The organism is Desulfobacter sp., from assembly GCA_028768525.1.
In the GTDB taxonomy this organism is placed as follows: domain Bacteria; phylum Desulfobacterota; class Desulfobacteria; order Desulfobacterales; family Desulfobacteraceae; genus Desulfobacter.
Genome location: CP054837.1, coordinates 2957057 through 3014727, shown reverse-complemented (window position 1 = coordinate 3014727; position 57671 = coordinate 2957057). Strand labels below are relative to the sequence as shown.

At 54.7% G+C, this 57671-nt stretch carries 50 protein-coding genes and 2 riboswitches (1 of these 52 cut by a window edge); of the genes, 20 read left to right on the top strand and 30 right to left on the bottom strand.

Annotated features, from left to right (window positions below):
* Positions 1-265: 265 nt before the first annotated feature.
* The gene (locus HUN04_13640) at positions 266-1078 is read left to right on the top strand and encodes an AIM24 family protein (protein ID WDP90679.1); all 813 of its coding nucleotides are present in this window, start codon (positions 266-268) and stop codon (positions 1076-1078) included.
* Between the two features lie 86 nt (positions 1079-1164).
* Here HUN04_13640 and HUN04_13635 read toward each other — a convergent pair whose 3' ends face one another.
* Genes HUN04_13635 through HUN04_13625 form a run of 3 tightly spaced genes read right to left on the bottom strand, consistent with a single transcriptional unit; the run spans position 1165 to position 4855 of the window.
* Entirely contained in the window at positions 1165-2892 is a 1728-nt protein-coding gene (locus HUN04_13635) for an aldehyde ferredoxin oxidoreductase (GenBank protein WDP90678.1), read from the bottom strand.
* A 53-nt stretch (positions 2893-2945) separates the two neighbouring features.
* Positions 2946-4115, bottom strand: a complete 1170-nt coding sequence (locus tag HUN04_13630; protein ID WDP90677.1) for an RtcB family protein — start codon at positions 4113-4115, stop codon at positions 2946-2948.
* A gap of 53 nt (positions 4116-4168) precedes the next feature.
* Positions 4169-4855: a Crp/Fnr family transcriptional regulator gene (locus HUN04_13625; GenBank protein ID WDP93288.1), complete on the bottom strand. Its 687-nt coding sequence runs from the start codon at positions 4853-4855 to the stop codon at positions 4169-4171.
* Between the two features lie 189 nt (positions 4856-5044).
* On the opposite strand from HUN04_13625, the gene hcp reads away from it, so the two are divergent.
* From hcp to HUN04_13605, 4 genes are all read left to right on the top strand, one after another.
* A complete protein-coding gene (hcp, locus tag HUN04_13620) occupies positions 5045-6688 on the top strand; it encodes a hydroxylamine reductase (GenBank protein WDP90676.1) in 1644 nt (547 codons plus the stop codon).
* A gap of 74 nt (positions 6689-6762) precedes the next feature.
* Positions 6763-7500 (top strand): HD domain-containing protein, encoded by a 738-nt coding sequence (locus tag HUN04_13615; GenBank protein ID WDP90675.1) that lies wholly within the window; start codon positions 6763-6765, stop codon positions 7498-7500.
* A 57-nt stretch (positions 7501-7557) separates the two neighbouring features.
* Positions 7558-8283, top strand: a complete 726-nt coding sequence (locus tag HUN04_13610; protein WDP90674.1) for a 4Fe-4S binding protein — start codon at positions 7558-7560, stop codon at positions 8281-8283.
* Positions 8280-9062 (top strand): 4Fe-4S binding protein, encoded by a 783-nt coding sequence (locus HUN04_13605; GenBank protein WDP90673.1) that lies wholly within the window; start codon positions 8280-8282, stop codon positions 9060-9062. Before HUN04_13610 ends, HUN04_13605 begins: the two co-directional genes overlap by 4 nt.
* Here HUN04_13605 and HUN04_13600 read toward each other — a convergent pair.
* Entirely contained in the window at positions 9059-9370 is a 312-nt protein-coding gene (locus HUN04_13600) for a carboxymuconolactone decarboxylase family protein (protein ID WDP90672.1), read from the bottom strand. The genes HUN04_13605 and HUN04_13600 overlap by 4 nt on opposite strands.
* 185 nt (positions 9371-9555) lie before the next feature.
* Here HUN04_13600 and HUN04_13595 point away from each other — a divergent pair, with 185 nt between their 5' ends.
* The 8 genes from HUN04_13595 to HUN04_13560 all read left to right on the top strand — a co-directional run bounded on the left by HUN04_13595 (position 9556) and on the right by HUN04_13560 (position 20441).
* A complete protein-coding gene (locus tag HUN04_13595) occupies positions 9556-9876 on the top strand; it encodes an HTH domain-containing protein (GenBank protein WDP90671.1) in 321 nt (106 codons plus the stop codon).
* A gap of 124 nt (positions 9877-10000) precedes the next feature.
* Positions 10001-11980 (top strand): putative DNA binding domain-containing protein, encoded by a 1980-nt coding sequence (locus HUN04_13590; protein WDP90670.1) that lies wholly within the window; start codon positions 10001-10003, stop codon positions 11978-11980.
* Between the two features lie 49 nt (positions 11981-12029).
* Positions 12030-13472, top strand: a complete 1443-nt coding sequence (locus HUN04_13585; protein ID WDP90669.1) for a DUF3375 domain-containing protein — start codon at positions 12030-12032, stop codon at positions 13470-13472.
* Positions 13473-13476: 4 nt separating this feature from the next.
* Positions 13477-14097, top strand: a complete 621-nt coding sequence (locus HUN04_13580) for a DUF4194 domain-containing protein (protein ID WDP90668.1) — start codon at positions 13477-13479, stop codon at positions 14095-14097.
* A 4-nt stretch (positions 14098-14101) separates the two neighbouring features.
* Positions 14102-17482, top strand: a complete 3381-nt coding sequence (locus tag HUN04_13575; GenBank protein ID WDP93287.1) for an ATP-dependent exonuclease SbcCD, C subunit-like protein — start codon at positions 14102-14104, stop codon at positions 17480-17482.
* Positions 17482-18681: a hypothetical protein gene (locus HUN04_13570; protein WDP93286.1), complete on the top strand. Its 1200-nt coding sequence runs from the start codon at positions 17482-17484 to the stop codon at positions 18679-18681. Before HUN04_13575 ends, HUN04_13570 begins: the two co-directional genes overlap by 1 nt.
* Positions 18678-19796, top strand: coding sequence for an NADH:flavin oxidoreductase (locus HUN04_13565; GenBank protein ID WDP90667.1), 1119 nt, complete (start codon positions 18678-18680; stop codon positions 19794-19796). Before HUN04_13570 ends, HUN04_13565 begins: the two co-directional genes overlap by 4 nt.
* A 12-nt stretch (positions 19797-19808) precedes the next feature.
* Positions 19809-20441, top strand: a complete 633-nt coding sequence (locus HUN04_13560) for a TetR/AcrR family transcriptional regulator (GenBank protein ID WDP90666.1) — start codon at positions 19809-19811, stop codon at positions 20439-20441.
* Between the two features lie 18 nt (positions 20442-20459).
* Here HUN04_13560 and HUN04_13555 read toward each other — a convergent pair whose 3' ends face one another.
* From HUN04_13555 to HUN04_13525, 7 genes are all read right to left on the bottom strand, one after another.
* Positions 20460-21239 (bottom strand): hypothetical protein, encoded by a 780-nt coding sequence (locus tag HUN04_13555; GenBank protein WDP90665.1) that lies wholly within the window; start codon positions 21237-21239, stop codon positions 20460-20462.
* A gap of 4 nt (positions 21240-21243) precedes the next feature.
* Positions 21244-22263, bottom strand: a complete 1020-nt coding sequence (locus HUN04_13550) for a transketolase family protein (GenBank protein ID WDP90664.1) — start codon at positions 22261-22263, stop codon at positions 21244-21246.
* A 13-nt stretch (positions 22264-22276) separates the two neighbouring features.
* On the bottom strand, positions 22277-23131 hold the full coding sequence (locus HUN04_13545) for a transketolase (GenBank protein WDP90663.1): 855 nt from the start codon (positions 23129-23131) through the stop codon (positions 22277-22279).
* Between the two features lie 9 nt (positions 23132-23140).
* On the bottom strand, positions 23141-24511 hold the full coding sequence (locus tag HUN04_13540) for a DUF362 domain-containing protein (protein WDP90662.1): 1371 nt from the start codon (positions 24509-24511) through the stop codon (positions 23141-23143).
* On the bottom strand, positions 24508-25335 hold the full coding sequence (locus HUN04_13535) for an SDR family oxidoreductase (protein ID WDP90661.1): 828 nt from the start codon (positions 25333-25335) through the stop codon (positions 24508-24510). The genes HUN04_13540 and HUN04_13535 overlap by 4 nt, the downstream gene beginning before the upstream one ends.
* A 110-nt stretch (positions 25336-25445) precedes the next feature.
* A complete protein-coding gene (locus tag HUN04_13530) occupies positions 25446-27878 on the bottom strand; it encodes a 1-acyl-sn-glycerol-3-phosphate acyltransferase (protein WDP90660.1) in 2433 nt (810 codons plus the stop codon).
* Between the two features lie 64 nt (positions 27879-27942).
* Entirely contained in the window at positions 27943-28533 is a 591-nt protein-coding gene (locus HUN04_13525) for a DUF2284 domain-containing protein (GenBank protein WDP90659.1), read from the bottom strand.
* A gap of 161 nt (positions 28534-28694) precedes the next feature.
* On the opposite strand from HUN04_13525, the gene HUN04_13520 reads away from it, so the two are divergent.
* The 5 genes from HUN04_13520 to HUN04_13500 all read left to right on the top strand — a co-directional run bounded on the left by HUN04_13520 (position 28695) and on the right by HUN04_13500 (position 34296).
* Positions 28695-29468, top strand: coding sequence for a tRNA pseudouridine(38-40) synthase TruA (locus HUN04_13520; GenBank protein ID WDP90658.1), 774 nt, complete (start codon positions 28695-28697; stop codon positions 29466-29468).
* The gene (locus HUN04_13515; protein WDP90657.1) at positions 29458-30528 is read left to right on the top strand and encodes a patatin-like phospholipase family protein; all 1071 of its coding nucleotides are present in this window, start codon (positions 29458-29460) and stop codon (positions 30526-30528) included. The genes HUN04_13520 and HUN04_13515 overlap by 11 nt, the downstream gene beginning before the upstream one ends.
* A 152-nt stretch (positions 30529-30680) precedes the next feature.
* Positions 30681-31643, top strand: coding sequence for a TAXI family TRAP transporter solute-binding subunit (locus HUN04_13510; protein ID WDP90656.1), 963 nt, complete (start codon positions 30681-30683; stop codon positions 31641-31643).
* An 86-nt stretch (positions 31644-31729) separates the two neighbouring features.
* A complete protein-coding gene (locus HUN04_13505; protein WDP90655.1) occupies positions 31730-33625 on the top strand; it encodes a TRAP transporter fused permease subunit in 1896 nt (631 codons plus the stop codon).
* A gap of 203 nt (positions 33626-33828) precedes the next feature.
* Positions 33829-34296, top strand: a complete 468-nt coding sequence (locus HUN04_13500) for a MarR family transcriptional regulator (GenBank protein WDP90654.1) — start codon at positions 33829-33831, stop codon at positions 34294-34296.
* Between the two features lie 16 nt (positions 34297-34312).
* Here the strand turns inward: HUN04_13500 and HUN04_13495 are convergent, their stop codons facing one another.
* Together HUN04_13495 and HUN04_13490 are read right to left on the bottom strand one after the other, a co-directional pair.
* Entirely contained in the window at positions 34313-34951 is a 639-nt protein-coding gene (locus tag HUN04_13495; protein WDP90653.1) for a response regulator transcription factor, read from the bottom strand.
* On the bottom strand, positions 34948-37071 hold the full coding sequence (locus HUN04_13490) for a PAS domain-containing protein (GenBank protein WDP90652.1): 2124 nt from the start codon (positions 37069-37071) through the stop codon (positions 34948-34950). The genes HUN04_13495 and HUN04_13490 overlap by 4 nt, the downstream gene beginning before the upstream one ends.
* Before the next feature lie 141 nt (positions 37072-37212).
* Here HUN04_13490 and thpR point away from each other — a divergent pair, with 141 nt between their 5' ends.
* A complete protein-coding gene (gene thpR / locus HUN04_13485) occupies positions 37213-37788 on the top strand; it encodes an RNA 2',3'-cyclic phosphodiesterase (protein WDP90651.1) in 576 nt (191 codons plus the stop codon).
* A 2-nt stretch (positions 37789-37790) separates the two neighbouring features.
* On the opposite strand, the gene HUN04_13480 is transcribed toward thpR, so the two are convergent.
* From HUN04_13480 to HUN04_13425, 12 genes are all read right to left on the bottom strand, one after another.
* Complete coding sequence (locus HUN04_13480) at positions 37791-40055, bottom strand: DUF342 domain-containing protein (GenBank protein WDP90650.1); 2265 nt, start codon at positions 40053-40055, stop codon at positions 37791-37793.
* A 132-nt stretch (positions 40056-40187) separates the two neighbouring features.
* Positions 40188-41654, bottom strand: a complete 1467-nt coding sequence (locus tag HUN04_13475; GenBank protein ID WDP90649.1) for a cobyric acid synthase — start codon at positions 41652-41654, stop codon at positions 40188-40190.
* Positions 41651-42163 carry a cob(I)yrinic acid a,c-diamide adenosyltransferase gene (locus tag HUN04_13470; protein WDP90648.1) on the bottom strand — a complete coding sequence of 171 codons (513 nt, stop codon included), beginning with the start codon at positions 42161-42163 and terminating at the stop codon, positions 41651-41653. Before HUN04_13470 ends, HUN04_13475 begins: the two co-directional genes overlap by 4 nt.
* 21 nt (positions 42164-42184) lie before the next feature.
* The gene (gene cobJ / locus HUN04_13465) at positions 42185-42961 is read right to left on the bottom strand and encodes a precorrin-3B C(17)-methyltransferase (protein WDP90647.1); all 777 of its coding nucleotides are present in this window, start codon (positions 42959-42961) and stop codon (positions 42185-42187) included.
* Positions 42958-43992, bottom strand: a complete 1035-nt coding sequence (locus tag HUN04_13460; protein ID WDP90646.1) for a cobalt-precorrin 5A hydrolase — start codon at positions 43990-43992, stop codon at positions 42958-42960. The genes cobJ and HUN04_13460 overlap by 4 nt, the downstream gene beginning before the upstream one ends.
* 3 nt (positions 43993-43995) lie before the next feature.
* The gene (cobM, locus tag HUN04_13455) at positions 43996-44781 is read right to left on the bottom strand and encodes a precorrin-4 C(11)-methyltransferase (GenBank protein WDP90645.1); all 786 of its coding nucleotides are present in this window, start codon (positions 44779-44781) and stop codon (positions 43996-43998) included.
* 15 nt (positions 44782-44796) lie between these two features.
* Complete coding sequence (gene cbiE / locus HUN04_13450; GenBank protein ID WDP90644.1) at positions 44797-46047, bottom strand: precorrin-6y C5,15-methyltransferase (decarboxylating) subunit CbiE; 1251 nt, start codon at positions 46045-46047, stop codon at positions 44797-44799.
* 1 nt (position 46048) lies between these two features.
* The gene (locus HUN04_13445) at positions 46049-47113 is read right to left on the bottom strand and encodes a nucleoside recognition protein (GenBank protein ID WDP90643.1); all 1065 of its coding nucleotides are present in this window, start codon (positions 47111-47113) and stop codon (positions 46049-46051) included.
* On the bottom strand, positions 47110-47814 hold the full coding sequence (gene cobI / locus HUN04_13440) for a precorrin-2 C(20)-methyltransferase (protein ID WDP90642.1): 705 nt from the start codon (positions 47812-47814) through the stop codon (positions 47110-47112). Before cobI ends, HUN04_13445 begins: the two co-directional genes overlap by 4 nt.
* Positions 47811-48794 (bottom strand): ABC transporter substrate-binding protein, encoded by a 984-nt coding sequence (locus tag HUN04_13435; GenBank protein ID WDP90641.1) that lies wholly within the window; start codon positions 48792-48794, stop codon positions 47811-47813. The genes cobI and HUN04_13435 overlap by 4 nt, the downstream gene beginning before the upstream one ends.
* The gene (locus tag HUN04_13430; GenBank protein ID WDP90640.1) at positions 48751-49527 is read right to left on the bottom strand and encodes an ABC transporter ATP-binding protein; all 777 of its coding nucleotides are present in this window, start codon (positions 49525-49527) and stop codon (positions 48751-48753) included. The genes HUN04_13435 and HUN04_13430 overlap by 44 nt, the downstream gene beginning before the upstream one ends.
* Positions 49528-50571 (bottom strand): iron ABC transporter permease, encoded by a 1044-nt coding sequence (locus HUN04_13425; protein WDP90639.1) that lies wholly within the window; start codon positions 50569-50571, stop codon positions 49528-49530.
* 173 nt (positions 50572-50744) lie between these two features.
* Positions 50745-50931, bottom strand: a riboswitch (cobalamin riboswitch).
* 88 nt (positions 50932-51019) lie between these two features.
* A riboswitch (cobalamin riboswitch) is annotated at positions 51020-51207 on the top strand.
* Positions 51208-51476: 269 nt separating this feature from the next.
* Here HUN04_13425 and HUN04_13420 point away from each other — a divergent pair.
* Entirely contained in the window at positions 51477-52727 is a 1251-nt protein-coding gene (locus tag HUN04_13420; GenBank protein ID WDP90638.1) for a DEAD/DEAH box helicase, read from the top strand.
* 24 nt (positions 52728-52751) lie between these two features.
* On the opposite strand, the gene HUN04_13415 is transcribed toward HUN04_13420, so the two are convergent.
* From HUN04_13415 to HUN04_13395, 5 genes are all read right to left on the bottom strand, one after another.
* Entirely contained in the window at positions 52752-53306 is a 555-nt protein-coding gene (locus HUN04_13415) for a hypothetical protein (GenBank protein WDP90637.1), read from the bottom strand.
* Between the two features lie 130 nt (positions 53307-53436).
* Positions 53437-55074 carry a sodium:solute symporter gene (locus HUN04_13410; GenBank protein ID WDP90636.1) on the bottom strand — a complete coding sequence of 546 codons (1638 nt, stop codon included), beginning with the start codon at positions 55072-55074 and terminating at the stop codon, positions 53437-53439.
* 9 nt (positions 55075-55083) lie between these two features.
* Complete coding sequence (locus HUN04_13405) at positions 55084-55377, bottom strand: hypothetical protein (GenBank protein ID WDP90635.1); 294 nt, start codon at positions 55375-55377, stop codon at positions 55084-55086.
* A gap of 278 nt (positions 55378-55655) precedes the next feature.
* Complete coding sequence (locus HUN04_13400) at positions 55656-56327, bottom strand: response regulator transcription factor (protein ID WDP90634.1); 672 nt, start codon at positions 56325-56327, stop codon at positions 55656-55658.
* Between the two features lie 426 nt (positions 56328-56753).
* Positions 56754-57671, bottom strand: the 3' portion of a protein-coding gene (locus HUN04_13395; protein ID WDP90633.1) for a hypothetical protein. Its footprint extends 66 nt past the window's final position; 918 of the gene's 984 nt are visible here — the last part of the coding sequence; the start codon falls outside the window, past its right edge; it ends in the stop codon at positions 56754-56756.

Genomic DNA, 57671 nt, shown 5'->3' with positions numbered 1-57671 from the left:
GGTGGCTAGGCGGCGGTGCGGGTGGGATGCTTGAACGGCGTGAGGCCAGCTGACTGCCAGGACGGCAAAGGCGGCTGGCCGTTCGCTGCATTTCCGGTCAGGACGACCGGAAATGCTTTAGAGAAAGCACCCACCCGTGCCGCCGCCGGGTTCTTTCCCTCAAAAAATGATTCAGCCGTTTCCTCCCGGTCGTTGAGGTGCCTTGACATGAACTGGGCTATGGCTTTAATTATGGAGATAAACAATCAAGCAAAGGAGAATCGTCATGCGTTTTTTGTGTAAATCCTGCGGCCTTGAAAAGGATATCCCGGACCAATATGCCGGGAAGACGGTGAAATGCCCCAGTTGCAAGGCGGCTGTTAAGATTCCCGAAGCGGAACCGGGCAAAGGCAGCAAATACTCCATCGCCGAATTTGTGGCCAGGACATCCCAGAAGGATAAGGACCAGGGGCTCTTTGAGCTTGAGAGTAACAGCATGCTGGAGATTAATCTGGACGGCAGTGTGTGGACAAAGCTGGGGGCCATGATTGCCTATACCGGCGATATCAAATTTACCCGGGAGGGCATACTGGAGCACGGCCTGGGAAAAATGTTCAAAAAGGCGGTAAGCGGCGAAGGGGCGAGTCTGACCAAGGCCGAGGGCAAGGGAGCCCTTTATCTGGCCGATGCAGGGAAAAAAGTTTCAGTCCTGAACCTTGAAAACGAAACCATCTGTGTCAACGGAAATGATCTTCTGGCATTTGAACCTTCCATCGACTGGGATATTACCATGATGAAAAAGGTGGCCGGCATGCTGGCAGGCGGACTGTTCAATGTAAAATTAAGCGGCCGGGGCATGATTGCCATCACCACCCATCATGACCCTTTGACCCTGAAAGTGGTTCCGGGAAAACCGGTGGTCACCGATCCCAATGCCACCGTGGCCTGGTCCGGCAATCTGCAGCCGGAACTCAAAACCGATATCTCCTTAAAAACATTTTTGGGACGGGGCAGCGGCGAATCCATTCAGATGTCGTTCAGCGGCAGCGGTTTTGTGGTGGTGCAGCCCTTTGAGGAGGTATATCTGCAGTCCAGTTAACATAAGGACCCTTCGGTGGGGGGATAAAGATAAAAAAGGGGCGGAAGATATCTTCCGCCCCTCGCTAATTTATGGCCTGAACCGGATTAGAAGTCCAGTGTTTTCTGGAGATCTTCCTCGGTGAAATCCCAGGTGGTGTTGTGGGGCGGAAGTTCATCATTCAGGAACATTTCAGGCAGCTGGTCGTCCACGGGGGTGAAACCGGCTCTTTTGTTGAACTCTTTTTCGTTCCTGAGGATATCCTTGCCCAGCTCGATGATATCGTCCGGGGTCAGCTCAAGGCCGTACTGGGCGTTGAGCATGGCGGCGATGGTGGGCAGGGCGTCTTCGTTGTCCAGAACGGCAAAGGCCACAAAGAGGCAGAGACCTGCGGCATCAATGGCGGCCGTGGCCACCTGCAGCCCCTGGGAAAGTTCCATGTTGCCCTCTTTTTTCAGGGGATCAACGGAACCGCCCACGGCCAGGATGTTGGCGGTAACGCCGTAGCCGGCGGTGTGATCGGCGCCCATGGGGGTGGTGGCATAGGTCACACCAACACCCTTGCAGGCACGGGGATCGTAGGCGGGCAGGGCCTGTTTTTTGACCACGGGCACCCGGTCCACACCCAGGGCATCGCCGGTGAAGGCGGCGCCGTTGCCGATGATCTTGCCTTCGGTTCCAAACTCGCCGACTTTTGAGAGCAGGTCGATGGCAGCCTTGCCGTCGCCCCAGGGAATCATTCCACCTTCCATGGCAATACCCAGGGTGACGCCCATTTCAATGGTATCCAGGCCGAAGTCGTCACAGAGGCGGTCCATCATGGCGATGTCGTCCAGGTCCTTCACCAGGCAGTGGGCGCCGAAGGCCCAGATGGTTTCATACTCGAACCCGGAGGTCAGGTATTTGTTGTCCTTGCCGTGGTAAACATTGGAGCATTTGATCACGCAGCCGGGGTGGCAGCCTTCGGTGGTGATACCGCCGCGTTTTTCAATGGTTTCGGCCATGGCTTCCCCGGAAATTGCCTGGGCATGCTCAAACCGGCCGTTTCTGAAGTTTTTGGTGGGCAGGGTGCCGGCTTCGTTGATGACGTTGACCAGAACGGCAGTACCCAGGGCGGGCAGGCCTTCCCCTGTTACCGGATGGTTGTGGAGCATTTCCACCCAGCGTTTGTTGGCTTTTTTAAATGCGTCCGGGTCTTTGATTTCCACCCGTCCGGCGCCCTTGTCATCCACCACGATGGCCTTGATTTTCTTGGAGCCCATGACGGCGCCCAGACCCCCGCGGCCGTGGGCACGGCCCGGGCGGCCGTTCATGTCGGCCTGGTTGATGGAGGCGCCTTTGAGGCACTGTTCTCCGGCCTGACCGATGGAGAGGACGCCGGTCTTGCCGTATTTATCCCAGAGGGCTTCCATGACATCATAGTTGCCCTTTTTCACCAGGTCTCCGGCGGGGAGGATTTCCACCCCGTCCTTATTGATGACGATCATGGAGTATTCATCATCCTGGGGTTTGTCTTCAAGGACGATGGCGGTGATGCCCAGCTTGGCCAGTTTCTGGGAAACCAGGCCGCCGGCGTTACTCTCTTTGATTCCGCCGGTGAGCGGCGATTTGGCACCGGCGGAAAGGCGTCCAGAGTCGGCGGCCGGAGAGCCGGCCATGATACCCGGTGCAAAGATCAGTTTATTGTTTTTACCCAGTGGGTGGCAGGTAGCAGGCACTTCATCCAGGATCATCTTGGATGTCAGGGCGCGCCCGCCCAAGGCCGCATAGGCCTCGGGTGTTTCTTCAAAGACAAAGGTCTTTTCCCTGGTATTAATTCTCAAAAGTTTCCCCATTTTATCCTCCTTGGCAAAAGTTGATGAACAGTTGGTTAAACTGTCGGGGTAAATTAACGATATTTTCTTGGCTTGGCAGGAGCCATTTTGACCAGGCGGGGCTCGAATGTTGCCAATGTCTCAACAAGACCCTTTTGCCGGGACATCACCTGGTCAATATTTTTATATGCCATTGGTATCTCGTCAAGTCCAGCAGAAATTAAGGTGACACGGGCTTTTGTCAAGATTTTCTGCAGGTCCTTGCGGGTGAACCGTTTGAATGCGGCGGTGCGGCTCATGGCCCGGCCGGCCCCGTGGGCCGCCGAATTAATGGCATCTTCATTGCCCTTTCCTTTAATGATATAAGCAGGATCGGCCATGGAACCGGGGATGATGCCCATCACCCCTCTGGCCGCCGGCACCGCACCCTTGCGGTGGACAATGACCTTTTGCATCCCGATTTTTTCCTTGAAGGCAAAATTGTGATGGTTCTCCACAGTGGCCACGGGGGACTCGCCAAAGGCGGCAAAAATGGCCCCGTGGATGATTTCGTGGTTGGCCGCCGAATATTTGCCCATGAGGGTCATGGCCCTGAAATATTCTTCACCCTCCTGGCTGCCCATGGTAAGCCAGGCCAAATGTTTCAGGGCTTTCGGCAGTTTGGGGCAGCGGCTCCGGGCCAGGGTGGAATAGTGCCTGGCAATGGCGGCGCCGGTTCCCCGGCTGCCGGAATGGGTGATCAGGGCGATGTAATCCCCGGCGTCCAGACCCAGGGCAGGGGAGGAGAGGGCCAGCCGGCCGAATTCAGCAAAATGGTTGCCGGCCCCGCTGGTGCCCAGCTGTTTCCAGGCCTTGTTCTTCAGCCCGGCCACCGTGGAGCAGAACTGCCAGTCTTCATCCATCACCGGATGGTTTTTGGGCCGTTTGAAGAATTGTCCGTATCCGAACCGGGTTTCGTTTTCCAGGGCCTTTTTCAGCGCTCCCCTGAGCCCCTCAAATTCATTAAAAGAAATGGGCAGCACGGACATCTTGACCCGGCAGGCAATGTCCACCCCCACGGCATAGGGGATGACGGCATTGTCCGTTGCCAGGACCCCGCCGATGGGCAGGCCGTACCCCTTGTGGGCATCGGGCATGAGCGCCCCTTTCACGGTCACCGGCAGGGACATGGCATTGTCCATCTGCTCCAGGGCGGCCGGATCGAGGTCGTCGCCGAAAACGGCATATTTTTTAGGATGGCCCATGGCCTCCCCTTTCCGGAATGGATGATAAATAAGGTATAAGCGTGCAGCAGAAATTAAAGGCGGCCCATGTCCGAGAGTTCCGCAAGTCCGTCTGGATCTTCAATCAGAATATCCTTTGTCTGGACTTTTATCAACCCGGCCTCCCCCATTTTCTTAAAGATTCTGGAGACGGTTTCCGGGGTGGTGCCGATGAGGTTGGCCAGCTGGGCCTTGGAGATGGGGAGGGTGACTTGACCGGGCAGATCTCCCGATTCAGGGGCCTCTTCTTTTGCCAGGGTGAGGATATATGCGGCCAGCCGGGCCGGCACTTCCTTGAGGCTGAGGTTTTCGATCTGGACGGTGAATGCCCGCAGCCGCCTGGAGAGGTCGGCCAGCATGGTCATGGCCAGGGCAGGGGACTCGGTGATCAGTTCCACAAAGGCATCCCTGGGCAGAAAGACGATCTTTGAGGGGGAAAGCGCCATGGACGAGGCGGGAAAGCTTTTGCCTTCGAAGACCGGGACCTCGCCGAAGGTGTGGCCGGGGCCGTATATGTGAAGGATCTGCTCCTTTCCCTCAAAGGAGAGTTTAAAGACCTTTATTTTTCCGGTTCCCACGATATAGAATCCATCCCCCCTCTCCCCTTCCTGGAAAATGATCTCCCCCCGGCCGAAGGTCAGTTCCCTTGCCCGGTCCGAGATGGTTCTCAACTGGTCTTCGGACAAGCCGGAGAAAAGCGGTATGGATTTTAATATTTTAATGGTAGAATATCCTCTGCCTGTTCAGTGAGTTCGCTTCTATTCCGCCCAAAAGAATAAAAAAGTGTTCATCTTGATCCAGATCAAGGTTTTGTGTCCATTTCTATAGTAGGTTCAAATCAGGATGTAAAGATGAAGCCTGATTTTTAGGATAAATTGTCCGTCAACATTAATATAAGGAGAGAAATCACAATGTTTTGTTTTCAATGTCAGGAAACGGCAAAAAACCAGGGATGCACGGTTAAGGGCGTATGCGGGAAAGAAAACTCCACCGCCAACCTGCAGGACCTTTTGATTTTCAACCTTAAGGGCATTGCAGTGATTGCTGAGCAGTCAAAGGCTGCGGGGATATCCGTCCCCGCCTCTGTCCCTCTGTTTATCAGCCATGCATTGTTCACCACCATCACCAATGCCAATTTCAACGATGATAATCTGGTGGAATGGATCAACCGGGCCCAGGCAATAAAAAAAGAGCTGGCCGCTGCTGCCGGCGATAAACTGGGCGATGATCTCCATGACAGCGCCACCTGGTTCTCCGACGATGCCGCAACCTTCCAGGCCAAGGCTGAAACCGTGGGGGTTCTGGCCACGGAAAATGAAGATGTCCGCTCCCTTCGCGAACTGCTGGTCCTCGGTCTCAAGGGCGTGGCCGCCTATGCCGACCATGCCGCCGTCCTGGGGGTGGAAAAACAGGAGATCTGGGATTTCATGATCCAGGGCCTGGCCTCCACCACCAAGGACCTCAGCGTGGACGAGATGGTGGGCCTGGTTCTTAAATGCGGGGAAATCGCCGTGACCACCATGGCCGCCCTGAACGAAGCCAACACCACGGCCTACGGCCACCCCGAACTCTCCGAGGTCAACATCGGCGTGGGCACAAATCCTGGAATACTCATCTCCGGCCATGATCTTAAAGATATGGAAGAGCTTTTAAAACAGACCCAGGGCACCGGGGTGGACGTCTACACCCACGGAGAGATGCTGCCGGCCAACTACTACCCGGCCTTTAAAAAATACAGCCACCTCAAAGGCAATTACGGCGGATCCTGGTGGCACCAGAACGAAGAGTTCGAGTCCTTTAACGGCCCCGTTCTTTTGACCACCAACTGCCTGGTCCCCCTGAAAAAGAAAAACACTTACCTGGACAGGCTGTACACCACGGGCGTCCCCTCTTACCCCGGCGCCGTCCACATTGGGGACCGGTCCGACGGCGGGGCCAAGGATTTCTCCGCCCTTGTGGAACGGGCCAAATCCTGTGCCGCCCCAACGGAAATCGAAACCGGCAAGATTGTGGGCGGCTTTGCCCACAACCAGGTCCTGGCCCTGGCCGACAAGGTGGTGGAGGCCGTAAAGGCCGGCGCCATCAAACGTTTCGTGGTCATGGCCGGCTGTGACGGCCGCCAGAAGGGCCGGGCCTACTTCACCGAAGTCGCCGAAAAACTGCCCCAGGACGCCGTTATCCTTACTGCGGGCTGTGCCAAGTACAGATACAACAAACTGAATCTGGGGGATATCGGCGGTATTCCCAGGGTACTGGACGCCGGCCAGTGCAACGACTGCTACTCCCTGGCCGTCATCGCCCTGAAACTCAAAGAGGTATTCGGCCTGGAGGACATCAACGAGCTGCCGCTGTCCTTTGACATCGGCTGGTATGAGCAGAAGGCCGTGGCCGTTCTCCTGGCCCTGCTTCACCTGGGCGTCAAGGGCATCCGCCTGGGGCCCACCCTGCCGGCCTTTGTTTCCCCCACCGTGCTGAAGGTGCTGGTGGAAAATTTTGACATCAAACCCATTACCGAACCCGATGCCGACGTGGCCGCCATCATGGCAGGCAGATAATTAACCGGGGCCGGGCAGATTCCCCCTGCCCGGCCCGACAACCTGGAATAATAAGCAGATAGGAGGGCGATACCATGAAATGCCCGGGACAGGATACCCAATACTGGAATGCCGATGCCATATTTGAGACCCAATGCCCTGAATGCGGCCACCCCATGGAATTTTTTAAGGACGATGCCACCCGGCGCTGTCCGGGCTGCAGGAAAAAAATCGTTAATCCAAAGATGGATTTCGGCTGCGCCGCCTATTGCCAATTTGCCGAACAATGCCTGGGCACCCTTCCCGAAGAATTTGTAGCCCAGCGGGAAGACCTGCTCAAGGACCGGGTGGCCGTGGAAATGAAACGGTACTTCGGCAGGGATTTCAAACGGATCGGCCATGCCTCAAAGGTGGCCCGATACGCCGAACAACTGGGTAAACAGGAAAAGGCCAACTTGGCCGTTGTGCTCTGCGCCGCCTACCTCCACGACATCGGCATCAAGAATGCCGAGGAAAAATACAACTCTTCCGCCGCCAAATACCAGGAGATTGAAGGCCCGCCCGTGGCAAAGGCCCTGCTGGAAAAGCTGGGGGCCAAGCCGCCACTCATTGAGGAGGTCTGCGATATTGTCGGCCACCACCACAGCCCCCGGGAAAATGACACCCTTAATTTCAAGGTGCTCTACGACGCCGACATGCTGGTCAACATGGGCGAGTGCGAAAAAAAGAACGGAGTGGACCCGGAATCATTTTCAAAAAAGATCGACCGCCTTTACCTGACCCCGTCAGGACGGGCCCTGGCAAAAGAGGTCTTGATCAGGGCCGAAGAATAAAGTAAACAACAGGACCTTGCCGGGTTGCGCCGGCCGGGTGTCTGAAGGAGATATACCATGAAAGTAATGCGTAAAATCATTGAAATAGACGAAGAAAAATGCGACGGCTGCGGCAATTGTGTTCCCTCCTGTGCCGAAGGCGCCATCCGGATTATTGATGGCAAGGCCAAGGTGGTGGCGGACAAGTACTGCGACGGCCTGGGCGCCTGTCTGGGGGACTGCCCCCAGGGGGCATTGGCCCTGGTAGAGCGGGAGGCGGACGAATTTGACGAGGAAGCCGTGGAAGAGATGCTTAAGGCCCAGGGGGCTGAAGAAAAATCCGCTCCTGTCGGCGGCTGCCCCTCCGCCGCAATAAAAACCTTTCCCATGGCCGGCCCCGGTTTGGCCGGGGGAAAGGAAATCGCCTCCGGCGGACCTTCCGCCCTTGGGCACTGGCCCGTACAGATCCGTTTGGTGCCTGCCGGTGCGCCTTTCCTGCGGGGGGCGGACCTGCTCATCGCCGCCGACTGCGTGCCTGTGGCCTATCCTTCCTTCCACGCCGACTTCCTCAAGGGTAAGGCGGTGATGATCGGCTGCCCCAAGTTTGACGATGCCCAGGCATACGTGGACAAACTGGCGGATGTCTTTGCCGAGTCCGGCATAAAATCCGTCACGACAGTAGTGATGGAGGTACCCTGCTGTTCGGGCATGGCCGGGATCATTAAAAAGGCCCTGGAAAAATCCGGAATGGATATTCCTTTTAAAGAAGTGACAGTGTCGGCCAGGGGGGAAATCCTCTCTTGATCTGGGAAAAAGAGGCCGATGCCGCCATCAAAAAGGTTCCCTTCTTTATCCGGAAAAAAGTCCGCAAACGGGTGGAAACCTTTGTCGCGGACAAGGGCGGGGGCAAGGTCACCCTGGGGGATGTCCAGGCCCTGAAGAAAAAGTTTCTCTCCAAGGAGGGGATGGAAAGCGAAATCAAGGGCCATGATGTCTCCGCCTGCTTCGGCGGGGCGGGCTGCCCCAACTCCGTGGCCCCGTCCACGGCCCAACTGGTCAAAGATATCCACGCCCTGATGGAGAATGCCCAGATCCTGGATTTCCTGAAATCAGAGGTCAAGGGCGGCCTCAAGTTTCACCACGAATTCAGGGTTTCCATCTCCGACTGCCCCAATGCCTGCTCCCGTCCCCAGATTACGGACATCGGCATCATCGGCGCAGCCCTCCCCGGCATCACAGGGGCCCCCTGTTCCCAATGCGAAGTTTGCGTGGAGACTTGCCCTGAGCAGGCCATTGTCCTGGAGGATACGGGGCCAAAAATAAATATGGACGCCTGCCTGGCCTGCGGCAAATGCATGGGCGCCTGCCCCACCGGCACCCTGGATACCGGCAGCACCGGCTACCGGGTGCTTCTGGGCGGCCGCCTGGGCCGCCATCCCCGACTGGGGCTGGAGGTGGCGGGTATTCTTACCCATGAAGCGGTGCTGGACCTGGTCCGGCGCTGTATTGAATTTTACAAAGCCAATTCCAGGGGCGGAAAACGCTTTTCACATCTTCTGGCGTCCCTTTCCCAGATCCTTTAGCTTTTCTGAAGCACCTCGTCGGCCCAGTACATGGCCGCGATCATATTGGGAAAGCCCGTGGTGGAGAGGGCCAGGAGCACGGCGTGCTTGATCTCTTCCTTGGTGGCGCCCGAATCCAGGGCCTTTCTGGTATGGGACATCACCCCGCCCCTGGAGTTGGCACCTACGGCTATGCCCAGCTTTACCAGGTTCTGACTTTTTTCGTCCAATGGGCCGGATTCCCTTATCAGGGTGCCCATTTCCTTGTACGCCTTAAAAATTTCTGGATAGTCTGAAGAAAAAGTTTTGTATTTTTCCGGAAGATACATGGGACCTCCTTTGTCAATTAAAGGTGTTGGTTCTGTCGTTACCCATCTTTTAGGTTCGATTTATTACCCTACTATCAAACTCCATGCGGAAAAAAAGGCGATATTTTTCCGTATGGATTTGAGTGCGGAAAAAAAGCTGATATATTGCCCTATGAAATTATCAAGGGAATGAAATCGAGTATATAATGAATTTAAAGGAATTTAAAGCAGGGCAGTATAAACAGCAATATCAGTATAAAAGTTTTTCTCCGAAAAGAATTAACAGAACCTGGATTTGGGATGATCCCGCCATCAATGTACTTTTGGAGGATGCCAATAGGATTTTAGAGCTTTTTTATCAAAAACCCTTATTAAATGTGAAAGAAATCGAAAAATTCCTGTCAATGACGCTCAGAACAATACGCAATGTGTTAAAAACCCTGGAAGCAGAGCCGTTCATCGTTGAATACACCGGTAACAAACGGAATAGAAAATATGTATTTGACAGATATTTTAAGTTGTTTTGACGGGTGCCCTGTTTAACATCACATTTTCATTCTTTGGTTGCAATGTCAGACATTAGTTGAAATAAAGCACTAGGAAATCGGTTAATGCTTATTGATTTTTTATGCTTGAGTAATCGGAGGCCCCATGCTTGAAATCAAAACCTTAGATGACATCTCAGCCCTGAGCGAAACCTATGAGATCGAGTGCAAGCTGGCCGCAGGCAAAGACGGTAAAGGGGAGCTGCCCAAGGATTTTTGGCCTACCTACAGCGCCTTTGCCAATTCCTACGGCGGGGATGTGATTCTCGGGTTAAAGGAAACCAAAACTGGGTTCAAGGTCAAAGGGATCACTAGGCCGCAGAAGGTAACCGATGATTTGTGGAGCCTGTTGAATGATCCTAAAAAAGTCAGTGTCTGTCTGCTGGGGCAAAAAGATGTACGGCTGCTGGAAATAGACGGCAAGACCTTGATTCAGATCTCTGTGCCCCGGGCCGCCAGAAAACAAAAGCCGGTATTCATCAATAACAACCCCTTGACCGGCACCTACAAAAGGGGGGAGACTGGAGATCTGATCTGCAGGGAAGAGACCGTCAGGCGGATGATGGCTGAACAGGTCGAGGACGGCAGGGATGCTGAGTTGTTAAAAGGGTTCGGCATTGAAGATATTGATCTGGACAGTTTCAATGCCTACCGGCAGTTGTATATGAACCTGCAGCCGGATCATCCCTGGAACCAGTTGGAGCCGGTGGCTTTTTTGAAGAACATCGGCGGGTGGAGAAAGGACAGGGAATCCGGGATCGGTGCGCTGACACGGGCCGGACTTCTCATGTTCGGTCAACTGCCTGCTATCCAAGAGGCATTCCCCAATTACATGCTGGATTATCAGGAGCGGCCAGATGCCAAAGCCGATACCCGGTGGATTGACCGGCTGACCCTGGACGGCTCCTGGTCCGGGAATCTTTTTGATTTTTACAGAAAAGTCATTACCAAACTGACCGCCGACCTGAAAGTCCCTTTTAAACTTGAAAAAGATCTTCGCAGGGATGATACCCTGGTTCATCAGTCTCTGCGTGAAGCTCTTGTCAACAGCCTTGTCCATGCGGACTATACGGAAAGGGCCTCTGTACTGATTGTCAAACGGCCGGATATGTTCGGATTCAGGAATCCGGGGCTGATGCGAATCCCCAAAGAGATCGCCGTCCAGGGCGGTGACAGTGATTGCCGAAACCGCCGGATTCACCAGATGTTTCGTTATATCGGGCTTGGGGAGCAGGCCGGCAGCGGTATTCCTAAAATTTACCAGGGATGGGACAGCCAGCATTGGCGCAGCCCGGTGCTGTATGAAAAAGAGCAGCCCTTTGAACAAACCCTTCTTGAACTCCGGATGCTGGATCTATTTCCGGAAAAAGTTGTTAATGAATTGAGGCAGTCCATCGGAGATGAATTTGATCATCTCCCGGAGCTGGAAAAACTTATACTGGCATCGGCAGCCACGGAGGAGGTGATCAGCCACCGTCGGATGACTGAAATTTCAACGGACCATGCCCATGATCTGACCCTGGCATTTCAAAGGCTGATGAAAGAAGGCCTCCTTGAATCCACGGGCCGGGGGCGGGGTACGGTATATTATCTTCGGGGCCGGGAATTTCCCAGTGCCGACCAGATATTTTCGGACAGTTCCGTTATGACCCTAGCAGATAAGGACGCTAGGGTCATAAGCTTGGGTCATAACGGCGGGAGCTTGGGTCATAACGAGCGTGATCAAACCGGCTGCCTGATTATCAAGGAACTTGGAAAACCCTTGATAGACGACCTTGAGAGGGTTTCGGACGACATTGCAGACAGGCTTATGACCCTAGCGCAAAAAGCCCGGAATAAAAAACGGGTGAATAAAAAAGATATGGCCGACATCGTTTTAACCGTCTGTGAGTCATATTATTTGACCCAGCAGGTGTTGTGCAGGCTGGTGAACCGCGAATCAAAAGCGTTCAGGAAAAATACCATCAAACCCCTGCTTGATAAAGGGAAGTTGGCCCTGGCCTTCCCTCAGACTCCTACACATTCAAAGCAGGCATACACGACAATAGATCCTGTTCCGGGGTATTCAGAAGGTGAGCATGATTAATGGTGCAAGAGAATCTTGCACAATCCGGAGAAATGATCAATTAATCACCATGGCATTTGACTACCACACATTAAAATCCCTAAGAAAGAACCACCCGGCCTGGCGGCTGCTGGTGGCCGACCATGCTCCCCTGATTGCCTCCTTTCTCCATCGGGCCTTTATTGTGCCCAACCATCGTTCCTTAAGCCGTGCGGAATTGGCCTCGGCCCTGGAGGATTTTCTTTTTGTCCTCAGGGAGAACGAAGGGGAGGATGCTTTTCCCCGGACGGCGGAAGCCTATCTAGATGATTGGGCCTCGGACGATAAGGGCTGGCTTCGCAAATTCTATCCCAAAGCATCCGACGAGGTCCATTACGATCTCATGCCCTGGGTGGAAAAGGCTCTGTTCTGGCTGGAGGGCCTGGTAAGCCGGGCCTTTATCGGCACAGAATCCAGGCTGATGACCATATTCGAGCTGTTGCGGCAGATGGTCCGGGGCTCGGAAGAGGATGCCGAGAATCGGATCGCCGCCCTTGAGCAGGAGAAGGCCCGGATAGAGGCCGAGCTTGAGCGGGCCAGGGCAGGGCAGATGGATGTTCTGGGGGATACGGCCCTGAAGGATCGGTTCTTCCAGGTCCAGAAAACCGCCAGGGAGCTGCTCAGCGATTTTCGGGAAGTAGAGTATAATTTCCGCCGGCTGGACCGTAAGACCCGGGAGCAGATCGCCCTGTGGGAGGGCAGCAAGGGGGATCTGTTGGAGGATTTTTTCGGGGAACGGGATGTTATCGCCGAGTCCGACCAGGGCAAAAGCTTCAATTCATTCTGGGATCTGCTCATGTCACCGGCCCGGCAGGAAGAGTTGTCCGGCCTGCTCCACCGGGTGTTCGAGCTGGATGCGGTGCAGGAACTGGCCCCGGACCTGCGCCTAAAAAGGGTCCACTACGACTGGCTGGAGGCCGGGGAGCATACCCAGCGCACCGTGGCCAAGCTTTCGGGCCAGCTGCGGCGGTACCTGGACGACCAGGCCTTTCTTGAGAATAAACGTATCATGCAGGTGATACAGAGCATTGAAACCCAAGGGGTGAGGGTAAAGGATGAGCCCCCGGGCAATGATTTCATATCCATTGACCTTCCCGCCCCGTCGGTTTCCCTGCCCATGGAACGGCCCATGTACACCTTTCCGATCAAGCCGGTGATCAATGAAACCGTATCCCTGGGCGACGGGTCGGATATTCCCTCGGAGATGCTTACCGCCGGGGTCTTTGTGGATAAGCTCAAACTTAAAGGGGTGATCCGGTCACACCTTCAGTCCCGGGACCAGGTCAGCCTGGGTGATATCCTTGAAGACCATCCCCTGGAAAAGGGGCTGGCGGAGCTGGTGGCATATCTGAGTATTGCCGGAGAGGATGAAAAAGCGGTGTTTGATGAAAACGAGACCCAGCATGCCCTCTGGACCGACAGCCGGGGCAGGTCACTGCGGGCGGAATTTAATAAAGTGATTTTCAACAGGTAGAGCTATGGAAGAGAGTACTGATTATCCGGTGAACATATCAAAGCCCCTTATCGGCCTGATGAAGGGGGTGGTTTTCCGGGAAAAGGATGAAGCCCTCTGGCGGGACCTGGAAGAGGGGCAGATGGCCGTGAGGGATTATGTACAGGTCCTGGGCCTGGAGCTGATGCTGGACGATTCCGAAGGCTATGCCTGGCTGAGGACCCGGGAGCCGGCCGAGGGGGAGGAGCCTCTGCCCAGGCTTGTGGGGAAACGGAAACTCTCCTACCCCGTGAGTTTGATCATCGCCTTGCTGCGTAAAAAATTGGCTGAAAATGATGCCTCGGGGGAGGAGACTCGGCTCATCCTTTCCGTGGAGGAGATCGCCGACATGGTCAAGGTCTTTTTCCCGGAAGGAAGCAACGAGGCCAGAATGCTGGATCGAATCAACGCCCACCTGAACAAGATTGGGGAGTTGGGGTTTATCCGCCGCCTCAAGGGCCAGAAGGATAAGATTGAGGTGGTTCGCATCCTCAAGGCCTTTGTGGATGCCCAATGGCTCCATGAGTTTGACAGGCGGCTGGAAGAATACCGCGGCTCCGGTATGGACAGGGAGGAGACAAAGGGGGGCGGCAACCATGAAGGCTGACAAAATGGAGCAGGGGCTCCTTGATTTCTCCCCGGACGACACCCTGGCCGGTTTCCGCCTTGAGTCCCTTGAGGTGTTGAATTGGGGCACCTTCCACCAAAAGGTATGGCGCCTGGATCTTGCGGGCCGTAACGGCCTGCTCACCGGAGACATCGGTTCGGGCAAGTCCACCCTGGTGGACGCCGTGACCACCTTGCTGGTTCCGGCAAACAGGATAGCCTATAATAAGGCGGCCGGCGCCGACACCCGTGAGCGCAGCCTCAGGTCCTATGTCCGGGGGTATTACAAGTCCGAGCGCAGCGACATGGGCCATGCCGCCAGATCCGTTGCCCTGAGGGACCAGAACAGCTATTCGGTGATCCTGGGCCGGTTCAAAAACAGGGGTTATCTCCAGGAGGTTACCCTGGCCCAGGTGTTCTGGACAAAGGAGGCCAAGGGACAGCCCGAGCGGTTTTACATTGTGGCGGACCGCAGCCTCTCCGTGATGGAGGATTTCAGCAATTTCGGGCCGGATATCGGAACCCTGAAAAAACGATTGAAAAAAATATCCGGTGTGGATGTTTTTGACTCCTTTCCCAAATACGGGGCCGCCTTCAGGCGTCGGTTCGGCATCGAAAACGACCAGGCCCTCGCCCTCTTCCACCAGACCGTTTCCATGAAATCCGTGGGCAATCTCACCGCCTTTGTCCGGGAGCACATGCTGGAACCCTTTGACCTCACCTCCCGCATTGATGATCTGCTCCACCATTTTGACGACCTGAACCGGGCCCATGAAGCCGTATTAAAGGCAAGAAAACAGATTGAGCGGCTGACCCCCCTGGTGGGGGACTGTGAAAGGCACAGGGCCCAGCGGGGGGAATTGAAAATGTTCAGGGCCTGCCGGGAGGCCCTGGTCCCTTATTTTGCCTGGCATAAAAAGGTGTTGTATGAAAAGCGGATCTTAAGGCTTACCCAGGAGCAGGACCGCCTGGAGCGGCGGGCCGCAGCCATGGAAATAGATCAGCGGGAGCGGCGCGCCCGCCGTGAGGAACTTAAGCAGGACATCGCCGATAACGGTGGTGATCAGCTGGAACGGCTCCGAACCGAGATCGGCAGGCGGACGGGAGAAAAGGATAAACGGCGGGAACAGGCCCGGCGCTATGCCGACCTGGCCCGGGCCCTGGACCTGTCTCCGGTGGAGACCGCAGAAGAGTTTGAAGCCAATATCCGCCGCACCCGGGATCTGAGCCAGACCCTGGCCGTGGAGGAGGCGGATATCCAGAATCTGCGCACCGATGCCGAGGTGGAGTTCAGGGATCTCAATACCGTCCACGGGGAATTGGAACAGGAACTGGCCTCCCTCTCCGGCCGGAAAACCAATATCCACATCCGTCAGATCCGGATCCGGGAGCGGCTCTGCGCCCACCTGGGCCTGGATGAAAAAGAGCTGCCCTTTGCCGGGGAGCTGATCCAGGTCCGGGAGGATGAAAAGGAGTGGGAAGGGGCCGCGGAAAGGCTGCTTCATAATTTCGGCCTCTCCCTGCTGGTGCCGGAAAGGCTTTATCCGGATGTGGCCGCCTGGGTGGATGCCACCCATCTTAAGGGCCGGCTGGTTTATTACCTGGTCCGCACGGATAAAAAACCTGGGATATATGACCTCCATCCCCTCTCCCTGGTGAAAAAATTGAACCTGAAATCGGAATCCCCCTTCTATTCCTGGCTGGAAAAAGAGTTGGCCCGGCGGTTTAATTATGCCTGTTGCGAGGATATGGATCTTTTCCGAAAAGAGCGGACGGCCGTGACCCGGGCTGGCCAGGTAAAATCCCGGGGCAACCGCCATGAAAAGGATGACCGCAGGGATATCTGGGACAGGTCCCACTATATCCTGGGGTGGAGCAATGAGGCAAAAGTCAAAACCCTGACCGCCCGCCGCAGGGATCTTGAGAAAATGATCCAGGAGGCCGCAGACACCATTGCCCATCTCAAGACCCGCCACGGGGCCTTGGGGGAAAGGATTAAAAATCTTGCCAGGCTGGAAGAGTATAGGGCCTTTACCGATCTGGACTGGCAGTCGGTTTCCAGGGAGATCGCCCGGCTGGAAGATGAGAAAAAACGGCTGGAAGAGACCTCGGATATCCTTAAGACCCTGGGCCGCCGCCTGGAGCGCCTTGAAGAGGAAATCGCCGGAGCCGAGCAGGACTTAAAAGATATTTATAATGACCGGGCTAAAAATGAAGCCCGCCGTGAACAGGCGGATTTGGGGCTGAAAAATTGTGAAAGGGAGATGGAACCGGCCAGGGCAATGGGGAAAGAGTTGTGGGATGAAATGTTCGACACCCTTGAAACCTTGCGCAGCCGGCGCCTTGACAAGCATACCCTGACCGTTGAATCCTGCGACGGGCGGCAGCAGGACCTGCGCCTGGTCATCCAGGGGGAGATCAAGATTCTGGACAAGCGGATCCGGCGGCTGGAGGAAAAGATCGTCAGGACCATGACCGACTACCGCAGGGATTTTCCCCTGGAAACCCGGGAGGTGGATGATGCCGTGGCCTCGGGGCCGGAATATGCCGTCATGCTGGAACAGCTTGAGAGCGACAACCTGCCCCGGTTTGAGTCCCGGTTCAAGGCATTGCTCAATGAAAACACCATCCGGGAGGTGGCCAATTTTCAGTCCCAGCTGCTGAGGGAGAGGGAGACCATCCGGGAGCGTATCGACAGGATCAACCGTTCCCTTTCCGATATCGAATATAACCCCGGACGGTATATCCTGCTGGAGGCAGAGCCGAACAGCGATACGGAGATCCGTGATTTCCGGGACCAGCTCAAGGCCTGCACCGAAGGGGCCCTGACCGGTTCGGAAGATAACCATTATTCCGAAAAAAAGTTCCTTTTGGTCCGGAATCTGATCCGGCGGTTCCGGGGGCGGGAGGGCTTTTCGGACATTGACAGGCGGTGGACCCGCAAAGTCACCGATGTCCGAAACTGGTTCGTTTTTGCGGCATCGGAGCGGTGGCGCCAGGATCACAGCGAATATGAGCACTACACCGATTCCGGGGGAAAATCCGGTGGGCAGAAGGAGAAACTGGCCTATACGGTGCTGGCGGCCAGCCTGGCCTACCAGTTCGGCCTGGAATGGGGGGCGGTGCGTTCCCGGACCTTCAGGTTTGTGGCCATAGACGAGGCCTTCGGCAGGGGCTCCGACGAATCCACCCGGTACAGTCTGGAATTGTTCAAAAAGCTCAACCTACAGCTGCTCATTGTTACCCCATTGCAGAAGATCCATATTATAGAGCCTTATGTCTCCTCGGTGGGGTTGGTGTACAGCCGGGACGGACAGGAGGCCAGATTGAGGAACATGAGTGTGGAGGAGTACCGGAGCTCGGCCGGCAATGAGGGCGGGGAATGATGACCGCCTGGACTCGCCATGGGGATATAAAGTCCCGTCTTAAAAAAAAATGGGACCAGGGGCACTTTCTTGGCCTCTCTGTGCAGCCTGAAGGGTTTTCCCCCCTTCGCATCCCTATAAAAGGACCGACGGCCAAGGAATTGACCCATGAATTCGAGGCGGCCCGCAATTGGGTGGCCGGCATCAGGTCCCACCCCGGGGCGGAAACCGCTACAGGTTTTGATGTTGAATGGAAACAAGTCAACCATAGAACCCTGGGAAAAAATAAAATTCCCAGGGCCCTGGTGTTTAATACCGTTGAGGCCCTGGCCGCCTACCTTGACAAAAAGGGGCAGCTGGCCCGGTACCAAAAACTGTTTCAATATATAAGCGCTCGGTTTCCGGAGTTGTCCGGCCTGTTGATAAAAAGGCCCATGGATATTCTGGCCCATGATCGGGATTGGGACAGGCTTTTGGCCGTGGCCCAATGGGTGAGGAACAACCCCCGCCCCGGTATCTATCTCCGCCAGCTCGAGATTCCGGGGGTGGACACCAAATTCATGGAAGCCCGGAAAGCGTGGCTGGCCCGGATGCTGGATGAATTGCTGCCCCCGGAGGCCATTGAGATGGATGCCACGGGAAAGGCCGGATTTGAACGCCGTTTCGGTTTCAGGCCCAAGCCGGCCCGGATACGATTCCGCATCCTTGATCTGACTCTTTCGAATCTGGGGCTGTCGGACCTGGAAATACCTGCGGCGGATTTTTACGGTCTCTCCATTGAACCGGATATCGTCTTTATTGTGGAAAACGAGATCACCGGCCTTTCCTTTCCCACTTTTCCGGGGGCTGTGGTGATCATCGGACTGGGATACGGTTTGTCTGTTTTATCCAAAACCCCTTGGATGCAGGGGGTACCCATATGGTATTGGGGAGACCTGGATACCCACGGCTTTGCCATGCTGGACCAGGGCCGTCATCATTTTCCCGGAACCCGTTCCTTTCTCATGGACGAGGCCACACTCCTTTCCCATAAACTTCTCTGGGGGAAGGAATCCTCGCCCACAAACCGGGAGCTGCCCCTGCTGGCCCCGGATGAAGCAGGGGTATATGACGGCCTGCGCCGGAACCGCCACGCCCCCCGGCTGAGGCTGGAGCAGGAACGTATCTCATATTCATTTATCCGCCGGGCAATGGCACATATTCAAAAGGGAGAAAAATGATGAACCGACTGGATGACCAGTTCAAAATAAAGGAAATGGCCGTCAGGAACAGGCTGGTACTGGCCCCCCTGACCACGGGCTACGGAACGGAACAGGGAGAGGTGACCCCCGGGATTTTAGCGTTTTATAAGGCCCGGTCCCTTCAGATGGGCATTGTGATTGTGGAGGCCACTGCGGTCAGCCCGGAAGGGCGGATCGTGCCGGGCAGCCTGGGGCTATGGGAGGACAGCCAGGTGCCCGGGATGGGGGATTTGGCCCGGACCATCCAGGGTGAAGGCGCAAAGGCAGTGATCCAGCTCAACCATGCCGGGGCCAAGGCCTGGCCCCTTGAACTGCCGGGCAATGGGGTCTCCCCGTCGGGGATTGCCTGCCGGCCGGGAATTGCCCCCTTCGAGGCGGGGCCCCAGGATATGGACCGCCTGGTGACCGCCTTTGTCCATGCGGCTGTCCGGGCGCAAACGGCCGGATTTGACGGGGTGGAGATCCATGGGGCCCACCTTTATCTGCTCAGCCAGTTTCTCTCCCCCCTGACCAATCTGAGAAAAGATAAATACGGGGGCGGAGTGGAGGGGCGGGCCGCCCTGCCCCTGCGGGTGGTAACGGCGGTCCGGGACGCAGTGGGTGCGGACTTCCCCATTTTTTTCCGTCTTAATGCGGTGGAGCGTGTGGAGGGGGGGCAGCCTACCTATGATGCGCTGGCCGCGGGACGGCTGCTGGCCGGGGCCGGTGTGGATGTGCTGGACCTTTCCCTTGCCGTGGGCGGCACCTGGAAGGAGGAAGATGGCCGTCGGGTATTGATGACCACATCCGCCTATGACAAGGACCAGGCCACGGGAGACGTAACGGCATTGGCCGGTGGGATCCGGTCTGCATGCGGCCTGCCCGTCATTGCCGTGGGGCGGCTGAATTCCCGGATAGATGGGGAGGCTGCACTGGCGGACGGGGCGGACATGGTGGCCATCGGCCGGCAGATGATCTGTGATCCGGAAGCCGGGGCAAAGATACTGGCCGGTGAAACGGCCGACATCCTTGAATGTGAAGCCTGTATGGCCTGTTTCGCCTCCCTGGGCAAAGGGAAACTCAAGTGCAAGGTCAACAGAAATCTGCCGGATTAGGGGGAGTCTTCCATGCCCAGAGCATCTTTGGACCAGGCACAGATTGCCGAGACCCGGGAGCGGATCCTGGAAACCGCCGCCGACATCATCAATGAGCAGGGATTCCAGAATCTGTCCATGCGCAAGATCGGGGCCCGGGTGGGGATGACGGCGGCCAATCTGTACAATTATTACGCCAGCAAGGATGAGATCAATATCGCCATCCGCCTGAGGGCAGGGGCGATTCTCTACCGGGAACTGCTGGCGGGGTATGAGGGGGGACAGGATATGCCCGAGAAGATATGGCGGATGATGAAGGCCTATATCCGCTACGGACTGACCCGGCCGGATTATTATGCCATCATGTTCGACATGCCCGTTCCCAAGTATGCCGATTATGCGGGCACCCCTCTGGAGGAAATGGCCCGAAAAGAGAAGGAATCCAGCGAACGGAGCGTGGCCCTGCTATACCGGTGCGCCCGGGAACTGCGGGAAGATGGGTTCGGAGTTCCCGATGATCCAAACCTCTTCATGACCATTGTATGGGGGCAGCTCCACGGCCTGGTCTCCCTTTACAATAATAACTCCCTCTCGGAGATCGTGGATGATCCCGGGGCGACCATTGAAAAGGCAGCCAAGCAGGCCTACTCTCTCTTTTTCAAATAAACAGACGGTGCCCCGGTTCTAGGTAACCAGGGCCTGGATGCGCTGCATGAAATCGTTGAGCTTGGCCGCGTATTCCGGGGACCCCTCCACCTCAACGTATCCCCGGGCAACGGACTCCACAAATTCCACTTCATTGAGGAAGACGGGCAGGGCGTTTTCCGCCCCTTTGAATTTCATGTGGACAAAGGGGAGTTTGCGTTGGTAATAACCCCGGCCGGCCTTTGATTTTCCTGCCTTTATGCGCAGGTAGGCGGCAATGCCCTCGGGTTCGCATGAGAGCTGGTAGATCCGGTCCGGCTGCATCCCGGTCCATTTTTTCATCTCGGGCTCTCCGGCCTTGTTGTACTGGGACAGCGCCGTGGTGATCATGTAAATCACCATCTTGACCTTGAGGCGGATCTTGTCCGGTGCCGTGGGCCGTTTGTCCGGCATGAGGATGGTGAGGCCTAAAAGCAGGCGGATGAACTTGAGAAGCAGCAGGGGGCGAAGCAGTCCCTTGATGCGGGGCAGGGCAATGCCGCCGGTGAGAAAGCGGTTCATGGCGGCAGGAGAGGAGAAGCTCATCCGGATGTCCGGATTGTCCAGGATCCCCTCTATCCATTCCAGTTCGCCGTCTGTTGCCCGCAATCCTGCCCCAACCGGTCCCTCTTCAGTCCGGGCCTGGATCTGGAAACTTGCGTTTATGCCTTTAAAGGAGGAGCGTATTGCCGGAACATCCTCGAATACCACCTTGGCCACAGGGAGTACGGCCCGGAGCAGCAGCCGTGATGCCATCATCTCTTTATTTGTCGGGGCCATTGGATTATACCTCGTCTTCCCAGTCTTCGTCTTCTTCAAAGTCCCGTCCCATGATCTCCCTGACCTTGTCCACCATGGCGTTGGCGTCCAGGCCGTAATGGGCGTAGAGATCTTCGGGATAGCCCACAACGGCAAAGCAGTCGGGGATGCCCACCTTTTCAAAGGCGCAGCCCTTGCCCGAGGCCGCAATGACGTCGGCCACGGCCGAGCCCAGGCCGCCCAGGACGTTATGGTCCTCAAAGGTGATGATGCGCCGGGTCTCCATCACCGCTTTGAGGACGGCGGCTTCGTCCAGGGGCTTGATGGTGTGCATGTTCAGCACCCGGACACTGAGGCCGTCGGTCTCCTTGAGTATCCTTGCGGCCTCGGCGGCCTGGAGCACGGTGACCCCTGCGGCAATGATGGTGAGATCCGTGCCCCCGGCGATTTCCACGGCTTTTCCGATTTTAAATCCGTAATTTTCATCGCGGTAATAGGGGGGCTCAAACCCCCGGCCGATACGGATGTACACCGGGCCGGGGTGGTCGATGCAGGCCTTGACCGCATTGGCGGTCTCCACCCCGTCGGCGGGAACGATGACGGTCATGTTGGGAAAGGCCCGGGTGATGGCGATGTCTTCGGTGCAGTGGTGGGTGGAACCCGCCGGCCCGAAGCTGGTCCCCCCGTGGGTGGCGATGATTTTGACGTTGAGGTTCTGGTAGCAGATATCGGTGCGGACCTGTTCCCCGGCCCGCATGGTGACGAAGGCGGCCATGGTGGAGACAAAGGGGAGCATGCCCGAAGCGGCCAGGCCCGCTGCCATGCCGAAGAGGTTCTGCTCGGCAATGCCGGCGTTGAAGAACCGGTGGGGAAATTTTTTGCCGAAATTCCCGATCTTGGTGGAGTTGGCCAGGTCGGCGGAGAGCCCCACGATTTCAGGGTGGCGGTCTCCCAGGTCGCAGAGGACCTGCCCGTAGATTTCGGCCTGGCTCAGGGTGTCTGAATCATAAACGGTCCAGGTGGTGCCGGTGACTTCTCTGGTCATCTTTTTCTCCTTATCAGCTGTTGGCGTCCACGCTCTCTTTGGCCTGGCGGGCCAGTTCCGAGTTCATGCTGCCGTAATGCCATTTCACCTCGTTTTCCATGAAATCCACCCCGCGGCCCTTGACGGTGTTGCAGAGGATGAGCACCGGAGCCCTGCCCGCCTCTCCTGAGTCCTGATTACGGTCCAGGGCAAAGTCCAGGGCCTCGGCCAATTGGATGAAATCATGGCCGTCCACTTCTTTGACCGTGAAACCGAAGGCCGTCCACTTGTCCGCAAAGGGCTCCACCCCCATGATCTCTTCGGTGGGGCCGTCGATCATGAGGCGGTTCCGGTCCACAAAGGTAACCAGGTTGGTGATTTTGTAATGGGCCGCCGCCATGGCCGCCTCCCACACCGACCCTTCGTTGCACTCCCCGTCCCCCAGGATGCAGTAGGTCATCCAGCTTTTATTCTGAAGCCGGGCACCCAGGGCAAGGCCCACGGCCATGGAAAGCCCGTGGCCCAGGGAGCCGGTGGAGACATCCACCCCGTCCACCTTAAGGCTGTCCAGGTGCATGCCGAACCTGGATTTGAACTGGTTGAAAGTGGCCAGGTCCGCTTTGGGAAAATATCCCTTGTCCGCCAGCACCGGGGCGGTGCCCACCCCGGCATGGCCCTTGGAGACCACCACCCGGTCCCGGTCCGCCCAGTCCGGCTGTTCCGGCCTGATATCGAGGTATTTATAGTAAAGAAGGGTCATGATCTCCACCATGCTCAGGGCCCCGCCGATGTGGGCACCGCCTGCGGCCATGGTGGTGTCGATGATATCCTTTCGCAGCTGCCTGGCCTTCTCTTTAAGATTCTGGACTTCCTGATCTGTAACGGGCATGGGATCTCCTTATTTTATATGGTCTGCTTGATCAATTCGGGCATCCTTTCTAAACGGCAGGGTGAGTTTCATCCAGGCGGAAACCAGGGAGTGGTAGAGGAGCAGGCCCAGGTTCCGCAGGTCAAATACCGGGCTTTTGATATTGAGCCGGATGAGCAGCAGGAACATGAGGTCCTTTACCTTTACGGGGCAGCCCTTGATACGGATGATTTTTTTTGCCTCCAGCCGCCCGTCCACCCCGGCGCAGCTGCCGATGAGAAAGACCGGCTCCTCCGGGTGGATGACGTCGCCCCTGTAATGGCCCATGACCAGGGCGGCTTTTCTGGCGCCCTTCAGGGTGCCCGGGGACCGTTTTTCCGCCGTGCCCAGGGCCCCCTTTATGGAACAGGTGCACCCCCCGTAGCAGAGGTTGCCCGAGGTTTTGTTCTCGCCTTCGTAAAAGGTCAGGGGGGTGTCCAGGCGGCTCAGGTCCTGGAAGGGGGAGTCCACATCCTTGATCCGCTCCCTCAGGGTTTCAATGGAAATATCTCCCGAAACCTCTATTTCTTCAAAGTCGAGGCTGCCGTACCCCCTGTCCCGGGCTTCAACCAGGTGGCGGACCTGTTCCGGGGCATACCCCAGGATTTTTGCCGCCACCATGTCGCAGGCCAGGGGATCGTCGGAGATGAGCACGGCCCCAAGATGGACGGGGTAGGGGCTTGATTCAAAGCCCCTGCCGATGGTGACGGCGTCGGAAACGATGAGGTCGGGGGCGCCTACCTCCAGCATGTCCACGATCTTTTGGTGGAGCCGGTCGTCGTGGAAGAGAAAGCGTTCCCTGTGGGTGAGGATGCCGATGTTCAGCTTGAGGGCATTGGTGATTTCCGTGACAATGTGGAATTTGAGTTTGGGCATCCAGATTTTGAAATCCGCCTCATAGAGGGATTTGGCCACTTCCATGGTCTTGTGGCATCTCCCCTTTTCCAGCGCGACTTTTTTTGTCTCCTCTTCGTTGAAGTCCACCAGGGGCACCTTTAACCGGCGGGCAAGCTGCTGGATGCCGGACTCGGCAAAAAAGAGGCGGGAGGGCATGCCGATGCCTCCGGACTCCCCGATGGTGATCCGGTTTTGCTCCGGCCCAGGCCCCGGATGACCGGCCTGGTGACGGTCTGATGCCTCCCTCAAGGTCCGGACCATGGCTTCGATCATGGGCGGGGCGGTGTAACTGTGGTGGATATACCCCTTGTTGGCCGTGACAATATTGGGTTTGATCAGGATGCGGCCCCTGGGGCGCAGGCCCAGTTCTTCCATGCCTTCCCTGATGATGGCTTGCAGTTTTTGACTGTCGTATTCATCGCATTGCCGGATGATCACCCGGCGGCTATTGGATGGCGCCGTCATTGTATTTCTCCCGAGGCCCGGCGGATCAGGATGTCCGAGACCATCCGGCTGATTGCCCCGTTGGTGATCCTGTGGAGAAAATAGAGGAACCGGGTCAGCCGTCCGGGGATGGCAAAATAGGTTTTCCGTTCAATGGCTTTGACAATTTCTCCTGCCGTGAATTCCGGGGTGAGCAGGCCGGCCATTTTTTTCATGGCCCGGCCCTGGACCGGGAGTGTCTTTGCCTCGGCATCGTTCATGGGGGTGTTCACATCCGGGGGGAAGACAATGGTGACGGCCATGCCATTGGGCTTGAGCTCGTAGCGGAGGCTTTCGGCAAATCCCATGAGGGCTGCCTTGGAGGCGGCATAGGCCGTATACCCGTACATGCCGAAAAGGGCGGCGGCGGAAGAGAGAATCACCACATGGCCCTTGACGGTTTTCATGGGGCCGGCCAGGGCGTGGGCAAGATTCCGGACCCCGTTGACATTCACGTCCATGACCCGGTTGAACATGGTATGGTCGATATTTTCAAAATGGTCGGCCGCCGTGTTGATGCCGGCACTGAGGATGAGAATATCCGGCGGCCCTGTTTTTTCCACGGCCGCGGCCATCTCTTCATAGACCCGGTTCTGGTCCGTTACATCCAGGCTCAGGGTGTGAAACTGCTGATCCGGGGTCCGGCGGCTGGTTTCAAGGGCCTGTTTTGCCCGTTCAAGGGGAGGGGTTTGCCTTGCCATGAGCAGGATATCTGCGCCCAGGCCGGCCAGGTGTTTGGCCGTGGCAAGGCCGATACCGCTTGACCCTCCGGTGATGTAGACTGTTTTTCCTGAAAAGGTGTTCATTGTCGGTATCCGTATTGAAAGATATAATTAACACTTGTTCAATAAACACGGATATTAACACCTGTCAAGTGGTTTTTCTGAATAAAACGGCCGGGTTGCCCGGCCGCGGATCAGGCTTTCTTTTCCGGCTGGATCAGTTCAGAGGCCTCCCGGAGCAACGCGAGGTCAACCTCCCTCTGGACACCGCAGGCCAGGGCCGATTCCAGGTCGGAGATCAGCTGGACCCTGCCCCCGGCCTGCCGCCATTTTTCGGATAATTTGTTCAGGACCCTTGCGGGGCTTTTTCCTTTTTTGACGGCTGTGCCCAGCTTTTCGCCCAGCTCTTTGAGGGGGCCGTCTGCAGCCAGGGCCGTAAAGGTAGCGGTCCAGGGGATGGAACCTGCGGTGAAGGTCTCCGGGGATGCCCCCATGGCCAGTGTGAGTGCCCTTGCCTCTTTGGCCGCCTGGGCGAAGAGTCTGCCCATGAGCAGTCCTTTTTTACCTTCGGTGCAGGCCAGCATGATGTTGACGCAGAGGGCGTAGATCCGGGCCAGGATATCGGCGGCCTGTACCCCGATGGGATCTGTTGAGATCAGGGGCGTCTGGTCCGGGCCGAAGATCAGGGCAGCCATTTCCTGGGAGGAGCGGCCCGGGCCGGCAATGATGCCGGAGAGGGCCTGGGTTTCGATGAGGTCGTCGGTTTCCAAAGGTCCGGCCAGGGTGAGGACATCCATGTCCGTCCGCTCATATTCCACCAGAAGGTTCTGGACCATATGGAAGGGCAGAAGGGGGGTGTCGGGCATGAAGCCCCGGGTGGCAATGATGATTTTAAGGTGCTGTTCCGAGACGGCGATGATTTCCCTCATCTGTGCCTCAAAGACCTCGGGTTTTACCGCGACGATGACCTCGCTGGCCTTTCTGAAGGCCGACGGCAGGTCATAGGTGACAAATACATTTTTCTCCAGGGGCTTGTCCTTGAAATGTCCCGGGCCCAGCCGCTCCTTTCCCATGTGGCGGACCAGTTTTTTCCTGGGGTCATAGATGGTGATGCTGGCATTGCCATAGGCCTTGTTTTCAAGCAGCCGGCCGGCCACCAGGTTGGCCAGGACAAAGCCCCAGTTGCCGGCCCCCACCACCACGATGTTCTGGTCTGCCGTGGGGGAATAGAGGCGGCGGTCTCCATGGGTGGCGTAGTAGCTCAGGCCGATGTCGTTGATGACGGAGGGGAGCTTTAAACTGTCCTTTGTCCACCGGCTGAGGACTTCCCTGTTGCGCAGGGTTTTTATCCCGTCTGCCATGACGGTGTCTTCGGAATTTTCCTTGATAAAATCCTCAAAGTCAGGGTCCTGGGTAAAGGTCTGCCTGTGGTAGATTTTAATGGTTTTGATTTCATCCCGGAGGGTCTTTTCGATCTCTTTTGAATCGGTCTTTTTTGCCCGGGTGATGGTCCGGGCCGCCAGCTGGGAGGCCATGACTTTTTTGGTTCTGGCAATCTGGGTGATGGCATCCAGGGCCACAAATTCGTCAAAGTCCGTTCCCCTTTTGTCCTTCTGCCAGTCTGCGTTCAGCTCGCTTAGACGTTTGGGCTCGGGAAAGGAGACATAGCACCGGGAGTAGATATTTTCCATGGCATGGTACCAGAATGTGGCCGGGTGGATGGGAAGATTCATCAGGGCCTTGAAGCGCTTCATCCCGTTGATCCAGGTCTTGCCGCTTTTGCCGGAACACATCATCAGATCTTCGGGAACCACGGAATAGGATAGGGCAACGGGCTGAACAACCATATCCTGGCCTTCATCCAGATCGATGGCCCCGCGTACGGCCACCAGCCGTTTGGGGTACCGAAGGCTGCCGTCCCTGGACCTTGCCCCGCCCCGCCAGGCTTCCAGGAAAATACCCTGCTGGGCCCCGCAGCGGCTCAGGGCGCTGCAGTAATTGTACAGGGCCGCCATCTGGTGGCGGGAGGCACCCTTGCGCAGGACCACATAGGAACCGGTCATGAGCACCTTGGCAATACTGCCGATGGCCATCATGTTCTGCCCTGCGGCAAACACCGGCAGCCCCAGACCCAGGTCCTGCATGAGACTGTCGAAGATGAATTCATCCAGGTGGGAGTTGTGGTTGATGAGATAGAGAACCCCCAGCCCCTCTTCCCTGTACTGCCTTAATTTATCAATGTGTTTAAGATCCCGGCCGTCCGGCGAGGTAAAGGGAAGGTCAAGGTTGGCATGGTCGAAGAGATGGTCGAAGACCACCCGGAAGGCCGCGGCGGTGTGGATGTGGAGGTCCCGGTCGTACTGGATTTCAATTTCCCGGATAAGATCGGCGATTTCGTTCCGTTCAACGGTTTGATGCTCTCCCAGGAGCTGGGCCATGGTCAGGTCCACGGCCCGCTCGCTGATCTCTTCCGCATTGGCCCAGTCCGTTGGCAGAGACTGGTATTTTTCCAGGTGGGGGCGTCCGGCAGGGCTCTCGGCGATGCGGTGGATCAGCCGTATGAAATCTACTTTATTGACGGCGCCTGCGGTCAGGCGCATGGCTGCTTTTTTTATCTTTTTTATCATGGGTCTACCTTCTATTTTGCTTTGCCGGGCGTCGCCCGTCAGGTCCCAGTTGCATAAATGGGGACTAATCGATCAAAACCAGCCCGGCCACCATGCCCATGGGCTTTTTTTCGGGATCGGTGCCGCTGGTGATGATTTTCATTTTCCAGCCCACGGCTTTGGACAATTTTAAAAAATTGATTCCCACGGCGGACATGGACTGTCTGGCCCGGTCCGGGTTTCGGCAGTCTCCGTTCCCATGGAGAACGCGGCAGTTGGGATGGTCGGCACAGAAGACCTCTTTGCAGGAGCCCCCGGCAAATCCCTTGGCCCGTTTATATCCTTTGGCCTTTGCCGTTTCTTCGAGCAGGGCGGCGGTTTCGTGTATCAGTCCTAAAAGATCCAGGCGCTCAATGCCGAGCAGGGCGGTGGTGGGTACGTCAAATTTAAATACCAGGGCGCGGGAATAGGTTTTAATCTGTTCCCGGAACCAGTCCGGGCCCTTGGCATGGGGAGGGCAGCTCATGGACAGGCCGTATCCGGTACAGCCCGGTTCCCTGCAGAAAGCGGCAAATTTGTCGTCCACGGGGATGATGTCGGGGGAGATGAACAGGGCATCGCTGACGCCCTTGGTGCGGGCCAGGTCCAGGATTTCGTCAAATTCCTTGGGTTCCATGTGATATCTTCCATGCAGTTATTGGTATTGCATCCCATTCAGGATGCCTGGTTTTAACAGATTATAGTGAGCCGGATCAAGTGATCATTTCAGTTCTGGGCGGGCAGCCAGGGATAAATATCTTGCCAATGGGGTGTCCTGGCTGGTACTAGGCAGGTGGCATGAATTATTATCTCATCCATATTCAATATCTGGGATTCAGGTTCCACGGATGGCAGCGGCAGCCCGGGGTGAAAACCGTGGAAGCCATGGTCTGCAAAACCCTTGAATTTGTTCTGGGCCATTCTGAGTTTAAGGTGCTGGGTACCAGCCGGACCGATGCCATGGTCTCCGCCGGTCATTCGGCCTTTGAATTATTTGTGGAGGATCTTCTGGATCCGGACGCCTTTCCTGATGAGCTGAACCATAATCTCCCTCCGGATATCCGTGCCCTGGAAATGGAGGCGGTCGGGAAGGAATTCAATATCCTCAACAGCCCCCGGACCAAGGAATATCTTTATTTTTTTTCCTGTGGGGAGAAGTTTCACCCCTTTTGCGCCCCCTTCATGGCCTGGATTCCCGGTGAACTGGACATCCCGCTGATGTCCGAAGGGGCGGCCCTGTTTGCGGGAAAACATAATTTTATCCGGTACTGCACCAAACCTTCCCCCGGAACTGATTATAAAAGAGAGATTATCCAGAGCCGGATTGAAGAGAATACAGCATTCTCCGCAGGCTTTTTTCCCGGCCAATCCTGGGTGTACAGGGTCTCTGCCACCGGTTTCATGCGCCACCAGGTGAGGCTGATGATGGGACAGCTCATCGCACTGGGCCGCAGGGAGGCCAGCCTTGAAGATCTCCGAGACTCACTTTCCGGCATTGACCGCAGTCCGTTGAAATCCATTGCCCCTGCCTCGGGGCTGATGCTAAACAAGGTGAGATTCCATGACCGATAAGCTGACCATCAAAGCCGGTAAAACCGCCCTTGCCCATATCCGGGAAAGGGGCCTGGCGCCTGAAGACATTACAGCGGTGCTCGGGGCGTCCGGTGCGGCCAAGTGGCTTTCCATATACGGGCTGGACCGTGCGGTGTTCTCACGGTGGCTGCACGGGATTACCCACCAAGTCTCCCTGCTGGGCTCCTCCATCGGTGCCTGGAAACTGGCTGCCGCAGCCCAGGAAGACCCCGGACGGGCCTTTGACCGCCTTAGGGATGCCTATATCAGTCAAACCTACAGGGGGCGGGTCACTCCGGAGAAAATCACCGATGAATCCCTTAAAATCCTGAACCGCTTTATTCCCCGTGAAACGATTCCCGGGATTCTTTCCCATCCCTATATAAAGCTGGGCTTTTTATCGGTACGGTGCCGGGGGCTGATGGCAGAGGATAATACCCCGGCTCTGGGAGCGGGGATTCTTGCCGGCTATCTTTTGAATCTGGCCACCCGCAGGACCCAGGCAATGTTTTTTAACCGCGTCCTGTTCCGGGTGCCCGGGGCAGGGGCGACTCCTTTTAATATCAATGGATTCGGGGCAGAGCAGGTGGCTCTGGATATGGAGAATTTTTACAGGGCGCTGCTGTCCAGCGGTTCCATTCCCGTGGTCATGGACGGCATCCGGGATATCCCTGGCGCCAGGGCCGGGGTCTATCGGGACGGCGGCATTCTGGATTACCACCCCCTCTTTTCCTTGAAACACCATGAACCTGGATTTATCCTCTACCCCCATTTCTATCCCCATATTATCCCGGGCTGGTTTGACAAAACCATGAAACGGCGCAGGGCCGTGGGGGAAATGGCTGACCGGGTCATCCTGGTCTCCCCCTCCCCTGATTTTGTTTCCCAACTGCCCTACGGCAGAATTCCGGACAGAAAAGACTTTTTAAGGTTCAGGGGCAATGACCGGGAGCGGTACAGGGCCTGGCATGCTGTTGCGGTAAAAAGCCTTGAACTGGGCGATGCCTTTCTGGATGCGGTGGCATCCGGCCGGATCAGGAAGATGGCCGCACCTTTATAATTGCGGCCGGCTTTCTTTGATCTCTTTGTAAGAAAAATTACTACACGAGAATCAGAAATCCTCTAATTGATTTGGTGACCCCGGCCTTGGTACTCTGGTATGCGGTACAAATGGTCAATTCATCTTTGTTAACACCAAAACAGGAGGATCGTATGAAAGCCAAACAATTATTGCTCATCGGGTTTATCGCTGTGCTTGCCATGGCATTTAGCCAGTCTGCCTTTGCCAAGGAAAGAATCGTCTTCGGCGGCGGCCCTGCCGGCGGCACCTTCCAGGTGGTTGCCAACGGCATCCAGGTGTACAAGCCCATGAAAGCCGTAAAAGAGTTCAGGGTTCAGGCCCAGTCATCCGGCGGTTCCACGGAAAACCTGAGAAAGACCAATGCCGGGCGCCAGCAGATGAGTGTTGTTTATTCAGGCCATGTTTATTTAGGCCGCAACGGTATGCTGGCAAACGATACCAAAAAATACGAAGATGTTCTGGCGGTTGCATGGCTCTACGGTGCCCCTGCCCAGTTGGTTACCCTGAAAGGGTCCGGCATCAACAGCGTAAAAGATTTGGTGGGCAAGAAAGTCGGTGTGGGCAATGCCGGCTCCGGCGCCTTTGCCAACTGCGAACTTTTTTTCAAGCACCTGGGGGTATGGGACAAGATTGAAAGAAACGCCATGGGCTACAACGATGCTGCCCAGGCCTTCGGCAACAAACAGCTGGATGCCTTCTGGCTGTTCACTGCCTTCCCCTCCGGCGCCGTGATCATGGCCGCACAGACCAATGACATCGCCCTGGTCAACCTGGATGCCGATGCCAAGGCGTCAGGCTTCTATGAAAAATATCCTTATTTTGCCAAGCTGACCGTCCCTGCCAACACCTATAAGGGTGTGGATTACGATTCCCCCTCCTTCCAGGATTCAGCCCTCTGGGTGGCCAACTCAAAGGTATCCAATGACGCCGTATACAAAATGCTTACCCTGATTTATTCCGACGAGGGCCTGGCCCATATGAAGGCCCAGAAGAAAACCTTCAAGCTCATGGCCATCAAAACAGGAACCCAGGGTGTAGTTACGCCCTTTCATCCCGGTGCCGAGAAATTCTGGAAAGAAAAGGGCATGCTTTAATCTTTTAAGCTGACCCGACCTGCTGGCAGGTGCGGCATCTCCGCACCTGCCCAATTTTAATTTAAACCACCTAAGGAAGGCAAACCGTGTATGAAAAACTAAATCGATTCGAGCAGATTGTTTTTGATGTATGCTCGGTCATCCTGGTCGTTTTTTACTCCTGGGCGGCTGTTGTGCAACCCATGGCCACCCAGTACCACAGGGGTGTTTATGTAATTATAACCTATGTGCTTGTCTTCCTTTTGTACAAATCCAAATCAACAATCGGGAGAGTCATAGATTATATTTTGATTGTCCTGTCCATTGCCTCGGTGGGATACTGGATCCTGCTTTTTGAGGCCATCAATTACCGGACCGGGGCGGAAACCACCGTGGATATGGTTTTTGCCATTATCGGGGTCCTGGTGGGCATTGAACTGGCCCGGCGGGTGGTGGGCAATGTTTTTGTCATCCTGGGCACCCTGATGCTGATCTACGGTGTCTATGGGTATCTGGCCCCGGATCTCGTCTCCCATGCAGGGGCGCCCTTTACAGAATTGTGCATCAGCATTTTCTACAAGAGTGACGGGGTCTTCGGCATCATGGCCAATGTCCTGGCCACCTATGTCATTCTTTTTGTCCTTTTTGGCGCCTACCTTGAGAAATGCGGGGCCCAGAAATTTTTTATCGACTGGCCCCTGGCGGCTGTGGGCCATAAAATCGGCGGACCGGCCAAGGTGTCGGTGATTGCCTCCGGGCTTTTCGGATCCATTTCAGGATCCGCCATCGCCAACACGGTGTCCACCGGGATGTTCACCATCCCCATGATGAAAAAAGCCGGGTTCAAACCCCATATTGCCGGCGGTATTGAACCGGCGGCTTCCATTGGCGGGATGTTCATGCCACCCATCATGGGGGCCGGGGGATTCATCATGGCGGAACTGACAGGGGTGCCGTATTCCCGGATCATGCTCATTGCCATTTTCCCTGCGCTCATGTATTTTTTTTCGGTTTTCTGCATGGTTCACTATGAAGCCAAGAAAGATAATATCGTGGGTGAAAAATCCGAACACTCCGCCGCCTATATCTTTAAAACAGAATGGTTTTATACCATCCCCTTGATCGCCATTACCATTCTTATGCTTACCGGCTACTCACCCGGTTATTCCGCCATCATCGGGCTTGTCACCTGTGTATATATCAGCTGGGTCAGGCGGGAGACCCCCATGGACCTGACCATGGCCTTTATCGTTACGGCGGTATTCCTGGTCTCGCTGGTGAATATTGCCATCGGCTCCGAGCAGGGCAAACTGCCTGAATGGGTGGGGCTGGCCGTCGGGCTGGCGGCTGCCGGTATCTTTTATGCAAAAAATCCGGGCCGGATCAAGCCGGGCTTAAGCCATTTTCTGGAAGCCGCCCGGTCCGGAACCGAAAACAGCCTGAAAATAGGCGCCACCGTCGGGGTCATCGGCATCATTATCGGCGTCCTGACCTTTTCCGGACTTGTGCTTACCTTTGCCGACATCATGATCGAACTGGCCGGCGGTTCCTTGCTGTTGACCATTTTGCTGGTTGCGCTGGCATCATTGGTTCTTGGCATGGGCGTGCCCGTGACAGCAGCCTATCTGATTACAGCGGTGGTGGCCGTCCCCGCCCTGACCCATCTCGGTGTCAATGAGATTGCCGCCCACATGATCGTTTACTGGCTGTCCCAGGACTCCAATATTACGCCCCCGGTCTGTATTGCCGCCTTTGCCGGCGCCACAATTGCCAAGGCCAATATGTGGCGTACCGCATTCAGTTCTTTCAAGTTTGCCAAGTTTCTCTATCTCGGCCCCCTTCTTTTCGGCTATGTCCCCGGGTTCTCCCTTGACGGCAGCTCCATGGACATCGTGAAAGCCTTCGTTGCCATCATCTTTGGCACCTGGGCATATTCATGGTTCCTCAGCGGGATCTGGATCCGGTATATTAAAACTGCATTCGGCGGCAAAACAGCGGTTTGATTTTCCGGTAAAATTATCCTGACTCAATTCAATTGGCCCCGACCGTGATAAACGGCCGGGGCTTTTTTGTGGCTTGGTGCTGTACCAGGGGTGTTGGTTCCCCCGGTCTCCATAAATCTTTGGTTGCCATATCAACCATTATGGTTATACTATTTGCTTGAAAATTTTGAACTTCCTTTTAATGACACGGAAATAAAACGCAAATGGACAATTTTAACCGCCTCATTGATTCATCCATCGGCTACCTTGTGGGCCGGACTTCCAGAGCCATTATCAAACGGCTGACCAAAAAATTTCAGGACGCGGGGTTTGATGTCAGTTATGAACAATGGAGCATTCTCATCCACCTCTACCGGAAGGACGGCCGTACCCAGCAGGAGCTTGCCCGTATTGCCGTAAAGGACAAGGCCGCCATTACCCGTCTTATCAATGTCCTTGAGAAAAAGAATATCGTGCTCAGGGTACCGGACCGCAACGACAGGCGGAGTAAATTGATCTATCTCACCCAGAAGGCAAAGGATTTTAAGGAGGAGTTGATGGGGCTGGTCGATGAGATGCTCCGGGAGGCTGAACAGGGGATTTCCTATGAGGAGATGGATCAGTGCCGGTCAACCCTGAATAAAATCTTCGCCAATTTCGAAGCCCTGAACCATTCGGTTTCCAAAAATTAGTGCACAAAATCCCCCACTAGTATTCAACCAGTTTGTTCTGAATTGCATACCTGGAGAGGTCTGCGTTGTTCCTCAGGTTCAGTTTTTTGAGCAGGCGGGCCCGGTAAGTATCCACGGTTTTGACTGAAATATTGTAGGCCGTTGCGATTTCCCTGTTGGTACTGCCTGTGGCAAGTTTTCTCAAGACCTGAAGCTCTCTCATGGACAGGGATTCGGTCAGGCTTTTGTTTTGATTTCCCCGGATCACCCTTAGGGCAAGGGCCTCTCCTGCTTTTTCCGTAAGATATCTGCCGCCTTCATTGATTTTTTTTACCGCCGCCACCAATTGTTCCGGTGCAGACTGTTTTGTAACGTATCCCATGGCCCCGGCCTCTATGGCGCGGATGACATATTGTTCTTCTTCGTGCATGGTTAAGATCAGCACAGGGATATCCGGGCAGTAGGCAGCCATGCGGCTCACCACCTCAAGCCCGTCCATGCCCGGCATTGAAATATCGATGACCGCCACATCCGGATTTTGGGACATGGCCTGGTCAAAGGCGGTTTCCCCGTCCGGGGCTTCGGCAATGACCTTGATTTCCTTATCATCTTCAAGCACTTTCCTGAGGCCTTCCCGCACAATGCTGTGGTCATCTGCAAGCAATACCTTGATCATACTCCTCCTTCCAGTCCGATTCTGCAGGAAACCACGGTTCCCTGTCCCGGGGCTGAACTGATGTCCAACCGGCCGCCGGCCAGATTCGCCCTTTCCTTCATGCTTTCCAGGCCGAATCCCTTAACATCGGTATTCATACTGGGGTCAAATCCGCATCCATCATCTTGGATCGTCAATATCATATCCCCCCCGTCGGTCCTCAGTTCCACCAATATGGTGGTGGCTGCCGAGTGGCGCAGGGCATTTGTCACGGCCTCCTGGCCTATTCTGTATAGGGCGGTTGCCAGGGTTTTGTCAATTTCCGGGATTTCATCATGGCGGAATACGCAGGAAACATTGGACCGCCTTTCAAAGTCAGAGACCAGTGATTCAAGGGCGTCTGCCAGCCCGAGGTCATCCAGAACCCTGGGTCTGAGGCGATAGGCCATATCCCTGACGTCCTGGATGGTGGTTTCAATGAGGCTGCTCATTTTTCCCGCCCGTTTCCCGGCTTTTTCGTCCACTGTGCCAAGGGTTTTCTCTGCCCATACGGCATCGATACGCAGTGCTGTGAGCACCTGGCCCAGGTGGTCGTGAAGCTCTCTGGCCACCAGTTCCTTTTCCCTCTCCTGGGAAGCAATGATGTTTTTGGAAAGCTGCCTCAGGTTTGCCTGGGCCGTTTCCAGCTGGGCGGTGCGCCGGCGGACCTGGCCTTCCAGATCATGGGAATATATAGACAATTGTTCCTTGGCCTTTTCAAGGTCCCTTTGCACCCGGTTCTTTTCGGAGACGTCCACGCTGACCGCCAGTGAACGGATGATATGCCCCTCAGCGTCCCGCACCCCGTAGCAGGAGAGCAGGGTGTCCATTTGATCTCCGGTTTTCTTAACATAGGTATAAGGAATGTCTTTGCAGAATCCGCTGCTGAAAAATCTGGGAAATATGGTATTCAGCGCATATCGCTTTGAACTTTGGGTGAAGAAGTCGGTCAGGTGGCGGCCCACCACCTCTTCCCTGCCATAGCCCATCACCTCCACCCAGTGGTCGGATACGTGGATTATCCTTCCTTCCGTATCTATGGAATGCAGCATTACAGGGGTTTTATGGTAGAATTGTCTGTACCGCCGTTCGGACATTTTCAGGTTTTCTTCTGCGGATTTCCGCCGGGCCAGTTCCCTGGCCGCCATCTGATAGAGAACGACAACCAGCAGGCCGGTAAGGGCAGAGGCCATCAGCACAATGGAACCAATGACCCGGATAAACGGGCGGGATACCTGTTCTATTATTTTTTTTTCATTTCTCAGTGAAATGACTTCCCATCCCGGGTAATTGGCTAACTCAATGTTTGACATAAAATAGATCCTGCCGGAGCCGTCAATGAGCCGCCCCGGTTCAATACGCCTGAACCCTGACCATTCCCACGGGCCGTTGCCGAACTGCCTTGAATTTTCAATGGTACTCACGGCCTCTTCCTCAAGGTCCCAGATTAGCTTGAATCTGTATTCAGGCACGTTGGACATGAAAATGACACCCATGGGGTCGGTAAAGAGCAGGATGCCGTCCATTTTCGGAAAGAGGGAGGATTCAAGAAATTCCACGGAGGATTTAACCACGGCCACGCCCTGCACGGTTTTGCCGTCTTTGCCGTAAACGGGGTGGCTGAAATAAACCCCCCGTTTGTTTGATGTGGACCCCAGGGCAAGATAGGTTGCAGGGGTCCCCTTCACCGCTTTCTGGAAATAGGGCCTGAAAGAAAAGTCATGGCCCACGAAACTGTCTGCAACATTTCGGTTGGATGAGCAGATGGTGACGCCCTCTTTATCAACGAGGTAGCTGACATCCAGGTCCATGGAGCGGGTGAACAGATCCAGGGTCTGGTTGGCGTCATAAATGGTTTTCAGATTCCTGCGGATAAAGACTTCTGTCAATTCCCGGGTGCCGGCCAGTGTTTTCACCGATTTGACATGCTCTGACAAATGGGTGGAAAACTGGCGGGTAAACAGGGCCAACCTTGAGTCGGCGTCGGACTCCGCCTGTTGAAATGCCGCCTCCCTATAGGAATAATAATAGAGCCCTCCGCCTGTGGAGGCGGACAAAAAGGCGAAAAGGGCCAATATGAATATAATCAGTTTCAGGCGCATGAGGGTCAGTATAGATCAAGGCGTATCTTTTTTTCAATGGCTATGGACCTTTATCCGCTGAATCTATACCATTTAAGGGAACCGGGGCGGTTGTTCCACATGAAACATTTCCACGGGCCGGGAGACCCGGAGGAGTATAAAATGCCAGATTCAAAACTACGGTGCTTCATTTCCCTGACACTTCCCAATGAAGTGATAAAGCGGCTTCGGGATATTCAGCAACAGTTCAAAGCCAGCGGCATCCGTGCGTCATGGCCTTCTCCCAAGGGGTTCCATGTGACGCTGGCCTTTCTCGGGGATCGCTCCCTGGCGGAGCTTCCCGGGATTCAGTCCGCCATGGCTGAAAGCGCCGCCAAAGTTCAAGGGTTCCGGCTCCGCCTTGGCCGGCCCGGCGTATTTCCCGGTGCAAGGAACCCCCGGGTGCTCTGGATGGGACTCGGCGGGGAGATTGACCGGCTTCAGAGGCTGCACACCCACCTGGCCTCCTCCCTGAGGGACAGCGGCCTTGGCCTAAAAAAACAGCGGTTTTCTCCGCATATCACCATCGGCCGCATCAAAGGCAGGGGGGGCGGACCGGCCCTAAAGGCTATTTTTTCAACATGCGGTGAATTCAAGGAAAGCGGTTTTCGGGTTGATGCCATCCATCTCTACGAAAGCCAACTTAACCCTTCGGGTGCTGTCCATACCCGGCTATACACCGCCCATTTGGGCGGGTGAGTTCATGAAGTGCGGGTGATTTTAATCCGGGCGGCCGATGATGGATCCCCGCTGCCGATCTCTTCCGCCTGGAAGCTTTCCAGGTTTTCTTCCAGGGTCTTCAGCGAATAAATTCCGCCCAGCACCGTTCCCTGCCAGGCTTCACCGCTGATTTTAATTTCCGTGCTAAAGGAATCGGATCTGGCCCGTTCAAGGGCCGCAAATAGGCGCCGCTCCAAAGTCATGATTTCAGCAGCCGTTTTTCTGGACTGGACTTTAATTTTTTTCTCCAGGCCGGCCGTTTTTTTGTCATGGACTTTTTTATTCTGGTTCAGCTCTTTGAGGGCGCCAATGGATGTTTCCATTCTTTTTTCAAAACTGGAAATCAGGGAGAGTATATTTCTGGATTGTTTTTTGTTGAGGCGGGATCTGTTCTTTTTGAATTCCATGACCAGGCTTTCTTTTTTCTGCCTGGCCCGGTCATGGAAAATTTTCAGTTCCACCATTTTCCTGAAAATTTTTTTTGAGGCATTTTTCTCGCCGGCCTGCTCTTCTTTCAGGTCCTCAAGCACCCTTGAAATGCTGTGGATTTCTTTAAGAACGGCGGCACCCAGGGAGACAATATGATGGTTACTGCCTGCAAATATGCTGCACTTGGCCGTCTTTGCACTTCCGGCTCCCGAGAGCCGCACCCCTTTTTTGGCATAAATCCGTGAAGATATGACCCGGCAGTCCGGGCTGTCTACCATGCCCGAGCATCGGATGTCCGAATCAAATATCTCATTTTCCACATATACACTGCCGTAGGTTTCTATCCTGCAATTGTGAAGGTATCTGGCATAAACATCGCCCTGGGCTTTTATAACCGCGTCGGTCATGCCCACCTTTGTCCTGACCTCTCCGACCGCTTCTATCACTCCGCCGCGGATTTCTCCGGCCCAGACATCTCCGGCGGTAACCGGATAGGCTCCGGTGATGGTTCCGGTGATGCTGAGATTGGCATAGGGCTCCAATGGACCGTATCTGAGGTCGGCATCTTCAAGGACATTGATGACGGGATGGATGTATAGCGTTCTTTCGGCAGAAAGGGCGGGCCGCCCTGTTTTCGACGCCACAATGGATGCCTTGTCCTTTGACGGGCGTGTGCCGCTGCCGCAACTGATGGTAAAATCCAGATCAGAAACTGCGGCGGTTTCCTGGTTATAAATATTGATTCTTTTTCCGGTGTTCCACGTGGAATCCTGGCGAACCAGGAGGTCGCCTTTCCGCTTTTCCCCCTTTTCCGTCAGGTTTAAATTAAACACCGATTCCAGATTCCGGGCGTCCTGCAAATCCTTGGAATAATCCAGCCGGGCCACCGGAAATCTTGGATGCTTTTCTACAAGCCAGCAGTTCAGCATTTCATCCGGATAAATGCCCCGGGTCATCCCCTCTGCCGCCAGTTCAGATTTTATCTGTTCAAGGGAAATTGCCGCCATCCGTTTGGGATTTAATTCGATCCAGGCCGTCATTCCGTCCGGCGCCGGCGTAATGGTGAGATCCGGAATCCTTTCTTTCTCGGGGATATCCTCAATCCTGCCCTGTTCTTCGAGGATCAGGTTTTTCTGGTCCGGGGTGAGCATTTTCATTGAGACCATGATGTCGCCCAGAATTTTTATGGCCCGGTTTTCTTCGAAGATTTCCTCCTGGGTTTCCCTGGCCCGCATCACATCATTCTCGGAGGCAAACCCCTTTTCGATCACCGCAGCGGAAAATTCCCTGTCCAGGCCTTTTACCCTGAGAAAATTTTTTTCAGCATCTGAAAGTGAAATTACTCCTTCCGGGTCGGGCCGGTCTGTCTCTTCTGCAAGTATTTCCCTGGATTTATTGTCCAGCAGGGTCTGCTCTTTGAGGATCTGTTTCTGCTGGGTGGCCGTGATCACACCGGATTCCACCAGGATATCGCCCATCAGCTTTTTGAGCCTTGATTTTTTAAACTCCTCTTTCTGGATATCCAGGGCCCGCTGGATATCAATCTGGGTGGCAAATCCCCTTTTGACGGCAATCTTGCCGAATGCTTCCCCGTGGCGGCGGATGATGTGATAATCCCGGATGAGGCGGAGCAGGCCGATCTGGTACGAGGTGGCCATTTTCTGCTCAATAAGCATTTCACCGTAGTCCGGTGTTTGTTTTTCCCTTTTGACAAGGGCGAACAATTTGGTCAGGTGGATATATTGATCTCTTGAGATGGTTCCGTATTTAAGGGCGAGTTCTGCCAGGGTCGGAATACGCTCTGAATTTTCCGCCATTGGTTTCCATTCCAGGGTTAGGGTGACTTTTTGGATTGAGTCAGGATAAAAAAAATCTTCCTTAAAGTAAAGGGCGGAAATCAGTATTTCCGCCCTCTCTTATCAGGATATGACGGCACCGCCGTTTCGTTGTCAGTAAAGGCTGGTGATGTCTACATGGGATTCAAAATGTTCTTTAAGCCGGGTGTAGTCCGCCTCTTTCTTGTCTGCAAGGCCCTGTTCCATGTGGAACTCCCCCGTGTCCACGCCGATGGTTTCAAGCCACTTTCTGCAGATGCCCGGGTGGTCAAAAAAACCGTGGATATAGGTACCGGCCACCCGTCCGTCATCGCGGACACAGCCATCGACATCATCGCAGGCCCGGGCGTTCCTTGCGGTTACCTGGACCAGGGGGGCGCCGCCGTGGCGCAGGGTCTCTCCCATATGGATCTCATATCCGGCGCCTGAGGGGCCCTGCCAGGTGAAATCCGAAATAGTGGTGGTTTTAGGCGATTTAAGACGTGTTTTTACCGGTAGCAGGCTCAGCCCTTCGGTATCGCCTGGAATGCCTTCTAATCCCTCAGGATCTTCTACGGTTTTTCCCAGCATCTGGTAGCCCCCGCAGATACCCAGGATATGGCCGCCGTTTTTTACATAGGCCGCCAGGGCGCCTTTGAAATTGTTGTTGGCCCACCGGAGGTCGGCCCGGGTATTTTTGGACCCCGGCAGAATGATCGCCTTGAACCGGGACAGATCCGCTGGCTTGTCGATAAACCGGACATCCAGTTCCTCCATGGCTGACAGGGCGTGGATATCTGTAAAATTGGCAATATGGGGCAGCCGGATAACGGCAATCGCAGGTTTATCCGGATGGACCGGCCCGTCATTGTTGCAGGCTTCGATCTCTACGGAATCTTCGGCATCAATCCTGAAATGGGTGTACCAGGGCAGCACCCCGAAGACCGGTTTTCCTGTCCGCTGCTCAATCCAGTCCACCCCCTCTTTAAACAGGGCGATATCTCCCCTGAACCGGTTGACAATAAACCCTTTGACCATGTTTCTGTATTTATCCGGAAGGCAGTCCAGGGTGCCGATGATCTGTGCAAATACGCCGCCTCTGTGGATATCGGCCGTGAGAATAACATCTGCACCGGCATATTCGGCCATGGCAAAGTTAACAATGTCATTGGGCATGAGGTTGACTTCCGCGCAGGAGCCGGCACCCTCCAGGACGATCCGGTCGTATCGTGAGGAGAGGCGGTCAAAGGCCGCCCCGGCCTCTTTTCTGTAAAACTCTTTATTTCTATGGTAATCCATTGCCGTATGGTTGCCGTGGACCAGGCCGTTCAGCACGACCTGGGACTGCTTTTCTCCGGTGGGTTTGAGCAAAATAGGATTCATATCCACATGGGGAGAAATCCTGGCGGCTTCGGCCTGGACAATTTGGGCGCGCCCCATTTCCAGTCCTTCCGGGGTGATGCCTGAATTATTTGACATGTTCTGGGCCTTGAAGGGGGCCACCTTCACCCCGCGGTCTGCGAGGCTTCTGCAGATGGCGGCGCCTACAATGCTCTTGCCCACATCGGACCCTGTACCAAATACCGCAATGTGATTTTTCATTTTTCAATGCCCGTTCGGGCTTTTACGCCCTGCTTAAAATAATGTTTGATCTCCTTCATTTCAGTGACTAGATCCGCCCTTTGAATAACGGTATCCATGGCCCCCCTGCCCGTAAGCACGAGTTCCACGTGGTCGGGCTTGATGTCCATGAGATGAAGGATTTCCTTTTCGGTGAGAAGGCCGCACATGCCGGCAACATTCGCCTCTTCGGCAATCACCAGGTCATAGTCGCCGGTTTCAAGTAGGCTGCATAACCGTCGGTATCCCAGGGCGCAGTGCTGTTTTTCTTCTTCTGAGGGTTTCCCTTTGACAAACTTCCCGGCGCCGTATTGTTCCACATTGATATTCTCCAATGCGGAAAGGGCCTTGATTTCCGAGTAGTCCCCCTGCTTCATGAATTGCACGATAAACACCTTGAGTCCTGCACCGGCCGCCCTGACAGCAAGACCGATGCTGGCCGTTGTTTTGCCTTTGCCGTTACCTGTATAAACCTGGATATATCCTTTCACACTGCACCTTCCTTGCCCGTATCAGTCCGTGTATTTTTTGGTGTATCCCCGGGGTGTGAACAAAAAGTCCATGTACCGCATAGAGGCACCGGAGCCGATGAAGAGTACGGTCTGCATCCCCACTTCGGCCTTCTCCATTTCAGCCAGGGTGGTGAACTCAATTTTTTGGTTCTCCCGCATGGCTCCGGTGACCACGGCAACAGGAGTGCTGCCTGCCCGGTGTTCCATGATCAGTTCCCGGGCCCGCCCCAACTGCCAGTCCCTTTTTTTGCTCTTGGGATTATAAAGAACAATGACAAAATCCGCCATGGCTGCACAGGTGATCCGTTTTTCTATGGTTTCCCACTGGGTGAGAAGGTCGCTCAAGGAGACAGCGGCAAAATCGTGGGTGAGCGGAGCCCCTGCCAAGGCGGCTCCGGCTGCCAGCGCCGGTATCCCGGGGACGACTTCGACCACAAGTGTCTTTGAATCGGTTCCCTGTTCCGATCTGCCAATGGGGATGTTCCGTTTCTCACAGAGTTCGAAAACCAGGCCGGCCATGGCGTAGATGCCAGGGTCCCCTCCCGAGATCAGTGCGCAGCTTTTCCCGGCCAGGGCCGTGTCAATGGCCTGTTCCACCCGGTCTATTTCCTTCATCATTCCGGTGGAAATCAGCTTTTTCCCATCCACCAGGTCCTGGATTAGGTCAATGTATGTGGTGTAGCCGGCAATGCAGTCGGCCTTTTCAATCACTTCTTTCGCCCTGCCGGACATGTGGTTTGAGTTTCCGGGGCCCGTGCCCACCACGTAAAGTTTCATTCCGCTAGGGCTGCCGCCAGGGTGACGTCCCTGGTTTTCTTCTTTGGCAGAATCAGCCTGCCCCGGTTTGCTCCCAGAATTGCTGCTGCTTCGCATACGCTCTTTACTCCTAAATATTTTTCCGCCATTTTTGACGGGTTTACAATGGTTTCCACACTGTTTAACTGGTCTTTATCATAGAACCGGATGGGGATATCCAGTTCTTCTGCCAGGGCCAGCATCCCTTCTTCATCCGCCTTCACCGATGTGGTGGCCAGCGCAGAGATGGATGTCATGCTCAGGTTCTCATTCTTGAAGGTGGCGGTAAGGAACTCAAGCATATCTGCCATGGGGGTGTTTCTATTGCAGCCCATTCCGATAACCAGGTTTTTAGGCCTGAGGACCAATGTTTCACGTGGAACTTTCATGGTGACCCAGGTGCAGATAATGTCGGGAACCTTTTGGGTTTTGGTCGTGATAAGGTGCGCCGGTATTTGCGGGGTGATGAGTTTAAGGGGGTCAACAATGGATACGGGTTCCCCCTTCAATAGTTTCATATTGGCAAATTTGATGGCACCGGGGGTTTCAATAGTGAGTCCGGCCTCCTTGGCGATCATGTCAATGGAGGGCAGTTTATTGAGGTCTGTTGCCGTGGTAATCACAGGGACCGCATTAATAAGGTCTGCAACGCGGCGGGCCAGTGCATTTGCCCCGCCAAGGTGGCCGGAGACCAGGCTGATGGCGTGCAGCCCTTTTTCATCCAGGACGACCACAGCCGGATCCCTCAGCTTGGAATCCAAAAGCGGTGCGATCATCCTTACGGCAATCCCGGTGGAAAAGATAAAAATATGGGCGCTGAACCTGTTAAATTCCGCTTTAAGGGTCGGCCTGAGGCTGGGAAAAAAATGAACGCCGGCATGTCCGTCCAGGGAGGGGTTGTCTATTTCCCTGTCAGGAACGAAAACAGAGGCGCCTTCCATTCTGCGGCACAGCCTGAGTCCAAGGCGGATGCCGTTGGGGGTGATGGCCCATATGGCAGGATCTGATGCCATTATCTATCTGCTTGCCTTGCGGTAGCCATGGGTGAATCCGGCATCGTAAAGCTTGGATTTGACCAGGTCCATATTCCCCTGGCAGGCTTCCACCACCTTGCCGACGATGATGAGGGCGTGGCGGGTGATGCCCTTGTCTCTGCAGGTTTCAGACAACCGGTTGATTCGGGTATAATAAATTTGTTCTTCCGGGTGGCTGACCTTGTAGGCGACGGCACATAGGCTGTCTGGCCCGTAATTGTCCGCCAGGATGGCCTGGACATCCTCCACAAGCCCGATGCTCAGATAGATGGCCATTGAACATTGGTGGGCAGCCAGCTTCTCGAGGGCTTCGGCTTCAGGCACCGGAGTGCGGCCGGACATCCGGGTCAGGATCAGGGTCTGGGTCACTTCGGGCAGGGTGTATTCCATGCCCATGGATGCGGATGCTGCAAAGGCGGCCGTTACCCCGGGAATAACGGTGTACGGAATGTCCAGGGCCTGGAGTTCCCTGATCTGTTCGAAGATGGCCCCGTACAGCGCAGGATCACCGGTGTGGAGGCGGACCACACGCTTGCCGGCCCTTGTTTTTTCCACCATGGTTTCAATGATATCCTCCAGTGTCATGCCGGCAGAGGATATAGTTTCAGTATTTTCACCCTTCCAGCAGAGGACGGCTTCGGGAACCAGGGAGCCCGCATAGACCACCAGGTCGGCCTGTTCAATGGCCTTCATGGATTTGATGGTCATCAGTTCTGGATCTCCGGGGCCGGCGCCTGCGAATATGATGGGGTGGATGGTGTCTGTCATTGTGTTCACCTTAAACTATAGTTTGGGTTTTCTGCCGGATATGATCCAGACAGGGTTGAGAGCATCCAGCCGGTTGCCGTAGGGCATGGACTTTGCCCGTGAAATCTGGACTTGAATCATCTCGGGGGTGAACCCCTTGTCCGTCAGGGTACGCATGGCGGTATCCATGCTTTCCATGACAACGGTGTTCACCACGATGATGCCCCCGGTTTTGATCCGGTTGCAGCAGCAGTCAAGTATATTGTCCAGCCCCTGTCCCCCGCCGCCGATGAATATCCGGTCCGGTGTCTTAAGGGTTTCATGCCCCTCCGGGAAATTCAGGTTAACAACCTTTACGTTGGGCTGTTCAAAATTTTTTACATTGTGGATGATGTCCGGCAACCGGGTTTTGTTCTTTTCCACGGCGTAAACTTGTCCCCAGGGAAGCTGAATGGCGGCCTCGATTCCAACTGAACCCGAACCGGAGCCGATATCCCAGAGCACATGGTCTTTTTGGGTGAGCCGGAGCCTGGACAGCGAAAGGGCCCTGATCTCGGATTTGGTAATTAATCCCCTGGAGTGCCGGAAGAAATCATCGGGCATTCCCGTATATGTTTCATGTGAAACAATTTTAGCGGCGGCCTGGTCAGGGGCCAGCGGGGCCCGGATAAGAATAACGATATTGGGATGGGAAAAGGTGCCGGCCGCCAGCAGCCGGTAATCGGTGAACCAGGTTATCTTTTCTTTGTCGGGGTGGCCGAGATTTTCCAATACACATACCCGGAACCCATCCAATCCATTGGCCATCAATTGTTTGCCGATAAATACAGGATCTTTTGAGGGCCCGGTCAAAAAGGCGACCTTATTTTCACAGGCCAGGGAAGGGAAGCCAAATTCATGGCCGGTCCGGCTGTGGAGGCTGACGAGCTTTGCGTCGTGCCAGGGCTGGCAGATGGCGGCAAAGGCAGCGCCCACCGCGGTGATATTGGGATGAATCCTGAGCCGTTCCATGGGAATGGATCTGGCCAGTGTTGCCCCGATGCCGTGGAACAGGGGGTCTCCCGAGGCCAGAACGACTATTTTCTTGGCATCCATCTGGTCCTTGATTCGGCCGATGACCGCTGGAATATCCCCTTTTATGGCTAATGTCTCGCCGGTGCATTCTGAAAACAGGGCAAGGTGACGTTCACCGCCGACAAGAAGGTCGGCTTCACGGATACGCCGCAGATGGGATGCGGTCAGATCTGACTTACCCTGGCCAATGCCGATGACATGTACAATATTCATTTCAGGCCACCAAATAATAGATAAATCCGGTTAAAATCAGGCTGGCAATCCGAAATGCCTGCCCGGAAAGCAATAGCTGGAGCCCCATTTTTGGAGAAAAAATTCCCATATATCTGGGGATCTGATGCCGCAGGGCTCGGATGGGAAAGGCCAGTACATTCCCAAGAAGAAGCGCCAAAACGGTTTGTTTGACGGTGAGTACCCCGGCGTCCATAAGGGCCCCGGCAGCGGCAAAACCAGAGGTGAATTCGGCCGCAAAGCTTAAAATGACAATGGACAGGGACTCGACCGGTATGATTTCTGTGCTGATATGGCTGGACAAAGCCCTGTTCATGGCATCAAAAGCACCGTTCAGGTGAAGCAGGAAGACAATGGTGTAAATGGGGAGTACCCATATCATTATATTCACGATTCGGGCCGGCAGCCGTTTTTTGACTCTTTCCACTGCGGCCTTGAACCCTTTTTCTCCTTGCCCTGTTTTTGCTGCCATCCTTTCCCGGGTATTTCCGGCACCGGCGGGTTTGAGGCGGCCCAGATAAATGTGTCCGAACATCAGGAATAAAAAGGTGCGTAGCAGGGTGGCCAGAAAAGTCAAAAGAAAATACAAAGCCCCGGCCATACCTGTCAATGGCAGTACGATAAACATGGTGGTCGGCAAATGAAGGAAAAACGCCGGAAACTGGTTGATATAGTTTGAGAGAAAAAGCTGCAGTTTGGTTATTTTCTTTTCCTGGTAAAAGTCCAGGAGCATGGCGTTGGCCGCCGCGCCGGATAAAAATGCCGTTGTAAATGCCGCACTGCAGTGATGCCCCATTTTTGCAAATCTGAAAAAGGGGCGGGCAAGAACGGCCACCTCCCTTGTCCAGCCAAGCGCTTCGATGGCCTGGCCGGCAGCAAGCCCGATGCAGATGAACATGAGCAGGCGGCCCAGGGGAAGGAAAAGCCGCCGGCCGAGAATATCCAGGGTCACGGTGTCGAAGGCCGCTGTGCAGAACACCAGGACGCCCAGGGAGAATGCCAGGGAAAGCCCCAGCTTCTTCAGCTTTATTTTGGGCTGTTTTTTCATTTTGAGGCCAGAATCAAGGTCCAGTAATCAGGATCCCGGGTTTCGAGCTCTCCCAGGTCGTCAATGATGGATTCCTTGTCCCGTCCGCACTTGGATACGGCCACGCCGTTTTCATAGAGCCCGGTTTCTTTTAGGGCATTGTTCAGGTCTTTGATATTTTTATAGGCTTTGACAATGGCCACATTTTCAACCCCTTCAACCCTGCGGATCTGTTCACCGCCATAGGCACCGGAGGTGACCAGCAGGGATTCCTCCCCTTCCACTAGTATCCGGTTCAGCCGGGCGGCCGCCGCATGAAAAGAGGTGATGCCGGGGATGGTTTCAATATCGGCTTCCGGCATGATCCGTTTCATTTTTTTAAGGATATATCCAAAGGTGGAGTAAGTGATTGGGTCCCCCAGGGTGAGGAAGGCGACCGTTTTTCCCGCCTTGAGTTCGGTGGCAATTTCTTCTGCGTTGGCGATCCATGCCGCTTCGACTTCGTCTGAATGTTTTGTCATGGGGAAGCCCAGCTGCCGGGTAACGGCCGAGGCCGAGATATAAGGGGCGGCGATTTCAACTGCCAGGCTGTATGGGTTCTTGCTGGAGGCCGCCGTAAAAATGATGTCGGCCCGTTCGATGGCCTTAACCGCTTTTACAGTGATCAGTTCGGGGTCTCCGGGTCCGACACCGATGCCGAACAATTTTCCTGTGGATGTCATAGAATGTCCTTCTTAAATCTGTTGGGTGTAAATATGTCAGGGTAGAGCAGCCTGCCGATGGTCAGTATACCCTGGTAAAGCCGCGGTACCGGACGGGATACCGTACTTTCGTCGATTAAATAAACCTGGTTTTCCTTGACGGCTTTGATGATGTGGAATCCAGGTTCATTGATGATGTCGGATGTCCTGATGGGGTTCATGATCCCCTTCTGGGCCAGAAACACATCTATTTCACCGGCCCTGGACAATATCTTTTCCTTGCCGTAAACCGCCACATTGGTGTTGCGGGAGGCTTTTGCATCATTTGCCACATTTATGCCGCCTGCCGTTTCCAGGGCGAAAATGGGCATGGCGCCGGAGGTGAATGTCCGCATCCGCCTGTGAATGGCCTGGAAGTAGACCCTTTTTTTGGGGGAAATGGGCCCGGTAAGGGCCTGGATCTCCTTAATATTGGTTTTGAACCGGCGGACCAGGGTGGCGGACTCCTTTGTCCGGCCTGTGAGTTCGCCCAGCGCCATCCAATAATCGTAAACATCTTCGATGCTTGCCGGCTGGAATGAGATGACGGTGATGCCGTAGGCCCTGAGCTGGCGGACAAACTGGGGGTAGCCGTTTTCAATCATGGGGCGGATGAGTACCAGGTCCGGCTTTACCGCCAGGAATTTTTCAGGATCATCATGGTATGAGAACCGCTGTTTGGTCTCCACCGATGCCGGGTAGGTGTCGTTGACGGACACGCCGATGACCTGGGGCCCTGCCCCCAGGTAAAACAGGTTTTCCGTATGGGCACCGTACAGGGAAATAATCCGGGTAAAAGGGGTGTCAAATTCATGGTTGCGGCCGTTGTGGTCGGTGACGGATGATGCCGCGGACATCCCGGCCAGGCAAAGGAGTACGCCCACTGCAGCCAGGCCGGCCCAAAACCGGCGGAAACGGTTAGGAAACTTTGAAATAAGCCTGTTTGGACTGGGTGTAGTCATTGTAACTAACCTTTGCATTTACGTTGAATACGGTCTGGATATTTTCCCGGGTAAAGGTATCAGGGGTGCTCCCTTTGGCCAGGATCCGCCCCTGTTTTAAAAAAATCAGGCTGTCGGACCAGGCCGAGGCCAGGTTGAGGTCATGGAGCACGGCAATGACGGTTTTGCCGGCGGACCGGACCTGTTCCTTTAACAGGCCCAGCAGGTGAAGGGTATGGCTGATGTCCATATTGGAAAAGGCCTCGTCAAGAAGGAGGTAGGGGGTATCCTGGCAGAGCGCTCTGGCAAAGATGCACCGCTGTTTTTCCCCCCCGGACAGTTCGGTGATCTTCCTGTCCTTCATCCTTGAAATTCCGGTTTCTTCCATCACCCGGTCTGCCATCTCAATGTCTTTTTTCCCGGGATGGGCAAACCGGTCTATATAGGGGTGCCGGCCCATGAGCACCACCTCCCTGACACTAAAGGGGAAATTAACTGCATAGTCCTGAGATACCAGGGCGATGGATTTGGCCAGCTGGCGTTTTGGCAGGCCGCTTATCCTGTCGCTGCCGATTCTGATTTCACCCTTATCCGGCGGAATAAATCCGGAAATCGTATCCAGCAGGGTGGTTTTCCCGCTGCCGTTGGGCCCGAGGATGGAATGAAAGGCCCCGTCCCTGAATTCGCAGCACACCTCTTTCAGGATGGGGCGTTCTCCATAGGAAAAATTGATATTTTCGACAAAAATGCCCATTTATTTCATCCGGCTCCGTTTGAAGATCCAGCAGAATACAGGGCCGCCGGTAAGGGCCGTTAGGATGCCGATGGGGATTTCATTGGGCAGTACCGCCCGGGTAATGGTGTCGGCTCCCAGGAGCAAAACAGCCCCGGACAGCAGGGATACGGGCAGCAGTCTTCTATTGTCCGGACCCGTGATAAACCGGACCATATGGGGCACCAGAAGTCCGACGAATCCGATGATGCCTGAAATGGAAACACAGACGGCGGCCAGCATGGAGCCGGTAACCAACAGGATAATGGTCACCCTTTTGATATTTACGCCCAAACTAGCGGCGGACCGGTCGCCCAGGGAGATCAGATTCAAATCCCGGGCATAATAAAGGGAAACCACAAAGCCCAGCCCAAGGAAACCCAGTACCACCCAGAAGTTGGCCCAGGTCTTGGAGGCAAAGCTGCCCATGAGCCAGAAAATGATCACCGAAACCTGCTCATTGGCAATGAATTTAAGAAAACTGATGCCGGCGGAAAGGATGGCGGCCACGATAATGCCTGAGAGGATCAAGTTGTTGGAGGAAAGGCCCCCTGCCCGCTGCCTGGGGGACCAGGACAAAAAGAGGACAAAAAACAAGGTGGCACAGGCCCCGACAAAGGCCAGCAGAGGGATGGACACATAGGCGGCCGACAGGTTGAGCAGGATGGCCAGGCTGGCCCCAAAGGCCGCACCGGCTGAAACCCCCAGGGTATAGGGATCGGCCAGGGGATTGAGCAGAATGCCCTGGAACAATACCCCGGATACGGACAAGGCGGCCCCCACGGCCGCGCAGGTTAAAATCCTGGGCAACCTGACGTCGAAAATGACCGCGGCGTAGGTTTCGGCCATGGGAAGATTCGGCAGGCTGCCGTGGAAAATTCGTTCGGAGATCACGGACATCATGGCATCCAGGGGGATGGATAAAAAACCCATGGAGAGGGAGACCATGACCATGAGGCAGAGAATCAACAGGAATCCGCCGGCCAGAAAACCGGTTTTTCCCGATTCAAGAACAGGGGACCTCATTGCCGTCCCCTTTGCCCGTTACTGCATTGGAGGGTGGGAAACGGTTTTAATTTATGCAGGATAAAACGTGTCAAATGGCCTTCCGGGGCATAAAAATAAAAACCCGGACCAATTGCTTGATCCGGGAACCGTATTTTTCCACATCAATATGATCCGCACCTTCCGGGTGACTTGCATGGATCAGTACATCAGGCAGGTTTTCTGACTTTCGGATCTCTTTACTGTCCGCCCCTTCCCAATGCAGTGGTTCATCAGTGGTAATGGCGGAGGTCATCCCCGGTTACAGCGGCGGGCCCGTTCCTGATTCTCACAGGATTCCCTTTTAACTGCCGAAGCAGCACCTGACAATCCGGTAAAATACGCGGTTTTCAGCCCCATGTCAAGGAAAAGCCTTTTGTATCAATGGTTTTGCCTTTGAATTCAGGCGGTTGATCCGGGTAAAATTAATATTGACAAACTGCGCCAGGTTTTGTAGCAAACAGGTGTACGAACAGGGAATCCTGTGGAAATCAGGAGCGGTCCCGCCGCTGTGAATGGATAGGTTGCCCCGTAAACCACTGGCAGAACTTGTGCCGGGAAGGTGAGGCAGCCGGTGATGCCTAAGCCAGAAGACCTGACGTATGCGTTTTACCTGTGCCATCTCTGCGGAAGACAGGGATCCGGATTACGTGATTTGGATGCATCCTTCTGTTTTTGACGTGGACAGAAGGATGTTTTGTTTTCTAAAGAAAACAGGTAACCGGCGCTGCGTTGCCAGGCAGCGTCTGAGAACCGGGGGGCGGTTCTATGGGGGCCCTGATGATCACGGGATTGTCAGGGCCCCCTCGTTTTGGCGGCGTATCCGCCTTGCCTTTTACCTCTGTCCTCTGTATGATTCTGCCAAACCCTTAAAATGAAAGCATATCATGAAATTTGATACCTACCCCATAAATGCGGGCCTGAAAAAGAACCTGGCCCGCCAGGGACTGAAACGCCCCACAGATATCCAGTATAAGGCCATACCCTCCATTTTGAAAGGTGAGGATGTCCTGGCCATTGCCCAGACCGGAACGGGCAAAACAGTCGCATTTGCCGTCCCGGTAATCAACCGTGTCATTGAGGCCAAGGCCGCCGGTACCCAAAGAGGGATTTACTGCATCGTCATGGTGCCCACCAGGGAACTGGCCGTCCAGATCCACGAGGTGTTCACCGCCCTGTGCAGCCGGACCCGGGTAAGGCCCTTTGCCGTGTTCGGCGGTGTGGAACAGGATCCCCAGATACAAAAGCTGGGCCAGGGGATCGATGTCCTCATTGCCACCCCGGGCCGGATGTTCGATCTCATCAGCCAGAAAGCCATTGATGTGAGCCGGGTGAGAATGTTGGTGCTGGACGAGGCCGACCAGATGCTTGACCGGGGATTCATCCAGGATATCCAGTCCATCAAGCGCCATTTGAGGCAGCGTCACCAGACCCTGTTCTTTTCCGCCACCATTAATAAAGAGATCAAGAAGCTGGCCTTCTCCCAGGTGAAGTCCAACGCCATCCGGATCCAGATTTCCCCGGATGACCCGGTATCCAAAAATGTTTCCCATTATGTCTTTTTCGTGGAAATGGATGACAAACGGTTTTTTCTCCGGCGGTTTATCAGGGACCATGAGGGGGCAAAGGTCCTGGTTTTTGTCAGGACCACGGTGCGGGCTGAAAGGGTGGCAAAGGCCCTGGGCCGGAGCGGGATTTCCGCCCTGACCATTTACGGGCAGAAAGAACAGGCCCAGCGCCTGGAAGTCATGGAGGCGTTTAAGCGGGGAGAAGAGAACATTCTCATTGCCACGGATGTCTCGGCCCGGGGGATCGATATTCCCAATGTGGATTATGTGGTCAACTATGATCTGCCGGACCAGAAAGAGGTCTATGTCCACAGAGTCGGGCGGACCGGCCGGGGGCGGGAAAAGGGCTCTGCCGTATCATTCTGCAGTGAGGGGGAAAAGGCGCTGCTGGCGGATATCGAAGGGTTTCTCAATAAAGAAATAGAACAGGTCAAAATGGGCAGAGAGGAATACACCCTCACCGTAGATGTCCTTGACGGCCCGGAATCCATCCAGGACATGATCCAGGCCAACGAGGAATGGGAGAAGGGGCGGCGGAAGAAAAAATCAAAGGGAAAAAAGCGTAAATAGAGCGGTTATCCTCTCCCTATTGTACTAGGTCCACAGGTATAAAAAACAGCTGATGTACATGACGGTTACCGAGGTGGCCAGGGTCATGCGCAGGGCCGACAGCCTGAATGCCGCCTGGATGATTTTTACGTTTACGGCAAAGGCATAGAGGCAGAGGATTCCTGCGATCATCGCCAGGGGAGGCGTGGCAATGCCCGCCTGGAGAACGGCGGCAAAGGGGGCCAGGGGCCAGAGGGAAATGGCGGCGGCGCCGATGTGGAAATAGGCGCTCATAAAGTCGGCTTTCCCGCCCATGGCCTTGAGGAAGACCCAGATGAACAGGGCGGCGCCGGCGTGCATGAAAAAGGCCACGGGAATGCCTGCAATCACCACCTTGGCAAGATCTGCGGTACCGGCTGTGATTCCCTTTGTTCCGAGAATAATATTGCTAAACAGCGCTGCGGAGCCGCCGTAAATCAAGCCCAGCACCAGCACATTGACGATGCAGTAGAGCTGGAGCCGCTTGATATCCTTCTCGGTTTTCAAAGAAAAGGTGTGGCCGAAACTTAAAAGGCTTCCCATGGTGTTCAGGTAATTCATTTTTTCCGCCTTTATTTTTCCTGATGGTGAAAGTTGTTGCAGTGCCCGGGCCCATCCCGGGCACTGCGTGGGGGTCAGGTCATTCCCCATAGGAGAAAACAATTAATGTTTTCCGATCAACTTCATATTGTTACGTCCAGGGAACCAGTCCCCAGAAGAAGATGGCCATACAGACGGCTGCCGCGATGATGGGTACGGTAATGCCGTTGTAGCGGGTCTCTTCATAGTCCGTGCCCCAGCCGTGGATCCGGTCGATAACCCGTTTGTCGGCAAGGGTGGGGGCAAAGGATTTAAATACCGCCATCCGGTTGAAGGCGATGGACAGGACGATGAACATGGCAAAACTCAGGGGGATGGTCACCATACCGCCTGACATGCCCAGCTTGGCCACAAGGCCGCCGCCCACAACGATGGAGGGGATTACATGGGGAGAGATCACAATATAGAGGAAACCGCACAGGGTGGAAGACACAATCAGTGCCAGCTTATTGGCTTCTTTCCACCAGACGCCCAGGAGGATGGCCGGCGTCGCTGTGGTGGCCAAAAGACCGAAGGCCCAGAGGATGGAGGTGACCAGGAACTTAGGCGGTTTGAAGGCCATGAGGATGGCAAGCAGGCCGCCCATGGCAAGGGCTGCATATCCCCATCTCATCTTTTTTGAGGAGTCCATGTCAGGTGCGATAACTCCGAGAAGGTCGGAACCTACCAGGCCGGCAATGGCCATGAGGTTGCCGCCGATGGTGGAGAGACCGGCTGCAACGGCGCCGCCCATAACAAAGGCAGCCACCAGGGTCGGGTTGTAGAATACGTTGAGGATGAGCAGGGTCTGGTCGGCTTTTTCAATCACACGGCCGGTGGTGGCGGTGAAAAAGTTGCCGGTGAACCCAACCACGTAGGTGCCGGAGAAAAGCAGGCCCAGGAAGAGGGCGAACCAGACAACGGCCCAGCGGGCGCTTTTTACGGAAGATGAGGTAAATACCTTCATGGCCAGATGGGGAAGGGCCACAGGTCCCAGAGTGAACGCCGGGATCAGGGCGAAATACCATCTGAAATCGTATTTCATGTCAAAGAAGGAGGGGATGGCCTTGATCATTTCAGGCACCATGTCGCCGTAAGCCAGGGGCGGGAACCACCAGCCGGAGGAGCCCAGGGCCTTCATGATGGCGCCCATGGGAACGACCATGGCAACCGTCATGACCACCATCTGGAAGGCGGCGTTGTAGGTGGCGCCGTACATGCCGCCCACGGTGATGAAACCCACTGTTGCCAGGCCGGCAACGATGATGGCGGTGTTGTAGGGGACGCCGAAGAGCAGCTCAAAGGCCCGGCCGAGACCGATCATCTGGCCCAGGGCATACATGACCATGATGAGGATCATCCAGCATACGATGACCACGGTGGCAGGCTTTCCGTACCGCTGCCGGATAAATGTGGCCGGGGTAAAGGCCTTCATCCGCCTCAGGCTGGTGCCGTAGAGCAGGGTGAGCAGCGGGATGGAGATGGCCCATTGGATCCATAAATAGACAAAGGGCACCTGGAGTTTGAGGATCAGGGCGATAACCCCGAGGAAGGTGGCCAGGGAGGCCCATGTGGCGGCCATTCCCAGTCCGTTGGTTACGGGGCCGATGGAAAAACCGGCTGCGTAGAAATCTTCATCGGAAGCTGTTTTACGGGATGACATATATCCAACGGCGTAGAAAATGGCAAAAAGGATACCCACGACGCCGAGGCCGATCCATACATTACTTAGCGCATATTCTGCTGGCATGGTGCCTCCTTATTCTTTTACGGATTCGGAATCGGTTTCAGTTTCAGGGGGAAGGGAATTGACATACTCTTCCATCTCATCGTCAAATTTGTTGCATACCAGGGTCATGATCAGGCAGACCCCTGCAATGCCGAACCAGCCCAATAGGATGGGGACGATGTACTGGATGGGAAATCCCCAGAGGGTTCCCTGCTGAAGTACAGGAAACAGTACAAAAATGGATGCCGAGTGACCCATGAGCAGGAGGAGTACAGAGAATACAATGGTCAGGGTGATCTCCTTTTTGTAGAGCTTTTCTTTCATACGATAAACTCCCTTCATTAAAAGTGGATATCATTATGGCCCGGAGCGGAAACGGTCGGCCTCAATCTTCCTGCCTCCCCTGCCGCCCCGGACCCCTTGTCAGCCCTTGGCCTGTAAATTGTAAATCTGGAACGAACGCTATTTTGATGTAGTAAAGCCTGTGAATTAAGACAATCGGCTGAAATCCGATTTTAAATGTAGGTTGTCTTGTGGGGGTTTTTAGGGGATGGGCCTAGGCGGGGGTAGGTCGGCGGACCTACAGAATAGAATGCCCCAGGTTATTGGGTCTGGGTTGAAATCTGGCCGGTTTTTTCAAAATGCACGGCACAGCGGACCAGTTCATTGGCATGTTTAAGGTTGAGCTTTTCCTTGATCCGTTCCCTGTAGGTGCCGATGGTTTTGATGCTTAAAAAGAGGCGTTCGGCAATCTCCCGGGATGAAAATCCCCGGCCGATGAGCTTGAATACCTGCAGTTCCCTGTCCGTGAGTCGGTCCACCGGGCTTTTGTCCCTTGCCTTGGGGGTGTCGGACATGGACATGAGAATGTGCTCTTTTACCTTTTCGTTGAGGTAGATTTTTCCGTCCAGGACATGGTGGATGGCCGTGACCACGGATTCCATGGCCTCCTGCTTCATAATATACCCCTTGGCCCCGGCGGAGAGTGCCCGCTGGGCATAGAGGTATTCGTCGTGCATGGAGAGGACCAGCACCGGGATCTGCCTGTGGTGCTGTTTGACGTATTTGACCAGGTCGATGCCGTCGGACTGTTTCAGGGAGATATCGGCGATGATCAGGTCCGGCCCCATTTTTTCTATCTCTTCAATGGCCTGGTCCACATCCTTGGCCTGGCCAAATGCTTCCAAGTCGTCCTCCTGGTTGATGAGTTCGGCAAGGCCAAGTCTGAATATGGGGTGGTCTTCCACCAGAAGTATTTTCTTTTTGTCAGCCATAGTCCGTCAATTCTGAAAATTTTTTAATTTACCCTATCACCTTTATTTTTAGAATGCCAACTAAAAACTGCGTCAGGGATTACGCATTTAATCACGATAGAAAAAGGAGGTGCCGGTTGATCAGATTTTTATTGTTTTTTGATAACCCGGCCGCGGCACGGTGGAGCGATTCCGTTTTAGCCTCCCCGGTCGTCCTGACCGGGAAGGCAGTGAATGACCTGCCGCCTTCGCCGTCCTGGCAGCCGGCAGTTCATACACCACTCCATCGTTCCCCCGCACCACGGCCTAACCACCCAGATAAACCCAAACCAATTATCAGGTTTCCAAGGCAATACCTTCAGGTGTAGAACAAGATAATCTCAAATAATTTTGATTTATCCAGAATCAACTTTATCCGGTATTAAACTAATTCAGTTAAGCAATAGGTTATTGAGTTGCCCATGCTTTACATCTTTCAAAAGTATCACGGGTTCTCCAAACATTAAGGATAGGTTCACCCTCAATCATTTCCATTAATTCATTCGCCTTTTTTTTATCACCAGCCAGGACAGCAAATAAAGCAAAGTGATTGATATTCCATTGGTCTGGATACCTTAACAACACATCATCTATTGCTTTAATCATTTTTGTCCAGGAAATATCGGAATCTTTAAACAGCTTGGCCCCATATTGGTTACTATATGCACACCAGTATACCCTTGCGTACATCGAATCCGCTTCCTTTTGCTTGGTTATCTTTACTGCCTTTTGAGCAAATGTTTCTATGGCCTTTGAGTTTCCATGCCATTTTGGCAAAAAATACTCAAATGCAGTAAAATACACCTGATAATAATAAGGGAATTTTGCAATTGCTTCATCCAACAATGCTTCAAACGAAGATATTTCCCAACTTTCAAGATTTGCAATTTTCAACATACATTCATACCATCGAGGATCTTTAGATGCGATCGTTTTGTGTTCATACAAAAATTGCTTTGCTTTCCCTATATTGGTATAAAATGGTTTCCAATTTTCTTTTTTTACATCTTTTGCCCAAGAAGTTCCGCGATACATAGCCGCCCTACTCACTAATATTTCCGAATAGGCAATATATCCTGACGGACAATCCGGTCTGCTTTTAACCCATCTTAAAGCTTTTTTTTCAAAACTATCCCAGTATTTCTCGTCCTTGTTATTCTGGTTAGGTAGTGTGCCGATCCCAGCATTAAATAACGTTAATTTCCATAAACCACTAGAGGTCCTTTCTTCGGTATCCAGATATCTGGCTGACATTTCTGACAGTAGATCAAACTTTTCTTCTATAAATAAATTCGCTGTAGCCTTAATTATAATTGCCCTTTCTTC

What these genes read in the sequence shown, in the direction of transcription:
- HUN04_13640 (WDP90679.1), top strand. Translation starts at nt 266, where the DNA reads ATGCGTTTTTTGTGTAAATCCTGCGGCCTTGAAAAGGATATCCCGGAC.
- HUN04_13635 (WDP90678.1), bottom strand. Translation starts at nt 2,892, where the DNA reads ATGGGGAAACTTTTGAGAATTAATACCAGGGAAAAGACCTTTGTCTTT.
- HUN04_13630 (WDP90677.1), bottom strand. Translation starts at nt 4,115, where the DNA reads ATGGGCCATCCTAAAAAATATGCCGTTTTCGGCGACGACCTCGATCCG.
- hcp (WDP90676.1), top strand. Translation starts at nt 5,045, where the DNA reads ATGTTTTGTTTTCAATGTCAGGAAACGGCAAAAAACCAGGGATGCACG.
- HUN04_13615 (WDP90675.1), top strand. Translation starts at nt 6,763, where the DNA reads ATGAAATGCCCGGGACAGGATACCCAATACTGGAATGCCGATGCCATA.
- HUN04_13610 (WDP90674.1), top strand. Translation starts at nt 7,558, where the DNA reads ATGAAAGTAATGCGTAAAATCATTGAAATAGACGAAGAAAAATGCGAC.
- HUN04_13600 (WDP90672.1), bottom strand. Translation starts at nt 9,370, where the DNA reads ATGTATCTTCCGGAAAAATACAAAACTTTTTCTTCAGACTATCCAGAA.
- HUN04_13595 (WDP90671.1), top strand. Translation starts at nt 9,556, where the DNA reads ATGAATTTAAAGGAATTTAAAGCAGGGCAGTATAAACAGCAATATCAG.
- HUN04_13590 (WDP90670.1), top strand. Translation starts at nt 10,001, where the DNA reads ATGCTTGAAATCAAAACCTTAGATGACATCTCAGCCCTGAGCGAAACC.
- HUN04_13585 (WDP90669.1), top strand. Translation starts at nt 12,030, where the DNA reads ATGGCATTTGACTACCACACATTAAAATCCCTAAGAAAGAACCACCCG.
- HUN04_13580 (WDP90668.1), top strand. Translation starts at nt 13,477, where the DNA reads ATGGAAGAGAGTACTGATTATCCGGTGAACATATCAAAGCCCCTTATC.
- HUN04_13575 (WDP93287.1), top strand. Translation starts at nt 14,102, where the DNA reads ATGGAGCAGGGGCTCCTTGATTTCTCCCCGGACGACACCCTGGCCGGT.
- HUN04_13570 (WDP93286.1), top strand. Translation starts at nt 17,482, where the DNA reads ATGACCGCCTGGACTCGCCATGGGGATATAAAGTCCCGTCTTAAAAAA.
- HUN04_13565 (WDP90667.1), top strand. Translation starts at nt 18,678, where the DNA reads ATGATGAACCGACTGGATGACCAGTTCAAAATAAAGGAAATGGCCGTC.
- HUN04_13560 (WDP90666.1), top strand. Translation starts at nt 19,809, where the DNA reads ATGCCCAGAGCATCTTTGGACCAGGCACAGATTGCCGAGACCCGGGAG.
- HUN04_13555 (WDP90665.1), bottom strand. Translation starts at nt 21,239, where the DNA reads ATGGCCCCGACAAATAAAGAGATGATGGCATCACGGCTGCTGCTCCGG.
- HUN04_13550 (WDP90664.1), bottom strand. Translation starts at nt 22,263, where the DNA reads ATGACCAGAGAAGTCACCGGCACCACCTGGACCGTTTATGATTCAGAC.
- HUN04_13545 (WDP90663.1), bottom strand. Translation starts at nt 23,131, where the DNA reads ATGCCCGTTACAGATCAGGAAGTCCAGAATCTTAAAGAGAAGGCCAGG.
- HUN04_13540 (WDP90662.1), bottom strand. Translation starts at nt 24,511, where the DNA reads ATGACGGCGCCATCCAATAGCCGCCGGGTGATCATCCGGCAATGCGAT.
- HUN04_13535 (WDP90661.1), bottom strand. Translation starts at nt 25,335, where the DNA reads ATGAACACCTTTTCAGGAAAAACAGTCTACATCACCGGAGGGTCAAGC.
- HUN04_13530 (WDP90660.1), bottom strand. Translation starts at nt 27,878, where the DNA reads ATGATAAAAAAGATAAAAAAAGCAGCCATGCGCCTGACCGCAGGCGCC.
- HUN04_13525 (WDP90659.1), bottom strand. Translation starts at nt 28,533, where the DNA reads ATGGAACCCAAGGAATTTGACGAAATCCTGGACCTGGCCCGCACCAAG.
- HUN04_13520 (WDP90658.1), top strand. Translation starts at nt 28,695, where the DNA reads ATGAATTATTATCTCATCCATATTCAATATCTGGGATTCAGGTTCCAC.
- HUN04_13515 (WDP90657.1), top strand. Translation starts at nt 29,458, where the DNA reads ATGACCGATAAGCTGACCATCAAAGCCGGTAAAACCGCCCTTGCCCAT.
- HUN04_13510 (WDP90656.1), top strand. Translation starts at nt 30,681, where the DNA reads ATGAAAGCCAAACAATTATTGCTCATCGGGTTTATCGCTGTGCTTGCC.
- HUN04_13500 (WDP90654.1), top strand. Translation starts at nt 33,829, where the DNA reads ATGGACAATTTTAACCGCCTCATTGATTCATCCATCGGCTACCTTGTG.
- HUN04_13495 (WDP90653.1), bottom strand. Translation starts at nt 34,951, where the DNA reads ATGATCAAGGTATTGCTTGCAGATGACCACAGCATTGTGCGGGAAGGC.
- HUN04_13490 (WDP90652.1), bottom strand. Translation starts at nt 37,071, where the DNA reads ATGCGCCTGAAACTGATTATATTCATATTGGCCCTTTTCGCCTTTTTG.
- thpR (WDP90651.1), top strand. Translation starts at nt 37,213, where the DNA reads ATGCCAGATTCAAAACTACGGTGCTTCATTTCCCTGACACTTCCCAAT.
- HUN04_13480 (WDP90650.1), bottom strand. Translation starts at nt 40,055, where the DNA reads ATGGCGGAAAATTCAGAGCGTATTCCGACCCTGGCAGAACTCGCCCTT.
- HUN04_13475 (WDP90649.1), bottom strand. Translation starts at nt 41,654, where the DNA reads ATGAAAAATCACATTGCGGTATTTGGTACAGGGTCCGATGTGGGCAAG.
- cobJ (WDP90647.1), bottom strand. Translation starts at nt 42,961, where the DNA reads ATGAAACTTTACGTGGTGGGCACGGGCCCCGGAAACTCAAACCACATG.
- HUN04_13460 (WDP90646.1), bottom strand. Translation starts at nt 43,992, where the DNA reads ATGGCATCAGATCCTGCCATATGGGCCATCACCCCCAACGGCATCCGC.
- cobM (WDP90645.1), bottom strand. Translation starts at nt 44,781, where the DNA reads ATGACAGACACCATCCACCCCATCATATTCGCAGGCGCCGGCCCCGGA.
- cbiE (WDP90644.1), bottom strand. Translation starts at nt 46,047, where the DNA reads ATGAATATTGTACATGTCATCGGCATTGGCCAGGGTAAGTCAGATCTG.
- HUN04_13445 (WDP90643.1), bottom strand. Translation starts at nt 47,113, where the DNA reads ATGAAAAAACAGCCCAAAATAAAGCTGAAGAAGCTGGGGCTTTCCCTG.
- cobI (WDP90642.1), bottom strand. Translation starts at nt 47,814, where the DNA reads ATGACATCCACAGGAAAATTGTTCGGCATCGGTGTCGGACCCGGAGAC.
- HUN04_13435 (WDP90641.1), bottom strand. Translation starts at nt 48,794, where the DNA reads ATGACTACACCCAGTCCAAACAGGCTTATTTCAAAGTTTCCTAACCGT.
- HUN04_13430 (WDP90640.1), bottom strand. Translation starts at nt 49,527, where the DNA reads ATGGGCATTTTTGTCGAAAATATCAATTTTTCCTATGGAGAACGCCCC.
- HUN04_13425 (WDP90639.1), bottom strand. Translation starts at nt 50,571, where the DNA reads ATGAGGTCCCCTGTTCTTGAATCGGGAAAAACCGGTTTTCTGGCCGGC.
- HUN04_13420 (WDP90638.1), top strand. Translation starts at nt 51,477, where the DNA reads ATGAAATTTGATACCTACCCCATAAATGCGGGCCTGAAAAAGAACCTG.
- HUN04_13415 (WDP90637.1), bottom strand. Translation starts at nt 53,306, where the DNA reads ATGAATTACCTGAACACCATGGGAAGCCTTTTAAGTTTCGGCCACACC.
- HUN04_13410 (WDP90636.1), bottom strand. Translation starts at nt 55,074, where the DNA reads ATGCCAGCAGAATATGCGCTAAGTAATGTATGGATCGGCCTCGGCGTC.
- HUN04_13405 (WDP90635.1), bottom strand. Translation starts at nt 55,377, where the DNA reads ATGAAAGAAAAGCTCTACAAAAAGGAGATCACCCTGACCATTGTATTC.
- HUN04_13400 (WDP90634.1), bottom strand. Translation starts at nt 56,327, where the DNA reads ATGGCTGACAAAAAGAAAATACTTCTGGTGGAAGACCACCCCATATTC.